Source organism: Streptomyces sp. NPDC028314 (assembly GCF_055565795.1).
Genome location: NZ_JBVHTP010000005.1, coordinates 228983 through 285332, shown reverse-complemented (window position 1 = coordinate 285332; position 56350 = coordinate 228983). Strand labels below are relative to the sequence as shown.

The 56350-nt window shown below is 71.7% G+C and carries 53 protein-coding genes and 2 riboswitches (2 of these 55 cut by a window edge); of the genes, 33 read left to right on the top strand and 20 right to left on the bottom strand.

Annotated features, from left to right (window positions below):
- A protein-coding gene (gene glgX, locus ACZ4TG_RS14755; protein ID WP_468162439.1) for a glycogen debranching protein GlgX crosses the window boundary here: on the bottom strand, positions 1 to 1797 show its 5' portion. Its footprint begins 534 nt before the window's first position; 1797 of the gene's 2331 nt are visible here — the first part of the coding sequence; its start codon is at positions 1795 to 1797; the stop codon falls past the left edge of the window.
- Between the two features lie 212 nt (positions 1798 to 2009).
- On the opposite strand from glgX, the gene ACZ4TG_RS14750 reads away from it, so the two are divergent.
- The 8 genes from ACZ4TG_RS14750 (at position 2010) to ACZ4TG_RS14715 (ending at position 11742) form a co-directional block, all read left to right on the top strand.
- Entirely contained in the window at positions 2010 to 3197 is a 1188-nt protein-coding gene (locus ACZ4TG_RS14750) for a L,D-transpeptidase (RefSeq protein ID WP_468162718.1), read from the top strand.
- 166 nt (positions 3198 to 3363) lie between these two features.
- The gene (locus ACZ4TG_RS14745) at positions 3364 to 5493 is read left to right on the top strand and encodes a choice-of-anchor A family protein (protein ID WP_468162437.1); all 2130 of its coding nucleotides are present in this window, start codon (positions 3364 to 3366) and stop codon (positions 5491 to 5493) included.
- Between the two features lie 191 nt (positions 5494 to 5684).
- Entirely contained in the window at positions 5685 to 6419 is a 735-nt protein-coding gene (locus ACZ4TG_RS14740; RefSeq protein WP_468162716.1) for a L,D-transpeptidase family protein, read from the top strand.
- A gap of 111 nt (positions 6420 to 6530) precedes the next feature.
- Positions 6531 to 7772: a L,D-transpeptidase gene (locus ACZ4TG_RS14735; RefSeq protein WP_468162435.1), complete on the top strand. Its 1242-nt coding sequence runs from the start codon at positions 6531 to 6533 to the stop codon at positions 7770 to 7772.
- A gap of 88 nt (positions 7773 to 7860) precedes the next feature.
- Positions 7861 to 8628, top strand: a complete 768-nt coding sequence (locus ACZ4TG_RS14730; protein WP_468162433.1) for an enoyl-CoA hydratase/isomerase family protein — start codon at positions 7861 to 7863, stop codon at positions 8626 to 8628.
- A 240-nt stretch (positions 8629 to 8868) separates the two neighbouring features.
- The gene (locus tag ACZ4TG_RS14725) at positions 8869 to 9372 is read left to right on the top strand and encodes an ATP-binding protein (protein WP_468162431.1); all 504 of its coding nucleotides are present in this window, start codon (positions 8869 to 8871) and stop codon (positions 9370 to 9372) included.
- Between the two features lie 406 nt (positions 9373 to 9778).
- Positions 9779 to 10558 carry a polysaccharide deacetylase family protein gene (locus tag ACZ4TG_RS14720; RefSeq protein ID WP_468162429.1) on the top strand — a complete coding sequence of 260 codons (780 nt, stop codon included), beginning with the start codon at positions 9779 to 9781 and terminating at the stop codon, positions 10556 to 10558.
- Positions 10555 to 11742: a YncE family protein gene (locus ACZ4TG_RS14715; RefSeq protein ID WP_468162427.1), complete on the top strand. Its 1188-nt coding sequence runs from the start codon at positions 10555 to 10557 to the stop codon at positions 11740 to 11742. Before ACZ4TG_RS14720 ends, ACZ4TG_RS14715 begins: the two co-directional genes overlap by 4 nt.
- Positions 11743 to 11856: 114 nt before the next feature.
- Here the strand turns inward: ACZ4TG_RS14715 and ACZ4TG_RS14710 are convergent, their stop codons facing one another.
- Together ACZ4TG_RS14710 and ACZ4TG_RS14705 are read right to left on the bottom strand one after the other, a co-directional pair.
- Positions 11857 to 13110, bottom strand: coding sequence for a cytochrome P450 (locus tag ACZ4TG_RS14710; RefSeq protein ID WP_468162425.1), 1254 nt, complete (start codon positions 13108 to 13110; stop codon positions 11857 to 11859).
- The gene (locus ACZ4TG_RS14705; protein ID WP_468162423.1) at positions 13091 to 13876 is read right to left on the bottom strand and encodes a tRNA-dependent cyclodipeptide synthase; all 786 of its coding nucleotides are present in this window, start codon (positions 13874 to 13876) and stop codon (positions 13091 to 13093) included. Before ACZ4TG_RS14705 ends, ACZ4TG_RS14710 begins: the two co-directional genes overlap by 20 nt.
- A 253-nt stretch (positions 13877 to 14129) precedes the next feature.
- Between ACZ4TG_RS14705 and ACZ4TG_RS14700 the strand changes: the two genes are divergently transcribed.
- Positions 14130 to 14342, top strand: a complete 213-nt coding sequence (locus ACZ4TG_RS14700; protein WP_468162421.1) for an EF-hand domain-containing protein — start codon at positions 14130 to 14132, stop codon at positions 14340 to 14342.
- Between the two features lie 60 nt (positions 14343 to 14402).
- On the opposite strand, the gene ACZ4TG_RS14695 is transcribed toward ACZ4TG_RS14700, so the two are convergent.
- From ACZ4TG_RS14695 to ACZ4TG_RS14675, 5 genes are all read right to left on the bottom strand, one after another.
- Positions 14403 to 14969, bottom strand: coding sequence for a PadR family transcriptional regulator (locus ACZ4TG_RS14695; RefSeq protein ID WP_468162419.1), 567 nt, complete (start codon positions 14967 to 14969; stop codon positions 14403 to 14405).
- A gap of 68 nt (positions 14970 to 15037) precedes the next feature.
- Positions 15038 to 15859 (bottom strand): energy-coupling factor ABC transporter ATP-binding protein, encoded by an 822-nt coding sequence (locus ACZ4TG_RS14690; RefSeq protein ID WP_468162417.1) that lies wholly within the window; start codon positions 15857 to 15859, stop codon positions 15038 to 15040.
- Positions 15856 to 16605 (bottom strand): cobalt ECF transporter T component CbiQ, encoded by a 750-nt coding sequence (cbiQ, locus tag ACZ4TG_RS14685; protein WP_468162415.1) that lies wholly within the window; start codon positions 16603 to 16605, stop codon positions 15856 to 15858. The genes ACZ4TG_RS14690 and cbiQ overlap by 4 nt, the downstream gene beginning before the upstream one ends.
- Positions 16606 to 16608: 3 nt before the next feature.
- Positions 16609 to 16938 carry an energy-coupling factor ABC transporter substrate-binding protein gene (locus ACZ4TG_RS14680; protein ID WP_468162714.1) on the bottom strand — a complete coding sequence of 110 codons (330 nt, stop codon included), beginning with the start codon at positions 16936 to 16938 and terminating at the stop codon, positions 16609 to 16611.
- 8 nt (positions 16939 to 16946) lie between these two features.
- Positions 16947 to 17645 carry an energy-coupling factor ABC transporter permease gene (locus ACZ4TG_RS14675; RefSeq protein ID WP_468162413.1) on the bottom strand — a complete coding sequence of 233 codons (699 nt, stop codon included), beginning with the start codon at positions 17643 to 17645 and terminating at the stop codon, positions 16947 to 16949.
- Positions 17646 to 17674: 29 nt separating this feature from the next.
- Positions 17675 to 17871: riboswitch (cobalamin riboswitch) on the bottom strand.
- Between the two features lie 79 nt (positions 17872 to 17950).
- Between ACZ4TG_RS14675 and ACZ4TG_RS14670 the strand changes: the two genes are divergently transcribed.
- Complete coding sequence (locus tag ACZ4TG_RS14670) at positions 17951 to 18664, top strand: flavodoxin family protein (protein WP_468162411.1); 714 nt, start codon at positions 17951 to 17953, stop codon at positions 18662 to 18664.
- A gap of 202 nt (positions 18665 to 18866) precedes the next feature.
- Here the strand turns inward: ACZ4TG_RS14670 and ACZ4TG_RS14665 are convergent, their stop codons facing one another.
- The 7 genes from ACZ4TG_RS14665 to gcvT form a co-directional block, all read right to left on the bottom strand.
- Entirely contained in the window at positions 18867 to 19370 is a 504-nt protein-coding gene (locus ACZ4TG_RS14665; protein ID WP_468162409.1) for an AMIN-like domain-containing (lipo)protein, read from the bottom strand.
- A gap of 144 nt (positions 19371 to 19514) precedes the next feature.
- The gene (locus tag ACZ4TG_RS14660) at positions 19515 to 19922 is read right to left on the bottom strand and encodes an SsgA family sporulation/cell division regulator (protein WP_468162407.1); all 408 of its coding nucleotides are present in this window, start codon (positions 19920 to 19922) and stop codon (positions 19515 to 19517) included.
- A gap of 238 nt (positions 19923 to 20160) precedes the next feature.
- A complete protein-coding gene (locus ACZ4TG_RS14655; protein ID WP_468162405.1) occupies positions 20161 to 21543 on the bottom strand; it encodes an L-serine ammonia-lyase in 1383 nt (460 codons plus the stop codon).
- Positions 21544 to 21677: 134 nt separating this feature from the next.
- Positions 21678 to 21815: a hypothetical protein gene (locus ACZ4TG_RS14650; protein ID WP_468162403.1), complete on the bottom strand. Its 138-nt coding sequence runs from the start codon at positions 21813 to 21815 to the stop codon at positions 21678 to 21680.
- 326 nt (positions 21816 to 22141) lie between these two features.
- The gene (gene glyA, locus ACZ4TG_RS14645; RefSeq protein WP_468162401.1) at positions 22142 to 23398 is read right to left on the bottom strand and encodes a serine hydroxymethyltransferase; all 1257 of its coding nucleotides are present in this window, start codon (positions 23396 to 23398) and stop codon (positions 22142 to 22144) included.
- 15 nt (positions 23399 to 23413) lie between these two features.
- Positions 23414 to 23794 (bottom strand): glycine cleavage system protein GcvH, encoded by a 381-nt coding sequence (gcvH, locus tag ACZ4TG_RS14640; RefSeq protein WP_468162399.1) that lies wholly within the window; start codon positions 23792 to 23794, stop codon positions 23414 to 23416.
- Positions 23795 to 23919: 125 nt separating this feature from the next.
- Complete coding sequence (gene gcvT, locus ACZ4TG_RS14635) at positions 23920 to 25035, bottom strand: glycine cleavage system aminomethyltransferase GcvT (RefSeq protein ID WP_468162397.1); 1116 nt, start codon at positions 25033 to 25035, stop codon at positions 23920 to 23922.
- Positions 25036 to 25217: 182 nt separating this feature from the next.
- Positions 25218 to 25321: riboswitch (glycine riboswitch) on the bottom strand.
- A 224-nt stretch (positions 25322 to 25545) separates the two neighbouring features.
- Here gcvT and ACZ4TG_RS14630 point away from each other — a divergent pair.
- The 11 genes from ACZ4TG_RS14630 to ACZ4TG_RS14580 all read left to right on the top strand — a co-directional run bounded on the left by ACZ4TG_RS14630 (position 25546) and on the right by ACZ4TG_RS14580 (position 37696).
- On the top strand, positions 25546 to 26211 hold the full coding sequence (locus ACZ4TG_RS14630; protein ID WP_468162395.1) for an AAA family ATPase: 666 nt from the start codon (positions 25546 to 25548) through the stop codon (positions 26209 to 26211).
- Between the two features lie 173 nt (positions 26212 to 26384).
- A complete protein-coding gene (locus tag ACZ4TG_RS14625; RefSeq protein ID WP_468162393.1) occupies positions 26385 to 27119 on the top strand; it encodes an enhanced serine sensitivity protein SseB in 735 nt (244 codons plus the stop codon).
- Between the two features lie 93 nt (positions 27120 to 27212).
- On the top strand, positions 27213 to 27953 hold the full coding sequence (locus ACZ4TG_RS14620) for an enhanced serine sensitivity protein SseB C-terminal domain-containing protein (RefSeq protein WP_468162391.1): 741 nt from the start codon (positions 27213 to 27215) through the stop codon (positions 27951 to 27953).
- Positions 27954 to 28474: 521 nt separating this feature from the next.
- Entirely contained in the window at positions 28475 to 29467 is a 993-nt protein-coding gene (locus ACZ4TG_RS14615; RefSeq protein WP_468162389.1) for an ABC transporter permease, read from the top strand.
- A 41-nt stretch (positions 29468 to 29508) separates the two neighbouring features.
- The gene (locus ACZ4TG_RS14610) at positions 29509 to 31263 is read left to right on the top strand and encodes an ABC transporter substrate-binding protein (RefSeq protein ID WP_468162387.1); all 1755 of its coding nucleotides are present in this window, start codon (positions 29509 to 29511) and stop codon (positions 31261 to 31263) included.
- 196 nt (positions 31264 to 31459) lie between these two features.
- Positions 31460 to 32461 carry an ABC transporter permease gene (locus ACZ4TG_RS14605; protein ID WP_468162385.1) on the top strand — a complete coding sequence of 334 codons (1002 nt, stop codon included), beginning with the start codon at positions 31460 to 31462 and terminating at the stop codon, positions 32459 to 32461.
- 47 nt (positions 32462 to 32508) lie between these two features.
- On the top strand, positions 32509 to 33576 hold the full coding sequence (locus ACZ4TG_RS14600) for an ABC transporter ATP-binding protein (RefSeq protein ID WP_468162712.1): 1068 nt from the start codon (positions 32509 to 32511) through the stop codon (positions 33574 to 33576).
- Positions 33577 to 33581: 5 nt separating this feature from the next.
- The gene (locus tag ACZ4TG_RS14595; protein ID WP_468162383.1) at positions 33582 to 34685 is read left to right on the top strand and encodes an ABC transporter ATP-binding protein; all 1104 of its coding nucleotides are present in this window, start codon (positions 33582 to 33584) and stop codon (positions 34683 to 34685) included.
- Positions 34686 to 34840: 155 nt separating this feature from the next.
- Entirely contained in the window at positions 34841 to 35497 is a 657-nt protein-coding gene (locus tag ACZ4TG_RS14590) for a trimeric intracellular cation channel family protein (RefSeq protein WP_468162381.1), read from the top strand.
- A 58-nt stretch (positions 35498 to 35555) separates the two neighbouring features.
- Positions 35556 to 36416, top strand: a complete 861-nt coding sequence (locus ACZ4TG_RS14585; RefSeq protein ID WP_468162379.1) for a thioesterase family protein — start codon at positions 35556 to 35558, stop codon at positions 36414 to 36416.
- 116 nt (positions 36417 to 36532) lie between these two features.
- The gene (locus ACZ4TG_RS14580) at positions 36533 to 37696 is read left to right on the top strand and encodes a cysteine desulfurase family protein (protein ID WP_468162377.1); all 1164 of its coding nucleotides are present in this window, start codon (positions 36533 to 36535) and stop codon (positions 37694 to 37696) included.
- On the opposite strand, the gene ACZ4TG_RS14575 is transcribed toward ACZ4TG_RS14580, so the two are convergent.
- The gene (locus ACZ4TG_RS14575; RefSeq protein ID WP_468162374.1) at positions 37693 to 38388 is read right to left on the bottom strand and encodes an N-acetylmuramoyl-L-alanine amidase; all 696 of its coding nucleotides are present in this window, start codon (positions 38386 to 38388) and stop codon (positions 37693 to 37695) included. The genes ACZ4TG_RS14580 and ACZ4TG_RS14575 overlap by 4 nt on opposite strands.
- 68 nt (positions 38389 to 38456) lie before the next feature.
- On the opposite strand from ACZ4TG_RS14575, the gene mnmA reads away from it, so the two are divergent.
- On the top strand, positions 38457 to 39587 hold the full coding sequence (mnmA, locus tag ACZ4TG_RS14570; protein WP_468162372.1) for a tRNA 2-thiouridine(34) synthase MnmA: 1131 nt from the start codon (positions 38457 to 38459) through the stop codon (positions 39585 to 39587).
- 10 nt (positions 39588 to 39597) lie between these two features.
- Here mnmA and ACZ4TG_RS14565 read toward each other — a convergent pair whose 3' ends face one another.
- On the bottom strand, positions 39598 to 40521 hold the full coding sequence (locus tag ACZ4TG_RS14565) for an NADP-dependent oxidoreductase (RefSeq protein WP_468162370.1): 924 nt from the start codon (positions 40519 to 40521) through the stop codon (positions 39598 to 39600).
- Between the two features lie 124 nt (positions 40522 to 40645).
- Here ACZ4TG_RS14565 and ACZ4TG_RS14560 point away from each other — a divergent pair, with 124 nt between their 5' ends.
- The 10 genes from ACZ4TG_RS14560 (at position 40646) to gatB (ending at position 52566) form a co-directional block, all read left to right on the top strand.
- Positions 40646 to 41617 carry a GlxA family transcriptional regulator gene (locus ACZ4TG_RS14560; protein WP_468162368.1) on the top strand — a complete coding sequence of 324 codons (972 nt, stop codon included), beginning with the start codon at positions 40646 to 40648 and terminating at the stop codon, positions 41615 to 41617.
- A gap of 87 nt (positions 41618 to 41704) precedes the next feature.
- Complete coding sequence (locus ACZ4TG_RS14555; protein ID WP_468162366.1) at positions 41705 to 42049, top strand: DUF1330 domain-containing protein; 345 nt, start codon at positions 41705 to 41707, stop codon at positions 42047 to 42049.
- A gap of 71 nt (positions 42050 to 42120) precedes the next feature.
- A complete protein-coding gene (locus ACZ4TG_RS14550; RefSeq protein ID WP_468162364.1) occupies positions 42121 to 42810 on the top strand; it encodes an SDR family oxidoreductase in 690 nt (229 codons plus the stop codon).
- Positions 42807 to 43790, top strand: a complete 984-nt coding sequence (locus ACZ4TG_RS14545) for a methionine synthase (protein ID WP_468162362.1) — start codon at positions 42807 to 42809, stop codon at positions 43788 to 43790. The genes ACZ4TG_RS14550 and ACZ4TG_RS14545 overlap by 4 nt, the downstream gene beginning before the upstream one ends.
- A gap of 30 nt (positions 43791 to 43820) precedes the next feature.
- Positions 43821 to 46034, top strand: coding sequence for an NAD-dependent DNA ligase LigA (gene ligA / locus ACZ4TG_RS14540; RefSeq protein ID WP_468162360.1), 2214 nt, complete (start codon positions 43821 to 43823; stop codon positions 46032 to 46034).
- 387 nt (positions 46035 to 46421) lie between these two features.
- Positions 46422 to 48620, top strand: a complete 2199-nt coding sequence (locus ACZ4TG_RS14535) for a putative bifunctional diguanylate cyclase/phosphodiesterase (protein ID WP_468162358.1) — start codon at positions 46422 to 46424, stop codon at positions 48618 to 48620.
- Between the two features lie 374 nt (positions 48621 to 48994).
- Positions 48995 to 49291, top strand: a complete 297-nt coding sequence (gatC, locus tag ACZ4TG_RS14530) for an Asp-tRNA(Asn)/Glu-tRNA(Gln) amidotransferase subunit GatC (RefSeq protein WP_007266718.1) — start codon at positions 48995 to 48997, stop codon at positions 49289 to 49291.
- 5 nt (positions 49292 to 49296) lie between these two features.
- Positions 49297 to 50793, top strand: coding sequence for an Asp-tRNA(Asn)/Glu-tRNA(Gln) amidotransferase subunit GatA (gatA, locus tag ACZ4TG_RS14525; RefSeq protein WP_468162356.1), 1497 nt, complete (start codon positions 49297 to 49299; stop codon positions 50791 to 50793).
- Positions 50790 to 51035 (top strand): hypothetical protein, encoded by a 246-nt coding sequence (locus ACZ4TG_RS14520; RefSeq protein WP_468162354.1) that lies wholly within the window; start codon positions 50790 to 50792, stop codon positions 51033 to 51035. The genes gatA and ACZ4TG_RS14520 overlap by 4 nt, the downstream gene beginning before the upstream one ends.
- A 16-nt stretch (positions 51036 to 51051) precedes the next feature.
- On the top strand, positions 51052 to 52566 hold the full coding sequence (gatB, locus tag ACZ4TG_RS14515; RefSeq protein WP_468162352.1) for an Asp-tRNA(Asn)/Glu-tRNA(Gln) amidotransferase subunit GatB: 1515 nt from the start codon (positions 51052 to 51054) through the stop codon (positions 52564 to 52566).
- 69 nt (positions 52567 to 52635) lie between these two features.
- On the opposite strand, the gene ACZ4TG_RS14510 is transcribed toward gatB, so the two are convergent.
- Positions 52636 to 54483, bottom strand: a complete 1848-nt coding sequence (locus ACZ4TG_RS14510; protein WP_468162350.1) for a protein kinase domain-containing protein — start codon at positions 54481 to 54483, stop codon at positions 52636 to 52638.
- A 212-nt stretch (positions 54484 to 54695) separates the two neighbouring features.
- On the opposite strand from ACZ4TG_RS14510, the gene ACZ4TG_RS14505 reads away from it, so the two are divergent.
- Positions 54696 to 55505, top strand: coding sequence for an alpha/beta fold hydrolase (locus tag ACZ4TG_RS14505; RefSeq protein ID WP_468162348.1), 810 nt, complete (start codon positions 54696 to 54698; stop codon positions 55503 to 55505).
- Here the strand turns inward: ACZ4TG_RS14505 and ACZ4TG_RS14500 are convergent.
- Positions 55471 to 56115: a GNAT family N-acetyltransferase gene (locus tag ACZ4TG_RS14500; RefSeq protein ID WP_468162346.1), complete on the bottom strand. Its 645-nt coding sequence runs from the start codon at positions 56113 to 56115 to the stop codon at positions 55471 to 55473. The two genes, ACZ4TG_RS14505 and ACZ4TG_RS14500, sit on opposite strands and share 35 nt — an antisense overlap.
- On the bottom strand, positions 56112 to 56350 hold the final stretch of the coding sequence (locus tag ACZ4TG_RS14495) for a penicillin acylase family protein (protein ID WP_468162344.1). The gene runs 1891 nt beyond the window's last position; the window shows 239 of its 2130 coding nt (coding positions 1892-2130); its start codon lies off the right edge, out of view — the gene reads right to left on this strand; its stop codon occupies positions 56112 to 56114. Before ACZ4TG_RS14495 ends, ACZ4TG_RS14500 begins: the two co-directional genes overlap by 4 nt.

The window sequence follows — 56350 nt, the reverse complement described above, 5'->3', positions numbered from 1 at the left end:
GCCGAACTCGTCGCCCGCGACCAGCATCGGCACCCCCGTCGACAGCAGCAGCGTGGTCAGCAGGTTCCGCAGCTGCCGCCGCCGCAGCAGCCCGATCCGCGGATCGTCGGACTCGCCCTCCGCCCCGCAGTTCCAGGAGCGGTTGTCATTGGTCCCGTCCCGGCCGTCCTCCCCGTTGGCCTCGTTGTGCTTGCGCTCGTAACTCACCAGGTCGCGCAGGGTGAACCCGTCGTGGGCCGTCACGAAGTTCACCGAGGCGTACGGCCGCCGCCCGCCCCACGCGTAGAGGTCGCTCGACCCGGACAGCCGGTACCCGAGGTCCCGTACGTCGGGCAGCGCGCCCCGCCAGAAGTCCCGTACGGCATCCCGGTACCGGTCGTTCCACTCCGTCCAGAGCGGAGGGAACGCCCCCACCTGGTACCCGCCCGAACCCACGTCCCAGGGCTCGGCGATCAGCTTCACCCGCCGCAGCACCGGGTCCTGGGCGATCACCGCGAGGAACGGCGACAGCATGTCCACGTCGTGCATCGAGCGCGCCAGCGCCGCCGCCAGGTCGAAGCGGAAGCCGTCCACCCCCATCTCCGTCACCCAGTACCGCAGCGAGTCCGTGATCAGCCGCAGCACGTGCGGGCGCCCGGCGTGCAGGGTGTTCCCGCAGCCCGTGTAGTCGGCGTACCGGCGCTGGTCGGACTGGAGCCGGTAGTAGCCGCGGTTGTCGATCCCGCGCAGCGACAGCGTCGGGCCCAGCTCGCCCGCCTCCGCCGTGTGGTTGTAGACCACGTCGAGGATGACCTCGATCCCGGCCGCGTGCAGGGCCTTGACCATCCGCTTGAACTCGCCCACCTGCTGGCCCGCGGTACCGCTCGACGAGTACCCCGCGTGCGGGGCGAAGTACCCGACGGAGTTGTAGCCCCAGTAGTTGCGCAGCCCCCGGCGCAGCAGATGGTCCTCGTGCGCGAACTGGTGCACCGGCAGCAGCTCCACCGCCGTCACCCCGAGCCGGGTCAGGTGCTCGATCGCCGCCGGATGGGCGAGCCCGGCGTAGGTGCCGCGCAGCCGCTCGGGAATACCCGGATGGCGCATCGTGAAGCCGCGCACGTGCAGCTCGTAGATCACCGAGTCGGCCCAGGGCGTCTTCGGCCGGACATCGTCCGACCAGTCGTCGTCATCGTGGACGACGACCCCCTTCGGGACGTACGGGGCCGAGTCCCGGTCGTCGCGCACGGTGTCCGCGATGTACTGCTGCGGCCAGTCCCGGACATGCCCGTACACCTCCGGCGGCAGAGCGAAGTCGCCGTCCACGGCCCGGGCGTACGGGTCCAGGAGCAGCTTCGCCGGGTTGTACCGGGCCCCCGTCCAGGGGTCCCAGCGCCCGTGCACCCTGAATCCGTAGCGCTGCCCGGGGCGTACGCCGGGCACGAAACCGTGCCAGATCTCGTGCGTGAGCTCCGTCAGGGGGCACCGGGTCTCGGTGCTCCGGGAGCCGTCCCCGTCGAACAGGCACAGCTCCACCGCCTCCGCGCCCTGCGCCCACAGCGCGAAGTTGGTCCCCGCGACCCCGTCCGGGCCGGTCCGGTAGCGGGCCCCCAGCGGGTGCGAGGAGCCGGGCCACACCGGTGGCCCCGGGCGGGCGGAAGCCCGTAACGCCGGGCCTGGCCTGGCCTTGACCTGGCCGTTGACCTGGCCGTTCGCCTTACCGTTGGACCGCCCGTCGGGATGCGGTACGGGCGCGGCTCCGCCGTCCCGTACGTCACCCTCGACGGCTGCCACCGCCTCTTGCTCGGCTGCGCTCGACACTGCCCGCCTCCACGGCTCTCGGTACCGGCGGGGGTAGGGAGTGCGGCCCCGGCGTCCCGGCCTGGGCCCGCCCCCGTCTGGTCCTTCCCACTGTTCTGCCCGCACTGTCCGGCCCGGAACGTGGGCCGCGCCCACGTTTCCCCCGGAGGGGCCCGGTCGTTGGGCAGTCCGTGACTCTTCTGACGAGGCGGGCAGGGGCGGGCTTGGCCGCCATGGCGGCATGGGCGGGCCTGCTGGGCGGGCTCACCGGCTGCACCGAGGACGGCCGGCCCCCGGTCGAGATCCAGCTGCCCGGCAAACCCCGGTCTCCGGACGAGGCCATCCGGGTCACCCCCGAGGACAACGCCAAGGGGGTGCCCGCCGGGGGGCCGCTGGTCGTGAGCGTCCCCGAGGGGAGGCTGGAGAGGGTCGTCGTCACCAAGGTGGAGGACGCCCAGCAGGAACAGGTCCCCGGCGAGATCGCCGCCGACGGGCTCAGCTGGAGTCCCGATCCCTCGGCCGGGCGGCTCGCGCTCGCCGCCAAGTACACCGTGGACGCCGTGGCCCTCGACGGGCACAACCGCCGGCAGGCCCGGCACACCACCTTCACCACCTACGTTCCGGAGGAGCGCTTCATCGGCTACTTCAAACCCGAGAACCGCTCCACCGTCGGCACCGGCATGATCGTCTCCTTCAACTTCAGCCGCGCCGTCAAACAGCGCGCCGAGGTGCAGCGGGCCATCACCGTCACCTCCAGCCCCGCCGTGGAGGTGGTCGGCCACTGGTTCGGCGACAGCCGCCTCGACTTCCGGCCCAAGGCGTACTGGAAGCCCGGCACGGAGGTCACCGTGAAGATGAACCTCCGCGACGTCGAGGGCGCGCCCGGCTCCTACGGCATCCAGGACAAGACCATCACCTTCACGGTCGGGCGCTCGCAGGTCTCCACCGTGGACGCGGCCGAGCACACCATGGAGGTCCGCCGGGGCGGGGAGCTGGTGTCCACCATCCCGATCAGCGCGGGGGCGCCGAAGAACACCACCTACAACGGCAAGATGGTGGTGATGGAGATGTTCGACGTGACCCGGATGAACGGCCAGACCGTCGGCTTCGGCGGGGAGTACGACATCCCCGACGTCCCGCACGCCATGCGGCTCACCACTTCGGGGACCTTCCTCCACGGGAACTACTGGGCCAGCCCCGACACCTTCGGCTCGGAGAACGTCAGCCACGGCTGCGTCGGCCTGCGCGACGACAAGGGCGGCGGCTCGGACACCCCGGCGGGCTGGTTCTTCGACCGGACGCTGGTCGGTGACGTGGTGGAGGTCGTGAACTCGCAGGACCGGACGGTGGCCCCGAACAACGGGCTCGGCGGCTGGAACATGTCCTGGGCCGACTGGGTGGCGGGCTCGGCCCTCAGCTGACCGCAGCCCGCAGACCGTGCGCCCCGGCCCCGGACCAGCAATCGAGTGATTGTCGGACCGGAATGCCGTAGCGGGGCGGTGTCGTCCGTCCGGCACGCCGAAGCCCGCGCCCAGCCTGTCAGGGCAGCGCAGGCCCAGGTCGGGCCGTGGCAACGGACGGAGCGTCATGTCAGCAAGGAAGTGGACCCTCGGGGTCGCCGTCGGAGCCGCACTGGCCGTCGGCGCCCCCACGGCCCTCGCGGCGGATCCCGCGGCCGACCGGCCGGTCCGGCAGGCCCTGCGGGCACCGCTGCCCGACGGGCTCGGCCCCTGCGTCCCGGGAACCTGTCCGAACCCCTTCCCGCCCGTCGAGGTCGACACCACCCCGAACGGGTACGACAACGCCGTCGGCGTCTTCGTCGGCGGCGACTTCCAGGTCCGCGGGCGCGCCGCCGAGGCCGAGGGCAGGGTCGTGGTCCTCGGCACCTTCGACCAGGACAAGGACCCCACGGGCAGCCAGGTCTACAACATCGGCGTGGTCGGCGCCGGCTCCCTGGTACGGCCCCCCGTCGGCGCGGACTTCCTGGCCACCGGCCGCGACGTCTCCGTCGCGGCGGGCGAGCGGCTGATCTCCGACACCGGGGTGGTCCGGTACGCCGGCACCGCCCCCGGCGCCGGCACGGTCACCGGCCCGCTGGTCCACGACGCGGCGGCCGTGGCAAGGTACGCCGGGCTGCGCGACAGGCTCACCGCCGCCGGCGAGTGCTACGCCCGGGTCGACGGGGCGCCCCGCACGGCCACGGGCACCGCCGTCAACTCCGGCGGCTTCGCCGTCTTCACCGGCGACAACACGTCCGGTCTCCAGGTCTTCAACGTCGACTTCGACCTGGTCGGCGCCAACGGCGGGGCGATCGGCATCCGCTTCGCCCGGATCCCGAAGGGCGCCACCGTCCTCGTCAACGTCCTCGGCTCCGACCGGACGATCAGCACCTTCAGCGGCAGCATCAACGACACCGGCCCCGGCGCCGACCTGTGGAACGGCTACCGCACCCGGCTGCTGTGGAACTTCCCCGACGCGACGACCCTGCGCCTCGACGGCAGCGGCCAGTTCCAGGGCAGCGTGCTCGTCGGCGAACAGGCCTCGCGGACCACCGTCACCCTCCCCGGAATGAACGGCCGCTTCTTCACCACCGGCTCCCTCACCCACACCAGCCTCACGGGCCGCGGCGGCGGCCAGGAGTTCCACGCCTATCCCTTCGACGGCGACCTGCCCGACTGCGCCGCCCCGGAGCCGGTCACCGGCCAGGTCTCCGTACTCAAGGAGGACGGCTCCGGAAGGCCGCTCGCGGGAGCCCGGTTCGAGCTGTGGCACGAGACCAACGGCCGCCCCGGCGCCCAGTTCGACGCCACCGGAGGCGACACGAAGGTCGCCGACTGCACCACCCCCGCCGACGGCACCTGCTCCCGTACGGTCGGCATCGGCACCTACTACTGGCGCGAGACACAGGCACCGCCCGGGTACGAGCTGCCGGACGAGGTGACGCGCGAGCTGCCGCTGACCGAGCAGAACGCCGCGGCAGGCGCCCGTGTGAGCATGACCAACGAGAAGGTCCCGGGCGCCGCCGAGGTGGTGCTCCGCAAGTCCGGCAAGGACACCGGCGCGCCGCTGGCCGGCGCCCGGTTCGAGCTGTGGCGCGAGTCCAACGGCCTGCCCGGCCTCCAGGCCGACGGCCCGGAGCCGGACGCCAGGCACGAAGGCAGCTGCGTCACCGACGGCCGGGGCAGCTGCACGGTCGAGCTGCCGGTCGGCGAGCGGTACTACTGGCGGGAGATCGCCGCTCCCGACGGGTACGACCTGCCGGACAACCCGGTCACCGCCTTCGACCTCGACGAGGACGACGTGGCGCGGGGCGTCGTGGTCGACGTCGTGAACGCGAAGCGGGCCGAGGAGTACGAGGGCACCCTGCGGGTCCTGAAGAAGGACGCCAAGACCAAGCGGCCGCTGCGCGGGGCCGTCTTCGAGGTCTGGAAGGAGACCAACGGCACCGAGGGGCTCCAGACCCGGGGCATCAACGCCGACCGGCGGGCCAAGCCCGGCTGCGCCACCGACCGCAGCGGCGTCTGCGACTTCGACCGGCTCCCGGAGGGCTGGTACTACCTGGTCGAGACGGACGTCCCCGAGGGCTACCTGCTGCCGGCCGACCGGGTCACCGGCCCGTTGCGGCTGGACGGGCAGACCCCGGACGGGCAGCTCGTGATCACCCGGTACAACGAGCGGGACGGTCACGGGAAGGACCCCAAGGGCCCCCGCTCCTGACCCCGCCCGCCCCGGCCCCGGGTGCGCCGGTGGAGTGACCTCCTCACCCCGCCGGCGCACCCGGGCGGGCCGTGGCCGGCGGGGACGGCTTAGCTGGGCAGGAGGGGGCCCGGCCGGCGGGCCCGAGGGAGGCACGGATGGTCACAGGGGACACGGTCGGCGCGATAGCCCGGGCGGCCCGCGGGGGCGCGATGCGCACGGCGGCCGTGCTGGCCGCGGCACTGGCCCTGACCGGCCCGGCCCCGGCCGCCGCCGCGGCCCCGCCGCCCTCGGCACGGGGCGCGGCCGCGCCCGGATCCGCACTGCCGGAACCGCCGACGGCACCCGAGCCCGCCTGCACCGCCGGCACCGGCCCCTACCAGCGCGAGCTGGAGGCCCATCTGCGCCTGCCCGTCGACGGGGTGCAGTCCCCGGCGGACTGCGCGGCCGTCCGGTCCTTCCAGCGCGGCAACCGGATCACCCCGGCCGAGGGCTACGCCGGCCTCGCCACGTACCGCGCGATGGTTGCCCTGGCCGCCCGCGGCAATCCCAACGCCGACGGCGGCTGCCCGGTCCGGCCGGACCGGGTGACCTGCGTGGACCTGGAGCGGCAGCTGCTCTGGGTCCAGCGCGGCGCGCGCGTCGTGTTCGAGCCCGTGCCGATCCGCACGGGCCGCGACGACCAGGAGACCCGGCCCGGCTGGCACGAGGTGTACTGGCGCAGCAAGGACCACAAGTCCACGCTCTACGACAACGCCCCCATGCCCTACGCCCAGTTCTTCGACGGGGGCCAGGCCCTGCACGGCCGCCCCGGCGACCTCTACGCGCACGGCGGCTCGGCGGGCTGCGTCAACCTCTCGGTGCCGGACGCCGCACGGCTGTGGGACCTGCTGGCCGAGGGCGATTCCGTGTACGTCTGGGGGACCAAACCCGGCACCGACGACTGAGGCCACGAGGTCCCCGCAGTTGGGACGGAACAGTGACAAGACCGTTTCTCTTCGTGATCCCCCCGTGTGATTTCCTGTCGACAAGCGCGCGACTGCCCGCGCGCGGGGGACATGGGGAGAACAAGAGTGAACCTGCAGCCGATCCGCGGCCGAGCCCGCACCGGCCTGCCGGCCCTTCTGCTGGGAGCAGCCCTGCTGTTCACCAGTGCATGCAGCGGCGGCGGCAACAGCGGGGGCAGTGGCGGAGACGACAACGGGGGCGGTGGTGGCGGCAAGACCGGCACCGAGGCTTCGAAGGCCGTGGTCAACGTCAAGCCGGACGACGGGGCCAAGGAGGTCGCCACGAGCGGCATCCTCAAGATAACCAGCACGGGGGGCAAGCTCACCACGGTGACGGTCGCCGACACCAAGGGCAACGCGGTGGACGGCAAGCTCGCCGCGGACGGCGCGAGCTGGGAGCCCGAGCGCCACCTGGCCGCCGCCACCGAGTACAAGGTGCACGCGGTCGCCAAGGACGAGGCCGGCCGGGAGTCGGCCAAGGACACCACCTTCACCACGCTGACCCCGGTGAACACCTTCGTGGGTCACTACACGCCCGAGGACGGCACCACCGTCGGCGTCGGCATGCCGGTGTCCATCAACTTCACCCGCGGCATCACCAACACCGCGGCCGTCGAGAAGGCCATCACGGTCACGGCCGAGCCCTCCGTACCGGTCGAGGGCCACTGGTTCGGCAACGACCGCCTCGACTTCCGCCCCGAGAAGTACTGGGCCGCGGGCACCAAGGTCACCGTGAAGCTCGCCCTCGACGGGGTCGAGGGCCGTCCCGGGGTCTACGGCAAGCAGACCCGTACGGTCACCTTCACCGTCGGCCGCTCGCAGGTCTCCACGGTCGACGCGAGCGCGCACACCATGGAGGTCGTCCGCGATGGCCAGGTGCTGAAGAACGTCCCGATCACCGCGGGCGCCCCGTCGACGACCACGTACAACGGGCAGATGGTCATCAGCGAGAAGTACAAGGTGACCCGGATGAACGGCGCCACCGTCGGCTTCGGCGGCGAGTACGACATCTCCGACGTCCCGCACGCGATGCGCCTGTCGAACTCGGGCACCTTCGTCCACGGCAACTACTGGGCGTCCTCCAGCACCTTCGGCTCGGAGAACGTCAGCCACGGCTGCGTCGGCCTGCGCGACGCCCGCGGTGCGGGCGACGACGACCAGCCGGCCGCCTGGTTCTTCAACGAGTCCCTGATCGGCGACGTGGTCGTCGTGAAGAACTCCAAGGACAAGCAGATCGCCCCGGACAACGGCCTGAACGGCTGGAACATGGACTGGGCGGAGTGGATCAAGTAGCCACACCCCGTACGTAGCCGAAGGTGGCCCGGTGCTGTGACCCACAGCACCGGGCCACCTTCGGTTAACCGGCGCTAACCTTCCCCGTATGACCATCTCTCTCGAAGTCTCAGAAGGCGTCGGCACCATCCGCCTGGACCGGCCGCCCATGAACGCCCTGGACATCGCCGTCCAGGACCGGCTGCGCGAGCTCGCCGTGGAGGCCACCGACCGGGCGGACGTGCGGGCGGTCATCCTCTACGGCGGCGAGAAGGTGTTCGCGGCCGGCGCGGACATCAAGGAGATGCAGACGATGGACCACGCGGCGATGGTCGCCCGGTCCCGCGGCCTGCAGGACGCCTTCACCGCCGTGGCCCGGATCCCCAAGCCCGTCGTCGCGGCCGTCACCGGCTACGCCCTGGGCGGCGGCTGCGAACTGGCGCTGTGCGCCGACTACCGCATCGCCGCCGACAACGCGAAGCTCGGCCAGCCCGAGATCCTGCTGGGCCTGATCCCGGGCGCGGGCGGCACCCAGCGGCTGTCCCGGCTGATCGGCCCCTCCAAGGCCAAGGACCTGATCTTCACCGGCCGCATGGTCAAGGCCGACGAGGCCCTCGCCCTCGGCCTGGTCGACCGGATCGTCCCCGCCGCCGAGGTCTACGAGCAGGCGCACGCCTGGGCCGCGAAGCTGGCGCAGGGCCCGGCGATCGCGCTGCGGGCCGCCAAGGAGTGTGTGGACGCCGGCCTGGAGGCCGACATCGACACCGGGCTGACCATCGAACGCAACTGGTTCGCCGGGCTGTTCGCCACCGAGGACCGCGAACGCGGCATGCGCAGCTTCGTCGAGGAGGGCCCCGGCAAGGCCAAGTTCCTCTAGCCGCACGGCGCGTCCTCCCTGTGGGTGGATTAGCCAGGCCTTAAGGCAGCCTTAAGAAGGAGCGGTGATCCACTCAGGGTGATCACTCCTCAGCGGATTGTCACCGCAGGTCAAGTGGCTCCCGCCGCACCTTTTTTGCCTTTTGCATATGCCGGAACGCCCCTTCGGAATCAGTGATTCCGGGGGGCGTTTTCCTGTGGAACGGCCCGCGGGGCCGGGTCGGCCGTCCATGATGGGTGCATGGCGGGCCTGGAGGGTGTGGAACAGCCGCGGCAGCGCAGCAGCGCTTCCGCCGTACGGCTCACGGCTGCTCTTGAGGACGAACAGGGCCTCAAAGCACTGGAGTTGTACGGTAATCCGGCTGAGGCGGAAGTGACGCTCCCGTCCATGCCCGAGTCCGCGAGCACCGCTCGCCGGCTCACCCAGTCGGTGGTGATCCGGTACTGGGGCTTCTCGCCGCAGATCGCCGAGCACGCCGTCCTGCTCGTCTCGGAGCTCGTCGGCAACGCGGTCCGGCACACCGGGGCCCGGTCCTTCGGCTTACGCATGCTGCGCCGGCGCGGCTGGATCCGTATCGAGGTGCGCGACCCCTCGCGCGGACTGCCCTGTCTGATGCCGGTCCACGAGATGGACACCACGGGCCGGGGGCTCTTCCTCGTCGACAAGCTGTCCGACCGCTGGGGCGCCGATCTGCTGCCGCGCGGCAAGATCACCTGGTTCGAGATGCGGGTGGCCGACCGCTGAAGGGGCAGACCTCGGCCCTCCCGGTCGGGCCCTGGAACGCCAGAAACCCCCTGTCGCCGTAGTGGGGCGCTTCGGGGGTTTCATGGGTGCGCCGAGGATCGAAGGGGGTGTGATCCTCGGCGGGACTTCGCTCGGGTCAAAGGGGAAGTCGTGATTTCGACTATGGCAGACGAGTGGCCAAATGCCAAAAGTCCCAACACGGACATAAGTGTGCATATCCTAAGAGTTTCTACCTAAATCCTAGGTGAGGTGGGCCACTCACCTCGTAATCGATGAATAAGTATTGACCGCTCTGTGTAAATCGTTGATCACATAGCGGAGAGGGGTCCGGATGGCACCCCCGGGACGGAGGTCCCGAATTGGGTCAATCGTTACCTTCACCGCCATCCACCCCTTAAATGGGCAGGTGCTCTGCTACCCGGACCGCCGATCCGTCCTTCGCGCCGGTGCGGCGGTCGCCGCCGGTGCCTTCACCGCCGCCTGCGGGACCGCGTCCCCGCCCCCCGGCGGCGCCCCCGCCAGCGCGCCAGCCAAAGCCGCCCCCGCGCCCGCGGCCGCACCGGCGCCGCGCCGGTTCCCCGGCCTCCCCGTCGAGATCGCCCACGGCCCCCGGGACCGCCCCCGGGTCGCCCTCACCTTCCACGGCAACGGCGACCCCGCCATCGCCCGCGCCGTGCTGGCCGAGGCCGAGAAGGGCGGCGCGCGGGTCACCGTACTGGCGATCGGCAGCTGGCTCGACGCCCACCCGGAGATGGCCCGCCGGATCCTCGACGGCGGCCACGAGCTCGGCAACCACACCCAGAGCCACCTCGGGATCAACGACATGCCCGAGGCGCAGGCCTACGCCGAGATCACCGGCTGCGCCGACCGCCTCAAACGCCTGACCGGCTCGATCGGCACCTGGTTCCGCCCCTCGCAGACCCAGTACGCCACCCCGCTCGTCCAGAAGCTGGCCCAGCGGGCGGGCTACCCCCACGTCCTGTCGTACGACGTGGACTCCCTCGACTTCACCTCGCCCGGCGCCGCGGCCGTCATCCGCACCGTCACCGGGACGATCCGCAGCGGATCGGTGGTGAGCCTGCACTTCGGCTACGCGGACACGGTCGACGCGATGCCGCCCCTCCTCGAAGAACTCGCGCGCCGCAAGCTGCGCGCGGTGACCACCACGGAGCTGCTGACCCCATGACCACGAACCGCCTTCCCCGGAAGGCCACCGCGCTGCTCGCCGGACTGGTTCTCGCTGCCCTGGCGGGCTGCGGATCCGGGGAGAAGAGCGCGACCGAGGCGCTCGGCTCCAAGGGTCCCGCCCGGCCGGTCAAGGCCGTGCCGGCGGTACCGCCGGGCCTGCCCGGGATGCCGCCGCTGCTCGATGCCAAGGACGTGTACGCGGCCGACCGGCCGGGCCGGCTCTCCCCGGTGGTCAAGGACTTCCCGTCCCGGGTCTACGTGCCGAACACCGCCTCCAACACGGTGTCCGTCATCGACCCGGCCACGTACAAGGTCATCGACACCATTCCGGTCGGCGTCCAGCCCCAGCACGTGGTGCCCTCCTGGGACATGAAGACCCTGTGGGTCAACAACAACCGGGGCCACACCCTCACCCCGATCAACCCGGCCACCGGCGAGGCCGGGGACCCCGTCGAGGTGCACGACCCGTACAACCTCTACTTCACGCCCAACGGCAAGTACGCGGTCGTGATGGCCTCCATGGACCGCGAGCTGGTCTTCCGCGATCCGCACACCATGAACCGCGTGAAAACCGTCCCGGTGACCTGTTTCGGCGTCAATCACGCGGACTTCTCCGCGGACGGCCGGTACTTCATCGTCAGCTGCGAGTTCTCGGGTGAACTGCTCAAGGTCGACACCGAGAAGATGGAGGTCGTCGGCCAGCAGAAACTGCCGTTCGAGGGCGCCATGCCGCAGGACGTGAAGATTTCCCCGGACGGAAAGACCTTCTACGTCGCGGACATGATGGCGCACGGCATGTGGGTGCTCAGCGGCGACAAGTTCGACACCCCCAAGCTGCTGCCCACCGGCAAGGGCTGCCACGGCCTGTACGTCAGCCGTGACTCCAGGGAGATGTACATCTCCAACCGGGGCGAAGGCACGGTCTCCGTCTTCGACTTCCCGCAGAACAAGCTGACGAAGAAGTGGGAGCTGCCGGACGGCGGCAGCCCCGACATGGGCGGGGTCTCCGCCGACGGCAAGGTCCTGTGGCTGTCGGGCCGCTACAACTCCGAGGTCTACGCGATCGACACCACCTCCGGCAAGGAGCTGGCCCGCATCCCGGTCGGCGCCGGCCCGCACGGGCTCGCCGTCTACCCCCAGCCCGGCCGCTACTCGCTCGGCCACACCGGGATCTTCCGCTAGGCCCTGTCCCTGCCGCGGTCCCTGCCGCGGTCCCTGTCGCGGGAGCGGCGCGGCGATGCCCCGGGAGCTCGCACAGCTCCCGGGACACCGCCGCTCCTGCCGTCGGGCACGGCCCTACCAGGCGACCGGAAGCCGCTCCGGCAGGCGCTTGATGAAGCCCGTACGCCAGACGAGGTTCTCCGCCGGCACCGCGAGGCGCAGCTCGGGCAGCCGCTCGACCAGCACCTCCAGCGCGATCTCGGCATGCGCCCGGCCCAGCGCGGAAGCCGGGCAGAAGTGCCGGCCGGCGCCGAACGCCAGGTTGGCGTTGGGGCTCTCCCGCGCCAGGTCCAGCTCGCCCGGGTTCTCGAACGCCTCCGGGTCGAAGTTCGCGCCCTCCAGCAGGACCAGGACCAGCTCGCCCTCCTTGACCAGTACGTCACCGACCTGGACGTCGGCCAGCGCGATGCGCGGCAGGCCGTCGCCCACGGACAGGTTCCAGCGCAGGAGTTCGTCCACCGCCTTGCCCATCCGCTCGGGGTGCTCGCGCAGGTACCCGATGAGCTCCGGCTTCTGGAGCAGCGCGAGGACCGCGAGCACCAGGAAGGCGGAGGTGGACACCGCGCCCGCCCCGAAGAGCGAGACGGCGACGGTCGCGAACATGTCGTCGGTCAGGTGCGCCGACTCGGGGTCGGCCTCCTTCAGCTCGGCGAACCTTCCGAGGAGCCCCGTACGCTCCTCGGCCGGCAGCGCCAGCTGGGCGTTCAGCTGGTCCACGAAGTAGCCGACGTCCTTGTACCAGTTGAGCGAGGAGTCCGCGAACGGCTCACGGGCCGTCATGAACGCCACGTCCAGCCCCGACATCAGCCGGCGCCAGTCCTCGAACGGCACCCCCAGCACCCGGCAGTGCAGCGCCGCCGAGAAGGGGTCGGCGAACCCCGCCCGGAGGTCCGCCGGACCGCCCTCTGCCACGATGTCGTCGATGAGCTCCCCGGCCTTGGCGCGCAGCCAGTCCTGGAGCCCCTTCTGGCGCGGGTTGAGCGCCTTCATCACCGCGTTGCGCAGTCCGGCGCTGTTGATGTTGCCCATGTTGTTGACGACCTCGGGCGGGATCGTCAGCGCGTACTGGCGGGGGACCCCGGCGTTCGCCGTGTCCTTGAGGCTGAAGCGCTCGTCCTCCAGCACCTGCTTGGCGAGCGCGTAGCTGCTCACCAGCCAGGCCGGGTCCCCGGTGAGGGTACGGACCCTGGCGACCGGCGCCTTCTCGCGCAGCCAGGTGCACTCCTCGGGGAGCACGTCACCGCGCCGCGAGAGCGGGAAGTCGAGGAGGGCGTCGCCGGTTCCCCCGGTGCCCGCGGCCCCCCGGCCCTCAAGCTGCTCGACGCTCATCGACGGTCCCTTCGGTCGGTACGTGGTTCGGAGTGGTGCTCTGCGCCGGCTTCGGCGTGTGGACCGGGGCGGCCGCCGCCTCGGGGCGTACGACGGCGTACGCCTGGTTCCGGGTCGCGCGCAGGCCGCCGCCCCGGGCGAAGAGGACATCCGTCATCGGCATCTTGACGTGATAGGCCGCCACGGAGGACGGCACGTCCAGAATGCTGGGGGTGTCCACGAAGAACGGCAGCTCGGCCGCCATGTAGTCGAAACAGACCTGCAACTGTGCGTCCGTGATCGATTCACCTTCCGGCAACTTGGACCCGACAAAGTGAAGGGCCATTTCCTCGCAGCCCTTGCGGAATTCGCTGTCGGTCTCAAGGAAATGCAGCACGCGCCGGTGCAGGAGTTGGTAAACGGGGTTCGACTGGAACTCGGAAAGCGCCCTCACTCGGATCTCGGCGCGCGGGGGCCCTGATTCCTCCACGCCCTTGAGGATCCTTCGCCGAACCGCCTTGATTTCCTTCGCGGCGCGCTTCTCCGCGTGCTCCCGGGTGTAGCCGAATGCGGCGAACATCCGGTCCACATGGAGGTCCGCGTAGACGAAGTCGACCTGTGCGAAGCGGGTCACGGCCCACCGGGCAAGACTGCTGATGCGCTCGGAGCTGAAGTAGCTGTTTCCGGGACTCACTCCGATGAGCACATGGTCGCCGTCTTCCCAGATATGGCGGCAAGTGCGGGTGAAGGGCAGAACTTCGAATGATGCGTCAGCTGTGATCGTCACCTATGTGATCGCCCTTGTTGCCGCTTGTCCCTGGGAGCCCTGCGCTCCTGGTGTGGCGGCAATGCCGGTACGTTATGCCGTGATCCCGGAGCGTGACAAGTGCAGGCTTGATTTGGTGGCTGGAATTATCGCTTCCGCCTTACGGAAGGGTAATTGAATATCTTTCTGCCGGCCGAACGGGACCCGGGGGAGGGGCGGGCTCCGGCGGGCGCTACCCTGAGCCGTCAACAAGCACCGAGAAGGGGTGGACCCAGTGGCGGACATCGAGAGCGCGCGGGCGACGTTCCGTAAGTTCGACGCGGACGGCGACGGCTTCGTCACGGCCGACGAGTACAGCGCGGCCATGAAGGCGATGGGTGACGCGTTCGTCACCGGCGCGGTCGCCGACGCGGTGGTCGCCGCCAAGGACACCAACGGCGACGGCCTGCTGAGCTTCGACGAGTTCTGGGCCGCCCTGAACAAGTAGTAGCCCCGGAGCCGTCGGCCGCCTTCGCCCCCTGCCGGGGCGGAGGCGGCCACTCCGTGGTCAGGCCGTGTCCCGGCCGCCCTCGGCCCCGGGTGCCATGTCCCCGACCTCGGCCAGGGCCTCCTCCAGCCAGCGCAGCCAGAAGGTCTCCAGGCCGATCCCGCCGCGCAGCACGAGCCGGCGCAGCCGGTCCTCGTCGGAGTCCCGTCCCGGCGGGAAGTCCTTCGCCTCGATGGCCTCGTACTTCGCCAGCTGCCCGCGGTGCAGCTCCAGATGCCGCCGCAGCTCCTCGACGAGACCCTGGGGCCCCACCACGCCGGCCGCCCGGACCCGCAGCAGCAGCGGATCCCGGATGGCCTTCGGGTCCTGGCTCTCCCCGACCCACCGGGCCAGCTCCGCGCTGCCGGCGGGCAGCACCTCGTACTCCTTCTTCTGCCCCCGTACGGGCACCTCGCTGGGCAGCGCCCGGATCAGCCCGGCCTCCTCCAGCCGGCCCAGCTCGCGGTAGATCTGCTGGTGCGTGGCGGACCAGAAGTACCCGATCGACTTGTCGAACCGCCGGGTCAGCTCCAGCCCGGACGAGGGCTTCTCGAGCAGGGCGGTGAGGATGGCGTGCGGGAGCGACATGCGGTCATCCTAGGTTCGGAGCCCGGCACGGCCCTCCCGGTCCCCCGCGGCGACGGCCCGGCCGGGGTTCAGGCGAGCGCCGCGAGCGCCTCGGGGGTCTTGGGGCCGGCGGCGTCCGGCCCCAGCAGGTCCCGGGCGCGGAGGAAGGCCGTCACCGCCGGCGACCAGGCCTGGCGCAGGCCCGCCGAGGCCAGCAGGTCCGGGTCCGAGAGCAGGGCGGCGGCGGGGCCGACGCGGATGCCCGCCGGAGTGAGGACCGCCGCGTCGTCGGCCCAGCGGACCGCCAGGTCGACGTCGTGCGTCGCCATGACGACCGTGGTCCCGCGGGCGCGCAGCCCCGCCAGCACGTCCAGCAGCCGCTCCTGCCCGTCCGGGTCCAGGCCGGCCGTCGGCTCGTCCAGGATCAGCACCCGCGGAGCCATCGCCACCGCGCCCGCGATCGCCGCCCGCTTGCGCTGCCCGTACGAGAGCAGGTGCGTCGGCCGGTCCCGCAGCGCGGTGATGTCCAGGGCGGCGAGCGCCGAGTCCACGCGGGCCCGCACCTCGTCCGGAGCCAGGCCCAGGTTCATCGGGCCGAAGGACACGTCCTGTTCCACCGAGGCGGCGAACAGCTGGTCGTCCGGGTCCTGGACCACCAGCTGCACCGCCGTGCGCAGCCGGGTCAGCCCGGCGCGGTCGTACGTCACCGGCGCGCCGTCGAGCCGCAGCGCGCCCGAGCCCGGCCGCAGGCCCCCGCTCAGCAGCCGCATCAGGGTGGTCTTCCCGCTGCCGTTGCGGCCCAGCAGGACCAGGGCGCGGCCCCGCGCGATGCCGAAGTCGACGCCGGAGAGGACCTCGGGGCCGTCCTCGTAGGCGTATCCCGCGCCGGCCAGTTCCACCAACGGGTTCACAGGTACAGCCCCTTCAGGGTGAGGGTCAGGGTGATCAGGAAGGCCAGGAGCGCCCCCGACGCGGCCAGGAACCGCCAGGACAGCGCCGCCTCGGGCACCAGCACCCGCAGCGTGCCGTCGTAGCCGCGGCCCGCCAGCCCGTCCTGGAGCCGCGCCGCGCGGTCGAAGGCCCGTACGAAGGAGGTCGCCGCGAGCCCGGCCAGCGAACGCCACGCCGCGGCCCGGCCGGTGTGCCCGAGCCGGGCCGCCTGGGCCCGGCGGACCTGGGTCATCGAGTCCAGCAGCAGGAACCCGATCCGGTACATGACCAGGGCCACGTCGACCACCGGCGCCGGGACGCCGGCCCGGACCAGCCGGGGCAGGGCGTCCGACACCGGGGTGGTGAAGGCGAACAGCAGCACCCCGAGCGAGGCCGCCGAGGTGCGCAGCAGCAGTTCGGCGGCGTGCCGGGGCCCGTCGGGCGCCAGGGAGAGCGGCCCGGCCGGGCCGCCCACCGCGAACAGCAGCGGCAGGGCCCCGGTGAAGCAGAACCCCAGCGGGATCCGGAAGGCCCGCCACAGCTGCCGCCCGGCGACCCCGGCGGGCCCGAGCAGCACCGCGAGGGTGGCCGCCGCGACCAGCGGGCCGCCGGGCCAGGGCGGCAGGGCCACGGCCGTGACGGTCAGCCCGAATCCCAGCAGGGCCTTCTCCAGCGGATGGCGGCGGCGCCAGCGGCTGGAGTGCGCCGCCACGTCGATCGGCAGCACCGCCTACGACTCCGTGGTGTCGGCCGACCGGGCTTGGGCGAGACCCTGGCGGCGGCCCTTGCGGACGCCGAAGTAGTACGCGAGCACGCCCGCGCCGAGGGCCGCCTGGAGGGCGAACAGCGCCGACTCGACCTCCCCGGACGGGGGCTCGTACAGGGGGGAGAACCACGGCTCGTAGTCCGGCTTGAGCTCGGTGATGGCCGCCTCGGCCTGCGCGTCGGCGCCGGTGAACGGCTCCTCCTTGCCCTCGCCCAGCCCCAGCGCGATCGGGAGCACGGCCAGCGCCGCCACCAGGAGCAGCAGCAGGAGGTTGATCTTCGTGTTCTTGGTCATCCCGCTCATCAGACCGCCGCCTCCTGCTTGTTCCCGGTACGGGCGGTCAGCTTGGCGACCCCCAGCCGGACCAGGTCCGACTTGCTGGACTGCATCAGCAGCCGCATGACGAGGACCGTCAGCAGCCCCTCGCTCACCGCCAGCGGGATCTGCGTGACCGCGAAGATCCCCCCGAACTTCGCGAGGGCGCCGAGGAAGCCGGTGCCCGGGTCGGGGAAGGCCAGCGCCAGCTGGACGCTGGTCACGCAGTAGGTGACGAGGTCGGCGAAGAACGCGCCGAAGAACACCGTCACCATCAGGGGCAGGCCGGACTTCTTGAGCAGCCGGTAGACCCCGTAGCCCGCCCACGGCCCGGCGATCGCCATGGAGAAGGCGTTCGCCCCGAGGGTGGTGAGCCCGCCGTGGGCCAGCAGCAGCGCCTGGAAGAGCAGGGTGATCGTGCCGAGCACCGCCATGATGGGCGGCCGGAAGAGGATCGCCCCGAGTCCGGTGCCGGTGGGGTGGGAACAACTGCCCGTCACGGAAGGGATCTTCAGTGCGGACAGGACAAAAGTGAATGCTCCGGACGCACCGAGCAGCAGCGTGCTCTCGGGATTGGCCTTCACCTCGCGGGTGAGGGCGCGGACCCCGTGTATGACAAAGGGAGCGGACGCGGCGCCCCAGGCGACCGCGTGCAAGGGGGGCAGAAAGCCCTCGGCAATATGCATGAGTGGGGAGACCTCTCCAGCACCTCGTGGATGGACGACGCGCCCTGACCGGTCTCCTGGCTCACGGGTACTGATGCCCTGACTCCGCCTTCCCGGGGCCGTACGGTCTCCCGCGCGGGCCCAGTGGCTTCCCGCGAGGGAGTGGAGCCGGACTTCCCGATCACAGTGGCGAGGGCCGCACCGGTTTCCCACCGGTTTCCCGAACACCAAGGCCCGATGACCCTAGTCGGCCACGCGGACCGCTAACAACCCGACCGGTCGCGGCCGGCTGGCGGGCGGCGCCCGGCCGTGGGCAGGGTGGGGGAGTGGCCGACGACTACGACTACTCAGACCTCACCGCCGTCTACGTGAACTGCACGCTCAAGCGCTCACCCGAGACCAGCAACACCGAGGGCCTGATCGCCAGGAGCCGCGCGGTCATGGAAGCGGCCGGCGCCCGGACCTCCCTGATCCGGGCCGTCGACCACGACATCGCCACCGGTGTCTGGCCCGACATGACCGAGCACGGCTGGGAGAGCGACCAGTGGCCCGTGCTCTACAGCCAGATCATGGACGCCGACATCCTCGTGCTGTGCGGACCCATCTGGCTCGGTGACAACAGCTCCGTCATGAAACAGGTCATCGAGCGGCTCTACGCCTGCTCCTCGATTCTGAACGACCGCGGCCAGTACGCCTACTACGGGCGGGTCGGCGGCGCACTGATCACCGGCAACGAGGACGGCGTCAAACACTGCGCCATGAACATCCTCTACAGCCTCCAGCACCTCGGCTACGCCGTCCCGCCGCAGGCGGACGCGGGCTGGATCGGCGAGGCCGGACCGGGCCCCTCGTACCTCGACCCGGGTTCGGGCGGCCCCGAGAACGACTTCACCAACCGGAACACCACCTTCATGAGCTGGAACCTGATGCACCTGGCCGCCCTGCTCAAGCGGGCGGGCGGAATCCCCGCGCACGGGAACCAGCGCTCGCTGTGGGACGCCGGGTGCCGCTTCGACTTCCCGAACCCCGAGCACCGCTGAGGGCTGTCCCGGCGCTCAGGCCGGCACCTCCGCCAGCGCCGACTCCGGCTGCGCCGGCAACGGCAGCGCGTTCATCCGCCGGCAGCCGTCCAGCGCCTCCTCCAGCAGCGCCCGGGCCGCCGCCGCGTCCCGTCGGCCAGGGCGAGGCGCGCGGACGGCCCCACCGGGCCCGGGGCGTGCGACCCCCGGGCCCGGTGACCGGTCAGCAGGTGGCGGGATGCGGGAAGTCGACGACGAACCGCTCCGGCGCGTGCAGCACGGAGGTGTTGTACGTGGGCGGGGTGTCGAAGGCGGCGCCGAAGGTCACGTACCCCTCGAAGTCGCCCGTGTAGGCCAGGCCCTTGAGCTTGTTCAGGTAGATCTTCTGCAGCCGGGGTCCCTGGTAGACGTTCTGCCCCGCGTCGGTGTGCCCGGCGGCCGGGTGCAGGCGGATCTCCAGGAAGTACTTTCCGGCCAGCGGGACGGGCTTGCCCGACCCGTCGTAGATCAGCTCGGAAACGGGTGTGACGGTGACCGGGGGAGCGGATCCCTGAAGGTCGATGACGAGCCGGTCGTAGGTGCAGTGCCCGCCCCAGCGGGCGTTGGTGACCAGCGTGGTGGACAGGGTGCGGGTGGCGGCGGACGCCGGTGCGGCGAACGCGACGCCCGAGGCGAGCAGCGAGCCCGCGACGAGTGCGGTGAGCTGACGGCGACGTAGGTGGTTCATGACGTCCCCCCGATTCTCCAGAGACGGGGACAGCGGTTTCACAGGGGAAGACACCTCGCGGGCGCCGACGGTTGCACGGAATCCGGCACGAGTCTCACGACCGGGGTCCCCGCCCTCCGGAGCGGCCCCCGGCGCCGCCGGGCGTCACCGCGGCAGCAGGGCGCTCAGCTGGGCGTCGAGGTCGTAGTGGCGCGTCTCCTGCCCGCGCGGGACCAGCTCGACCATCCGGCGGCAGAGCTCCCGTACGTCCTTCGCGCGGGCGGAGATCACACAGCCGTGCTCGCCGGCGCGCAGGGCCAGGAAGACCCGCGGCTCGGTGCCGGCCCAGCGAGGCCACACCTGTATGTCGCCCTCGCCCGTGGCGCAGGTCTGACCGTCGAGCAGCAGGTCCCGGGAGAACACCCAGCGCGCGATGTGCACCCCCGCGCCCTCGAAGTCGACGCAGAGCTCGTAGGGCCGGTCCGAGCGGTACACGAAGGCCCCCCGCACCGGGACGGGGGCGGGCGAGGTCTCCAGCCGGAGCCGCAGGACACGGTGTTCCGTGGTGGCCATGGGGGGTTCGCCTCTCTGTCGGCGCGGGGCGTTCTTCGGCCCCCCTGATCAAGCTAGCCCACGTCCGGCCCCGCTCCCCGGGCCGAAGGTCCCGAGCCGGACGGGCCGCCCGGCCCCTCTTGCGCGGGGGCCGGAACGCGAGCGGGCCCGCCCTCCGGGGGGAGGGCGGGCCCGAACCGGGGGTGCGCCGGGCGCGCCGGCCGGCGCGACCGCGCCGGGGTTCAGCCCGGCGTCCGGTTCAGCACTCGATGACGTTGACCGCGAGGCCGCCGCGGGCGGTCTCCTTGTACTTGACCTTCATGTCGGCGCCGGTCTCCTTCATGGTCTTGATGACCTTGTCGAGGGAGACCTTGTGGGTGCCGTCGCCGCGCATCGCCATCTTGGCCGCGGTGACGGCCTTGACCGCCGCCATGCCGTTGCGCTCGATGCAGGGGATCTGGACCAGGCCGCCGACCGGGTCGCAGGTCAGGCCGAGGTTGTGCTCCATGCCGATCTCGGCCGCGTTCTCCACCTGCTCCGGGGTGCCGCCCAGCACCTCGGCGAGGGCGCCGGCCGCCATGGAGCAGGCCGAGCCGACCTCGCCCTGGCAGCCGACCTCGGCGCCGGAGATCGAGGCGTTCTCCTTGAAGAGCATGCCGATCGCGCCCGCCGCGAGGAGGAAGCGGACCACGCCGTCCTCGTCCGCGCCCGGCACGAAGTTCATGTAGTAGTGCAGGACCGCCGGGATGATGCCCGCGGCGCCGTTGGTGGGGGCGGTGACGACCCGGCCGCCCGCCGCGTTCTCCTCGTTGACGGCCATCGCGTACAGCGTGGCCCACTCCATGGCGTGCGCCTGCGGGTCGCCCTCGGCGCGCAGCTGGCGGGCGGTGCCGGCGGCGCGGCGCTTGACCCGCAGGCCGCCCGGCAGGATCCCCTCGCGGGACATGCCGCGCGCGACGCAGGCCTGCATGACGCGCCAGATCTCCAGGAGGCCCTCGCGGATCTCCTCCTCCGTGCGCCAGGCCTTCTCGTTCTCCAGCATCATCGAGGAGATCGACAGGCCGTTCTCGTTCGCCAGCCGCAGCATCTCGTCACCGGAGCGGAAGGGGAACCTCAGCACCGTGTCGTCGAGCTTGATCCGGTCCTCGCCGACCGCGTCCTCGTCCACGACGAAACCGCCGCCCACCGAGTAGTACGTCTTCTCCAGCAGCGGGGTGCCCGAGGCGTCGTACGCGAAGAGCGTCATGCCGTTGGCGTGGTAGGGCAGGGAGCGCCGGCGGTGCAGGATCAGCTGGTTCGGCTCGTCGAAGGCGATCTCGTGGGACTCGCCTATCTCGGCGCCGAGGAGGCGCAGCCGGCCGCTCTGGCGGATGCGCTCGACCTCGGCGTCGGCCGTCTCCACGTTCACCGTGCGGGGGGAGTGCCCCTCCAGGCCCAGCAGTACGGCCTTGGGCGTGCCGTGGCCGTGGCCGGTGGCGCCGAGGGAGCCGAAGAGTTCCGCGCGGACGGACGCGGTCTGGGCGAGGACACCGTCCTTCTTCAGGCGGGTCACGAACATGCGCGCCGCCCGCATCGGGCCGACCGTGTGGGAGGAGGAGGGGCCGATGCCGATGGAGAAGAGGTCGAAGACGGAGATGGCCACGGTGGCGGACTCCCTTGTCTGCTCGTGGGGTGGGAGGGGGCAGGAGAGGCGGATTGGTCGGATTTTGTCCGGCAGCTGAGCTTAACGCGGTGAGGTGAACAGCTCGGCTGCCGGACGGGGTGGGAAGCTTTCGGTCAGGCGTGGGTCAGCTCGCGCTCCGGTGTGGCCGTGGCGGCCCCGGGGCCGTCCAGCACGGGGTCCGGGCCCGGCAGGCCCGCGTGGTGGGCCCTGACCCCGGCGCGGACGGCCCGGAAGTACGTGACCAAGGCCATGGCGGCCAGCAGAGCGATGTCGTAGCCGCCCGGTACGGGCGCCGCGGCCGCCGCCCGAGGTGGTGACGGCGGTCACGGCCGCGGTCCAGCCGTTCGGGGCGAAGCCGCCGTGGGCGGTGAAGTTCTCGGTGCGGAAGCCGGAGGCGATCAGCGCGACGACGGCCGCGATCCACACCGCCCAGCCGGGGAAGGTGTCCGTCCTGATGGGGATGCCGACTATGTGCCGCTTTTTGCATGATTCAGGGGCGATGGGTGGCATCCGCTGGGGCAGCGGTCATGAAAAGGGCCCGGCCCTGTGGAAAACACGGCCGGGCCCTGCCCGCTCGCTACAGCGTCGGGTACAGCGGGAACTGCGCGGCGAGCGCCGAGACGCGCGCCTTCAGGTCCTCGGCGTCGTAGGCCGGCTTCAGGGCCTGCGCGATGATCTCGGCGACCTCGGTGAAGGCCTCGGCGTCGAAACCGCGGGTGGCCAGCGCCGGCGTGCCGATCCGCAGGCCCGAGGTCACCATCGGCGGCCGCGGGTCGTTCGGGATGGCGTTCCGGTTGACCGTGATGCCGACCTCGTGGAGGCGGTCCTCGGCCTGCTGGCCGTCGAGCTCCGAGTTGCGCAGGTCCACCAGGACCAGGTGCACGTCGGTGCCGCCGGTGAGGACGTCCACGCCCACGGCCTTGACGTCGTCCTGGACCAGACGGGCGGCGAGGATCTTCGCGCCCTCCAGGGTGCGCTCCTGGCGCTCCTTGAACTCGGGCGAGGCCGCGACCTTGAAGGAGACGGCCTTGGCCGCGATCACGTGCTCCAGCGGACCGCCCTGCTGACCCGGGAAGACCGCGGAGTTGATCTTCTTGGCCAGCTCCTGCGTCGACAGGATCACGCCACCGCGCGGACCGCCGAGGGTCTTGTGCGTGGTGGTGGTGACGACGTGGGCGTGCGGCACCGGGTTCGGGTGCAGACCCGCGGCGACCAGGCCGGCGAAGTGCGCCATGTCGACCATCAGGTAGGCGCCGACCTCGTCCGCGATGCGGCGGAAGGCGGCGAAGTCCAGCTGGCGCGGGTAGGCGGACCAGCCCGCGACGATCAGCTGCGGCTTGGACTCCTTGGCGAGGCGCTCGACCTCGGCCATGTCGACCTGGCCCGACTCGTCGACGTGGTACGGGACCACGTTGTAGAGCTTGCCGGAGAAGTTGATCTTCATGCCGTGGGTCAGGTGACCGCCGTGGGCCAGGTTCAGGCCCATGATCGTGTCGCCCGGCTTCAGGAGCGCGAACATCGCGGCGGCGTTCGCCTGCGCACCGGAGTGCGGCTGGACGTTCGCGGCCTCGGCGCCGAACAGCGCCTTGATGCGGTCGATCGCGATCTGCTCGACCACGTCGACGTGCTCGCAGCCACCGTAGTAACGGCGGCCCGGGTAGCCCTCGGCGTACTTGTTGGTCAGGACCGAGCCCTGGGCCTCCATGACGGCGACCGGAGCGAAGTTCTCCGACGCGATCATTTCCAGGGTCGACTGCTGGCGCACGAGCTCGGCGTCGACGGCGGCGGCGACGTCCGGGTCGAGCTCGTGGAGAGGGGTGTTCAGTACAGACATCAGGATCCCCTGGGGTCAGTTACCGGCGGTGAGCTTGGCGTAATCGTCGACGGAGAGCAGGTCGGACGGCTCCTCCGTGACGCGTACCTTGAAGAGCCAGCCACCCTCGAACGGGGCCGAGTTCACCAGCGACGGGTCGTCCACGACGTCCTGGTTGGCCTCGACGACCTCACCGGTGACGGGGGAGTACAGGTCGCTGACCGACTTGGTCGACTCCAGCTCGCCGCAGGTCTCGCCCGCGGTCACGGTGTCGCCGACCTCGGGGAGCTGCGCGTAGACGACGTCACCGAGCGCGTTGGCCGCGAACTCCGTGATGCCGACCGTCGAGACGCCGCCCTCGGCGTCCGACAGCCACTCGTGCTCCTTGCTGTAACGCAGCTGCTGGGGGTTGCTCATGACCTGATTCTCCTGGATGCGGGGGAGTGGATACGAACAGTGGTCTTGCGTACCGAGACGGCGCGCGGACAGGCGGCCGTACGGGTGAACCGTCCGGCTCGGGCTCTGCACGGGCCGCGGCGGGGTTACTTCTGCCGCTTGTAGAACGGCAGCGCCACGACCTCGTACGGCTCATGCGTACCGCGAATGTCGACGCCGACACCGGAGGTGCCGGGCGCGGCGTGCGCCGCGTCCACGTACGCCATCGCGATCGGCTTGCCCAGCGTCGGGGACGGCGCGCCCGAGGTGACCTCGCCGATGACCCGGCCGTCCGCGACCACCGGGAACCCGGCGCGCGGTACGCGGCGGCCCTCGGCGATCAGGCCGACCAGCTTGCGCGGCGGGTTGGAGGCGGCGCGCTCGGCGGCGGCCTCCAGCGCCTTGCGGCCGACGAAGTCGCCTTCCTTCTCGAACTTCACGACCCGGCCCAGACCCGCGTCGAACGGGGTGAGGGAGGTGGTCAGCTCGTGCCCGTACAGCGGCATGCCCGCCTCCAGGCGCAGGGTGTCGCGGCAGGACAGCCCGGCCGGGACCAGGCCGACGCCCGCGCCCGCCTCGGTCAGCGCCTGCCACAGCTGCACGGCGTGCCCGGGGGCGACGAACAGCTCGAAGCCGTCCTCGCCGGTGTAGCCCGTACGCGCGATCAGCGCGGGCACCCCGGCCACCGTGCCCGGCAGGCCGGCGTAGTACTTCAGACCGTCCAGGTCGGCGTCGGTCAGCGACTTCAGGATGCCGGGGGACTCCGGGCCCTGCACGGCGATCAGCGCGTACGCGTCGCGGTCGTCGCGGACCTCGGCGTCGAAGCCGGCGGCGCGCTCGGTGAGCGCGTCCAGGACGACCTGGGCGTTGGAGGCGTTGGCGACGACCATGAACTCGGTCTCGCCCAGCCGGTAGACGATCAGGTCGTCCAGGATCCCGCCGTCCTCCTGGCAGATGTGCGTGTAGCGGGCGCGGCCGACGCCGACGGTGGAGATGTTGCCGACCAGCGCGTAGTCCAGGACCTTGACGGCCTCGGGGCCGGTCAGGGTGATCTCGCCCATGTGGGACAGGTCGAACAGACCGGCCTTGGTGCGTACGGCGTTGTGCTCGTCGCGCTCGCTGGCGTAGCGCAGCGGCATGTCCCAGCCCGCGAAGTCGGTCATGGTCGCACCGAGCGAGCGGTGCAGCGCATCGAGGGCGGTCAGACGGGGGGCATTGCTCATGGGTGTGGCTCCCGGGTCCCAGGGCATGACATGACGAGGACGATCCTCCCCATCTGTCATCGGAACCTGAGAGGTTCGCCGAGAGTTCCCGCGCAAACGGGGTGCGTCCTCGACTTGCACCTTGGGTGGAGCGCACGCCGGTGCCGTCGGGGACGGCGGCGCGGCTCGCTTTTCAGATCTGCCTCATCCACGCGGTACGGGGCCTGAGAGATTCAAGGGAGGTACTTGCTCCTTCGGCGCCCGGGCACGGCCTTGCGGCCTGCCGGGACTCTCCCGCGCGGATTCAAGCGGCCGGTATGCAGTTGGTGTCCAGATGGCGCACATCATTGCACGCGACGGCCGGGAGTGGGCGTGCGGGCCCGAAAGACAGTGCGAGGCCGTAGCGGGTCTCGAGCGGGCGGACCGGAACCGGCGGTGCCGGATTACCGTCTCTTTACACTCAGTGGGCAAGGGTCCTCGCGACCCGATTCGGGGGAGGCGATCACTGTGGCGGTGCGGAGATTCGGAGTGGTGACGACGACGGGGACCGTGGACGGGGTCCCCAAGCAGCGGGGAGCCGGCGGGCGGAAGCGCGGGACCCTGGAAGGATCGCGGGTGGAAGGCGCGCCGTCGGTACGTGACCTGCGCGGCCGGGGGGCGCACGGCCCCCGGCGGCTCGGCTTCGCCGCGGGGGACATCGTCGTGGTGTCCGGCCTGCCGGGCGGCGGCAAGAGCACGCTGATCAAACGGGCCGCGGCCGGCGGGGGAATCGACTCCCAGGACACCCGGGAACGCTGGGAGCGGCGGATGCCGCGCGCGCTGCCGTACGGCGCGTACCGCCCCCTGGTCCGGGCCGCGCACTACTGGGGGCTGTGGCGGGTGCTGCGCTCCGGCGCCTCGGTGGTGGTCCACGACTGCGGTACGCAGACCTGGGTGCGGGGCCTGCTCGCCGCGGCCGCCCGCCGCCGGGGCAGGGCCCTGCACCTGCTGCTGCTGGACACCACCCCGCAGGAGGCCCTGGCCGGGCAGGCGGCGCGGGGCCGGCGCGTGTCCGCGTACGCCTTCGCACGGCACCGGGGGGCGGTGGCGCGGCTGCTGCGCGACGCGGAGTCGGGCCGCCTCCCGATGGGCTGCGCGTCCGCGGTCCTGCTGGACCGGGCCACCGCCTCGGCCATCACGGACATCGGCTTCCACTGAGGCGGCGCGGAACCCGGCGGTCACCGGCCGCGCGGCCGGGCGGCACGCGAGCACCCGGCCCGGGCGCGCCCGCACCCGGTCGATCCGGTCCGAGGGGCCGGGGCCCCGCCGGGTCACCGGCCCCGACCCACTAATCTCGGCACGAGACTCAGACGGCGGCAGCGGAGGCGTGGATGCACGGCGGCGGATGGCCCGACAACGAGCTGGAGCAGGTGCTCGGGGCGGCGCTGGGACAGGCGGACGCCGGAGCGCGGATCCTGGAAGTGCTCGGGCGCAGCCGGGTCTGGGTGCCCCTGCCCGGCGGCGGCGGACCCGAGGACGCCGACCTGACGCTTCCGACGATGCAGATCGGCGGCGAGGCGTACGTCCCGGTCTACAGCTCCGAGGCCCAGTTCCGTTTCTGCGTCGGCCCCGGCATGGACTTCGCCGTGGCCCCCGCCGTCGAGTTCGCGCGCGGCCTGCCCCCGCAGCTCGGCATCGCCGTGAACCCCGAGGGGGCCGTCGGCGTACCGCTGCCCCCGGCCGCCGTCGCGGAGCTGTGCCGCACCGGGCGGACCCCGCTCGACGGCCCGGCCACCGGCGGCCGCGTGCGCCTCTTCGAGCCCGACTGGCAGGAAGACCCGGTGGACTTCCTGGCCGCCGCCGGCGAGGAGTTCCGCGCCACCGGGGTGGTGGCCGCCGCGCACCGCTGCCTGGCCAGCGTCGAGGGCGGAGCGCCCGAGCTGTACATCGGTGTCCGGCTGGTGGGATGGGATCCCGAGTCCCGCAGCGCCCCGCTGGAGGCGCTCGGCCGGGCCCTGGCCCGGGTGCCGGCGCCCTGGCCCGTGCAGCTGATCCTCCTGGACGCCGCCCAGGACCCGGTCACGGACTGGATTCGTGAGCGCGTGCGCCCCTTCTACCTCCCCTAGGGCCGCTTAAGCTGGTTACATCTCTTGGCCGCACGGTGGCTGCTGGTCCGAGGGGCACGGGTGGATCGACGGGCGGACGAAGAGGGGTACCGGGTGAGTGCGTCAGGCACGGCCGCGGCCGGGCAGGTCGAGCACATGCTGCGCCAGGTGACTCCCGGGCGCTATGAGAGCTACGAGTCGCTTCTGCACGCCCTCGCCGAGGGCCGGCTGTGGATGCTGCTGTGGCAGGGGCAGCCGGGCTCCCCGGACGCCCAGTACGGCGGCATGGAGGTCGACGGGCTCGGCTACGCGCCCTGCGTGACCTCCCCGCAGGAACTGGCCGCCAGCGGCTGGAACCGCGGCTACGAGGTGGTCACCGGGCGGGACATCGCCCGCGCCCTCTACCCGGACCGCTGGGGGCTGTGGCTCAACCCGCACGCCCAGGGCGGCGGCCTCGGCCTCCCCTGGGCCGACCTGCGCCGCATCGCCACCGGCCTGGACCGGATGCCGGCCGGGCCGCTGCGGCTGTCCGAGCCCGCCCTGGAGCTCCCGCAGTTCTACGGGCTGCTCACCCAGCACGCGCACCGCACGCCCGCCGTCCGGTCGTTGCGCCGGGCCTGGGTTCAGCCGTCGCTCGGGTCCGCGTACCTCGCGGTCGGGCTGGACCTGTACGACGCCTCCGCGCCCGCGCTGGAATCCGTACGGGAGATGATGCGGCAGTCGGTCGGCGCGGTCCCGGAGGGCGTTCCGGTGTGCACCGTCGCGCTGGCGGACGAGCACGATCCGGTGGCGATGTGGCTGCGTTCGCAGACCCGTCCGTTCTACGACCGCGAGGGCCAGGGGCCCTCCTACTAGGCCCTGTCCGGGGCGTCGCCGCGAGGCCGCCCGGAGTCTGGGACAGCGGTATCGAGCCATCCGAGGCCGCCGGGAACCGAGGTTCCCGGCGGCCTTCGCCTTGTCCTGATTTCAGTGGTGTTGTACGCCCAAAAGGCGCACGCCTCTTGCGAGTTGGGCACCATGTCCGTTTGCGTACCGAACAGACGGTCTTGCTCCGCTGAGCCGTGAGCGAAGTCCGGATAACGGGTACCGGGACGTCAGATCACGTTTGCGCATCCATTCACCTGCGGGTCTGGCGGCTGGTCGAGCGCCCGATGAAGACTCCCCACCCAAGAGCCGCTCAGTCCTCCAGGACGCGGTTCGGTTCGTGTACTGCACCTGTTGTTCCGCACGGCACTTCTCGCAGCACTTCCCGCACTTCCTGCACTTCACACGCGTTCCGCGTGTCCCACGCACTCCGAGCGCCACTCCGCACCAACGCCGCCACAGCGGCGGGCATGGGCCGGCAGACCCGTCGGCCGAGAGGGGTCCCCACCACGATGACGGCACCACTGCATGACACGAGCGCGGAGACACCCGCACCCGTGTCCGTAGCCGACGTCCCTGCCAAGGCCATCGAAGGCCGCTCGCCCGGCCGCATCGCCTGGATGCGGCTCAAGCGCGACAAGGTCGCGCTGACCGGCGGCGTGGTCGTGATCCTCCTGATCCTGGTGGCGGTCTTCGCGCCGCAGATCGTGAGCCTGCTGGGCCACCCGCCCAACGAGTTCCACGAGGACATGATCGATCCCGACCTCGGCACGCCGATCGGCTCGCTGGGCGGCATGAGCTCCGACTTCCTGCTGGGCGTCGAACCCACCAACGGGCGCGACGTGTTCAGCCGGATCCTCTACGGCGCGCGCATCTCCCTGGTCGTCGCCTTCCTGGCGGCCTTCGTCTCGGTCGTCATCGGCAGCCTGCTCGGCGCGCTCGCCGGCTTCCTCGGCGGCTGGGTCGACGGGCTGATCAGCCGCACGATGGACCTGCTGCTGGCCTTCCCGCAGCTGCTGTTCACCATCGCCCTGGTGTCCGTGGTCCCCAACTCCCTCTGGGGGTTCGAGGGTTCGGGCGTCCGGATGGGCGTGCTGATCGTCGTCATCGGCTTCTTCGGCTGGCCGTACATCGGCCGCATCGTCCGGGGCCAGACGATCTCGCTGCGCGAACGCGAGTACGTCGAGGCCGCGCGCAGCCTCGGAGCCGGCCGCGGCTACATCCTGATCAAGGAGCTGCTGCCCAACCTGATCGCGCCGATCCTCGTCTACTCGACGCTGATCATCCCGACCAACATCCTGACGGAGGCGGCCCTCAGCTTCCTCGGTGCCGGCGTCAAGCCGCCCACCGCCTCCTGGGGCAAGATGCTGTCCGACGCCGTCCCCATCTACCAGGACGACCCCATGTACATGGTGGTCCCGGGCATCACGATCTTCATCACCGTCCTGGCGTTCAACCTCTTCGGGGACGGGCTGCGCGACGCACTCGACCCCAAGGGCAGCTGAACCGCTTCTTCGATTCACCCACCTATGGAGGTTGGACAACCGTGATCCGCAGAAAGCAGGCACTCGCGATCACCGCCGTGGTCGCTGCCCTGTCGCTGACCGCCGCGTGCGGTGGCAACGACAACAAGAAGACCAGCGAGGGTGGTGACAAGGGCTACAGCGGCGCCTCGACCGCCGTGGTGAACGCCTCGGACACCAAGGGCGGCGAGCTCAAGCTCTGGTCCCCCCAGGACGTGGACTTCCTCGACCCGGCGCGTGCCTACTACGGCTTCGTCTGGAACCTTCAGCGCCTCTACATCCGCCAGCTGTACGCGTACGACAGCAAGCCGGGCGTCGCGGGCACCAAGCTGGTCCCGGACCTCGCCGAGGCCCTGCCGGTCCTGAGCAACGACGGCAAGACGTACACCATCAAGATCAAGGACGGCGTGAAGTTCGAGGACGGTTCGCCGATCACCTCGAAGGACTTCAAGTACGGCATCGAGCGCGTCTTCGCGCAGGACGTGCTGTCCGGCGGTCCGACGTACCTGGTCGACCTGCTCGACCAGGGCCAGAAGTACCCCGGTCCGTACAAGGACACCGACCCGGGCAAGATGGGCCTGAAGTCGGTCGAGACGCCGGACGACAAGACCATCGTCTTCAACCTGGCCAGCGCCAACTCGGACTTCAACTACCTGCTGGCGATGCCGTCCTCCTCGCCGGTGCCGATGGCCAAGGACGAGGGCGCCTCCTACACCAACAAGCCGGTCTCCACCGGTCCTTACAAGGTGGAGAGCTTCACCTCGGGCAAGGGCGCGACCTTCGTCCGCAACGAGAACTGGGACCCGGCGACGGACACGATCCGCAAGGGTCTGCCGGACAAGGTCTCCTTCACGGTCACCACCAACCCGGACGACATGGACCAGCGCCTGCTCTCCGGCGACATCGACCTCGCCGTCGACGGCACCGGTGTCCAGCAGGCCGCGAAGAACAAGATCCTCAAGGACGCGAACCTCAAGAAGAACGCGGACAACCCCTACACGGGCTACATCCGCTACTTCGCCTTCCCCCAGACGGTCGCGCCGTTCGAGAACATCGAGTGCCGCAAGGCCGTCATCTACGCGGCCGACCCGAAGTCCCTGCAGAACGGCCGTGGCGGCCCGACCAGCGGTGACCTCGGTGCCAACATGCTGCCGCCCGGTGTCCCCGGCGCCGACAAGGCCTACGACCCGTGGGGTCTGACCGGCGGCAAGCCGCAGGTCGACAAGGCCAAGGCGGCCCTCAAGGCGTGCGGCAAGCCCGACGGGTTCGAGACCACCATCGCGGTCCGCAACAACCGCGTCCCCGAGGTCAAGACCGCCGAGTCCCTCCAGGCCTCGCTCGCCAAGGTCGGCATCAAGGCCACGATCGACCAGTTCGACGGCAAGCTCTCCTCCTCCGTCATCGGCTCGCCCGAGAACGTGAAGAAGAAGAACTACGGCATCATCGTCATGGGCTGGGGCGCCGACTACAACTCCGGCTCGGGCTTCCTCCAGCCGCTGGTCGACGGTTCCTTCATCGCGGCGAACGGCAACAACAACTACACGATGGTCGACGACCCGGAGATCAACGGGCTGTTCGACAAGGCCGCTGCCGCCCCCTCCCCGGACGCAGCCGCTCCGTTCTACACGGACATCAACAAGAAGGTCATGGAGAAGGCGCTGTACCTGCCGATCAACTTCGACAAGGCGCTGATCTACCACAACCCCCGCCTGACGAACGTCTACTTCAACGACTCGATGGGCCGCATCGACCTCGCTGTCCTGGGCGTCGCCAAGTAGTCATCAGGCAGTCCGGCGTCGTCCGGCAGTCCGGCGGCCCGCCCCAGGGCGGCCGCCGGGCACCAGCAGGTCAGCAAGTACGTAAGTAAGTGCCTTCACCGCACATGCGCTAGTCCGAAGGGCAGGTGAAGGCCGCAGGCGGCGGCTGCCGTCCCCACGAGGGACGGCGGCCGCCCGCCCCGGGCGGCCGACTGCAGTGCTCGTCTACCTCATACGGCGGCTGTTCAACGTCGCCGCCACGCTGCTGGTGGTCTCCGTGGTCACCTTCGGCATCTTCTTCGCGGTCCCGAAGCTGACCGGCAGCGATCCCGCGCTCATGTACGCCGGCCGCGAGACCAACGAGACCGCCCTGGCGGGCATCCGCGTGAAGATGGGCTTCGACAAGCCCATCTCCGAGCAGTACTGGGTGTTCCTCAAGGGCATCTTCGTCGGCCGCGACTACGACGCCGGCACCGAGGTGACGCACTGTGCGGCGCCGTGCTTCGGCTACTCCTTCAAGAGCGAGGCCCCCGTCTGGGAGACCATGCTCGACCGCATGCCGGTCACCCTCTCGCTCGCCCTCGGGGCGGCCGTGATCTGGGTGATCGCGGGTGTGGCGACCGGAGTGGTCTCGGCGCTGAAACGTCGTACCGCCATCGACCGGACCGTCATGATCGGAGCGCTCGCCGGCGTCTCCCTGCCGATCTTCTTCACCGGCATGGTGGCCCCCGCGATCTTCGTCTACAGCCTCGGCTGGCTGGACGTGTCCAACTACAAACCCCTGACCGAGGATCCGGTGGCCTGGCTCAACAGCCTGATCCTGCCCTGGGTCACCCTGGCCTTCCTCTTCGCCGCCACCTACGCCCGCATCACCAGGGCCACCATGCTGGAGGTCCTCGGCGAGGACTACATCCGCACGGCCCGGGCCAAGGGGCTCAAGGAGGGCGTGGTCATCCGCAAGCACGCCCTGCGCTCCACCCTCACCCCGATCGTCACGATGTTCGGCCTCGACCTCGGCGGACTCCTCGGCGGCGCGGTGCTCACCGAGACGACCTTCAACTTCCAGGGTCTGGGGACGGCGGCAGTCGCCGCCATCGGCCAGGGCGACCTCCCCGTGATCATGGGAGTCACCCTGCTCGCCGCGCTCTTCGTGGTGCTGGCCAACCTGATCGTGGACCTGCTGTACGCCGTCATCGACCCGCGCGTGAGGCTGACGTGACCGAGACCCCCGCATCTTCCTCCGGCGTCCCGGGCGGACCCGCGTTCGTGCCCGAGCAGGCGAAGGGGGAGCCGCAGCCCGCCGGCTCCTTCCTCTCCGTACGCGACCTCAAGGTCCACTTCCCGACCGACGACGGCCTCGTGAAGTCCGTCGACGGACTCTCCTTCGACCTGGAGCGCGGCAAGACGCTCGGGATCGTCGGCGAGTCCGGCTCCGGCAAGTCGGTCACCTCGCTGGCCATCATGGGCCTGCACCGCACCGGCAACGCCCGCAGCCGCCCGCACATCTCGGGCGAGGTGGTGCTGGACGGCGAGGACCTGGTCCAGGCCGACGCCGACCACGTGCGCAAGCTCCGCGGCCACAAGATGGCGATGGTCTTCCAGGACCCGCTGTCCGCGATGCACCCGTACTACTCGGTGGGCAAGCAGATCGTCGAGGCCTACCGGACCCACCACGACGTCGACAAGAAGACGGCCCGCAAGCGCGCCGTCGAGATGCTCGACCGGGTCGGCATCCCCGAGCCCCACCGGCGCGTGGACGCCTACCCCCACGAGTTCTCCGGCGGCATGCGCCAGCGTGCCATGATCGCGATGGCGCTCGTCAACAACCCCGAACTGCTCATCGCGGACGAACCCACGACCGCCCTGGACGTCACCGTCCAGGCGCAGATCCTGGACCTGATCCGCGACCTGCAGAAGGAGTTCGGCTCCGCGGTCATCATGATCACGCACGACCTCGGCGTGGTCGCCGAGATGGCCGACGACATCCTCGTGATGTACGGCGGCCGGTGCGTCGAGCGCGGCACCGCCGAGAAGGTCTTCTACGGCCCCCGGCACCCCTACACCTGGGGCCTGCTCGGATCGATGCCGCGCATCGACCGCGACCAGACCGAGCGGCTGATCCCGGTCAAGGGCTCGCCGCCCAGCCTCATCAACATCCCGAGCGGCTGCGCCTTCAACCCCCGGTGCCCGTACGCCGACGTACCCAAGGGCGGCATCACCCGCACCCAGCGCCCCGAGCTGACCCTGGACGACAGCCGGCACTGGTCCGCCTGCCACATGTCGCAGGAGGAGCGGACCCGGATCTGGACCGAAGAGATTGCGCCGAAGCTGTGACCGACATGAAGAAGACGGACGCGGCACAGGCTCCCTCCGCACAGGCCACGGCGGCACTGGCGGAGGAGCCGCTGCTGAAGGTGACCGGGCTGGTCAAGCACTTCCCCATCAACAAGGGGCTGCTGCGCCGCCAGGCCGGTGCGGTCAAGGCCGTGGACGGCATCGACTTCGACGTCCGGCGGGGTGAGACCCTCGGCATCGTCGGCGAGTCCGGCTGCGGAAAGTCGACCATGGGCCGGCTGATCACCCGGCTGCTGGAGCCGACCGGCGGCAAGGTCGAGTTCGAGGGCAAGGACATCACGCACCTGAGCGTGGCGGGCATGCGCCCGCTGCGCCGCGACGTGCAGATGATCTTCCAGGACCCGTACGGCTCGCTGAACCCGCGCCACACGGTGGGCACGATCGTCGGAGCGCCCTTCAAGCTCCAGAAGGTCACTCCCGAAGGCGGTGTGAAGGCGGAGGTCCAGCGGCTGCTCTCGCTGGTGGGCCTCAACCCCGAGCACTACAACCGTTACCCGCACGAGTTCTCGGGCGGTCAGCGCCAGCGCATCGGCATCGCGCGGGCGCTGGCCCTCAAGCCGAAGCTGGTCGTCGCGGACGAGCCGGTCTCGGCGCTGGACGTCTCGATCCAGGCGCAGGTGGTGAACCTGCTGGACGACCTCCAGGAGGAGCTCGGCCTGACGTACGTGATCATCGCGCACGACCTGTCGGTCATCCGGCACGTCTCCGACCGCATCGCGGTGATGTACCTCGGCAAGATCGTGGAGCTGGCGGACCGCAAGTCGCTGTACGAGGCGCCGATGCACCCGTATACGAACGCGCTGATGTCGGCCGTGCCGGTGCCGGACCCGAGGCGGCGCGGTGCGAAGAGCGGCCGCATCCTGCTCAAGGGCGACGTGCCGTCGCCGATCTCGCCGCCGAGCGGCTGCCGCTTCCACACGCGGTGCTGGAAGGCGACGGAGCTGTGCACGAAGCAGGAGCCGCCGCTGGTGGCCCTGAAGACGGGGCACCAGGTCGCCTGCCACCACCCCGAGAACGCGCCCGACCAGGCGCCGGGCGACAAGGCCCTGCCGGGGGCGGCGGACGTGGTGGACACGCCGACGGTCTGACGGGGCCTGACGGGTGTTCTGAGTTGTCCGCCCCTGGAGTAGCGGCCGGGGGCGGGTGCGGTGCCGGGGCCCGGGGGCGTGTCCGCCTCCGGGCCCCGGCACCGCTGTATGCCGGCCCGTCGGGCCCGCCGCCGGGCGAACGGCACAATGGGGGCGTGCTCCACGATCTCTTCCCGCCCGGTGTCCAGCACGCTCTGGACCTCGCGGGCATTTTCGTCTTCGCCACGGCGGGCGCCCTGCTCGCCGTACGCAAGAACTTCGACATCTTCGGCATCGCCGTGCTCGCGCTCGTCACCGCCCTCGGCGGCGGCCTCTTCCGCGACCTCGTCATCGGCGCCGTGCCGCCCGCCGCCTTCGGGGAGCTCAGCTTCTTCGTCACCCCGCTCGTCGCGGCCGCGATCGTCTTCTTCCTCCACCCCGAGGTGCAGCGCATCAACCGGGCCATCAACGTCTTCGACGCGGCCGGCCTCGGGCTCTTCTGCGTGACGGGCACGACCAAGGCGTACGAGTTCGGCCTGGGGCTGACCGCGTCCGCCGCGCTGGGGCTCGCCACGGCGGTCGGCGGCGGCGTACTGCGCGACGTACTGGTCAACGAGGTGCCCTCGCTGCTGCGGGACCGCGAGATGTACGCCGTGCCCGCCGTCGTCGGGGCCTCGATGGTGGCCCTCTTCATCGCCTTCGACACGCTCAACGCCCTCACGACCGGCGCCGCGATCGTCACCACCTTCGTGCTCCGGCTGCTCGCGATCCGCTACCACTGGCGGGCGCCGCTGGCCTGGAACCGCCGCTCGGCGGTGGCCGAAGAGCCGTAACGAGCACGTAGCAATAGAAAGCTACCGCTTAGTAGCTTGCCGGTGTACCGTCCTTTTCATGTCACATGCAGCGGCCCAGGCATCCATCGGCGACAGCGAGTTCGACCGCGACACCACCCTCTCCCCCCGCGCGGGCGAGCCCGGTGTGTACGACGCGGAGCTCAGCGCCGGCTGGACGATCATCACCGCCGTCAACGGCGGATATCTGCTGGCCCTGGTCGGCCGGGCGCTCTCGGCGGCCCTGCCGCACCCGGACCCCTTCACCGTCTCCGCCCACTACCTGACCTCCTCCGTGCCCGGCCCCGCCGTGATCCGCACCGAGGTCGTCCGGATCGGGCGCACGCTGTCGACCGGCCAGGCCTCCCTCTTCCAGTACGACGAGAGCGGCGCCGAGATCGAGCGCATCCGCGTCCTCGCCTCGTACGGCGAGCTGTCCGCGCTCCCCGACTCGGTGCTGACCACCGCGCTGCCGCCGGTCATGCCCGCGTACGAGGACTGCCTCGGCGCCGAGGCCGGTCCGGCGCCGATCCCCGGCAGCTCCGCCATCGTGGACCGGCTCCGGCTGCGCCTCGACCCCGCGACGGCCGGCTGGGCGGTCGGAGCGCCGTCCGGCAAGGGCGAGATGCGGGCCTGGTTCGAGCTGGCCGACGGCCGCGACGCCGACCCGCTGTCGCTGCTGCTGGCGGTGGACGCGCTGCCGCCGACCGCCTTCGACCTCGGCCTGATCGGCTGGGCCCCGACGGTGGAACTCACCACCCACATCCGCCACCGCCCGGCGCCGGGCCCGCTGCGGGTCGCCATCACCACGCGCAACCTGGCCGGCGGCTTCCTGGAGGAGGACGCCGAGGTCTGGGACTCCGCCGACCGCCTGGTGGCCCAGTCCCGCCAGCTGGCCCGCGCGCCGCGCACGCAGGGCTGAGCCCGCGGCCGGTCCCCGGATGCCGTCCCCCGCCCCGGCCCTCCGGCTCCCCTCCCGGTCCCCTCGGGGGGCCGGAGGGGAGCCGGCCGGCCGGAGACTCGTAGAATCGGGGGATCATGGCCTACCTCGACCACGCCGCAACCACCCCGATGCTGCCGGAGGCCGCTGCGGCGATGACCGCGCAGTTCGCCGCCACGGGTAACGCGTCCTCCCTCCACGCAGCCGGCCGCCGGGCCCGCCGTACCGTCGAGGAGGCCCGCGAGGCCCTCGCCGAAGCCCTCGGCGCGCGCCCGAGCGAGGTGGTCTTCACCGCCGGCGGCACGGAGGCCGACAACCTCGCCGTCAAGGGCCTCTACTGGGCCCGCCGGGACCAGGACCCGGCCCGCACCCGGGTGCTCGCCAGTCCCGTCGAGCACCACGCGGTCCTCGACGCCGTCCACTGGCTCGCCGAGCACGAGGGCGCTCAGGTCGAGTACCTCCCGGTGGACCGGTACGGCCGCGTGCACCCCGAAGCCTTCCGCGAGGCGGTCGAGCGCAGCCCCGCCGACGTGGCCCTCGCCACCGTCATGTGGGCCAACAACGAGATCGGCACCGTGCTGCCGGTGGAGGAACTCGCCGCCGTCGCGCGCGAGTTCGGCATCCCCCTGCACTCCGACGCCGTCCAGGCCTTCGGCCAGCTCGACGTCCGCTTCGGCGACAGCGGCCTCGCCGCCATGACCGTCAGCGGCCACAAGGTCGGCGGCCCCTACGGCATCGGCGCCCTGCTGCTGGGCCGCGACCAGACCCCGGTGCCCGTCCTGCACGGCGGAGGCCAGGAGCGGCACGTCCGCTCCGGCACGCTCGACGTGCCCGCCATCGCGGCCTTCGCGGTGGCCGCCGTCCTCGCCGCCGAGCGGCGCGAACGGTTCGCCGCCGAGATCGGCGCGCTGCGCGACGAACTGGTGGCCGCCGTGCTCCGGCAAGTCCCCGACGCCGTCCTCGGCGGCGACCCGGTCGACCGGCTGCCCGCCAACGCCCACTTCAGCTTCCCCGGCTGCGAGGGCGACTCCCTGCTGCTGCTCCTCGACGCCCAGGGCATCGAGTGCTCCACCGGCTCCGCCTGCACCGCCGGGGTGGCCCAGCCCAGCCACGTGCTGCTGGCCACCGGCACTGATCCGCAGCTGGCCCGCGGCACCCTGCGGTTCTCCCTCGGGCACACCTCCACCAAGGAGGACGTCGCGGCCGTGGCCGCCGCCATCGGCCCCGCCGTCGCCCGGGCCCGCACGGCAGGGCTCAGCTAGGCCAGGGCTTCGCCGACCATGCGGATGTACCGGTCCCAGTCCCAGTGGCGGCCGGGGTCCGTGTGGTCGGCGCCCGGCACCTCGGAGTGGCCCAGGATGTGCTTGCGGTCCGCCGGTATGCCGTACCTCCGGCAGACATCGGCGGCCAGCCGGGCCGAAGCCGCGTACATCGCGTCCGTGAAGTCCTTCGGCCGGTCGACGAAGCCCACGTGCTCGATGCCGACGCTGCGCTCGTTCATCGAGCGGTTCCCGGAGTGGAAGGCCACGTCCAGCTCGCGCACCATCTGCTCGACATGACCGTCCTGGCGGACTATGTAGTGCGCCGACGCCTTGTGCCACGGGTTCTGGAAGGCGTCCACCGAGGACTCGAAACTGCCCTGTGTGACATGGACGACTATCCGGTCCACCCGGTAGTCGTCCGGCCGGTCGGCCAGCCGCCAGTTCGCCGGCGAGGCCGGCGTCCAGCTCGCGCCCACGTGGTCCAGCGCCCCGTCCTCGCGCGGCTTGGACACCCCGGGCAGCAGCCACCAGCCGCGCCGGATCTCGTCCCGCCCGGCGATCGCCGCCGCCGCGACGACACCCAGCCCGCCGAAGAGCACCGCCCTGCGGGTCCGGCCCGGAGCCCTGCCGCTCGCCTTCCCCGAGGCGTTGCCCGAGACCTTGCCCGACGCCTTCTTCCCCTCTCGCACCATGCGATCCACCCCCCGCACCCGATAACGCGCTGTGACCCCGCGCGGTTCCCCGTACTCTGGACGGTGCTATGACTGAGAACCTGCCGCGCACCGCCCGCCCCCTCCGCGTCCTGGCCGCCATGTCCGGCGGAGTGGACTCCGCCGTCGCCGCCGCCCGCGCGGTCGAAGCCGGGCACGACGTGACCGGCGTCCACCTCGCGCTCTCCGCGAACCCCCAGTCCTTCCGGACGGGCGCCCGCGGCTGCTGCACCATCGAGGACTCCCGCGACGCCCGTCGCGCCGCCGACGTCATCGGCATCCCGTTCTACGTCTGGGACCTCGCCGAGCGCTTCCGCGAGGACGTCGTCGAGGACTTCATCTCCGAGTACGAGGCCGGGCGCACCCCGAACCCCTGTCTGCGCTGCAACGAGAAGATCAAGTTCGCGGCCCTGCTCGACAAGGCCCTGGCCCTCGGCTTCGACGCCGTCTGCACCGGCCACTACGCCACCGTCGTACTGAACGAGGACGGCACCCGCGAGCTGCACCGCGCCTCCGACATGGCCAAGGACCAGTCGTACGTCCTCGGCGTTCTCGACGAGAAGCAGCTGGCCCACGCCCTCTTCCCGCTCGGCGACACCCTCACCACCAAGGAAGAGATCCGCGCCGAGGCCGAGGAGCGCGGCCTGGCCGTCGCGAAGAAGCCCGACAGCCACGACATCTGCTTCATCGCCGACGGCGACACCCAGGGCTTCCTCGCGAACCGCCTGGGCAAGGCCGAGGGCGACATCGTCGACGAGACGGGCGAGAAGGTCGGCACCCACGAGGGCGCCTTCGGCTTCACCATCGGCCAGCGCAAGGGCCTGCGGATCGGCCACCCCGCCGCCGACGGCAAGCCGCGCTACGTCCTCGACATCTCCCCGGTGAACAACACCGTCACCGTCGGGCCCGTCGAGGCCCTCGACGTCAGCGCCCTCACCGCGATCCGCCCCCGCTGGTGCGGCTCCACGGCCGCCGCCCCCGGCACGTACACCGCGCAGCTGCGCGCCCACGGCGGCGAGACCGAGGTCTTCGCCGAGCTCGTGGACGGCGAACTGCGGGTGCGCTTCGAGGAGCCGGTGCGCGGCGTGGCCCCCGGCCAGGCGATCGTGCTCTACGACGGCACGCGCGTGGTCGGCTCCGCCACCATCGCCACGACCACGCGGGCGGCCGCCACCGTCTGAGCGGCCGGGATCAGACCACCGTCAGGACGATCTTGCCGGTGGTCCGGCCCAGTTCGCCGATCTCGTGCGCCTTCGCGGCCTGCTCCAGCGGCAGGACGGTGTCGACCAGCGGCTTGAGCAGCCCCTGGTCGGCCAAGGCGGCGATCTCCCGCAGGCCGCCCAGGTCCGGCTCCACGAGGACCCAGGAGGCGTGCACGCCCTGCGGGTCGGCCGGCAGGCCGTCCGGGCCCGGCAGGGTGATCAGGTGCCCGCCCGGCTTGAGCACCTTCAGCGAGCGCTGCCCGGTGTCCCCGCCGACCGAGTCGATCACCACGTCCACGTCGGAGACGGCGTCCTCGAAGTCGGTGGTGCGGTAGTCGATCACCTCGTCGGCGCCCAGTGCGCGCAGCACCTCGTGCTTGGCCGCGCTGGCCGTGCCGATCACGTACGCGCCGCGGGCCTTGGCGATCTGCACCGCCAGGTGGCCGACGCCGCCCGCCGCAGCGTGGACCAGCACCCGCTGCCCGGCGGTGATCCCGGCCGTGTCCACCAGTGCCTGCCAGGCGGTCAGCGCCGCCAGCGGCAGGGCCGCGGCTTGCACGTGGTCCAGGGAGGCCGGCTTACGGGCGAAGTGCCGGGCCGGGGCGACCACGTACTCGGCGTAGCCGCCCGCCTGGCGCGGGAAGTTCGGCATGCCGTAGACCTCGTCGCCCGCGCGGTACAGCGTCACGCCCGGACCGACCGCCTCGACGGTGCCCGAGACGTCCCAGCCGACCATCGGGACCTCGCCCCAGCCGATGATCGCGCCGGTGGCCCGGGTCTTCCAGTCCACCGGGTTGACGCCGGCCGCGTGGACCCGGACCAGGATCTCGTTCAGACCCGGCTCGGGCCGGGCCGTCTCGACCTCGGTGAGAACCTCGGGCCCGCCCCAGTGGCTGATGACGACGGCACGCATGAATGTCTCCTTGGTGGTGTTCAGTGCTCTTCCGTACCGGTTTTCCCGGCCGATGGCACCAGCTTGGCCGCTCCCGGCCCCGCATGGTGATGGCCGGACGGCCACCATGTGACAGAATCTGGCCATGCACCGTGTAGCCGTACTCGCCCTCGAAGGCGTCGCCCCGTTCGAGCTCGGCATGCCGTCGCGGGTCTTCGGCAACGCCCGCGCGGAAGACGGCGGCGCCCTGTACGAGGTCACCGTCTGCACCGCGGACGGCCTGCCCGTGACCACCGACGCGGGCTTCACCATCGGCGTCACGGCCGGTCCCGAGGCGCTCGCCGCGGCCGACACCGTGATCGTCCCGCCCACCCACGCCATGCCCGCCCTCCTGCGCGGCGAGCCCCTGCCGGCGGTCCTCGCCGAAGCCCTCGCCGCCATCCGGCCCGGCACCCGGACCGTGTCCATCTGCACCGGCTCCGAGGTGCTCGCCGCCGCCGGACTCCTCGACGGCCGGGCCGCCACCACCCACTGGGTGCACGCGCCGGAGTTCCGGCGGGCCTTCCCCCGCGTCAAGCTCGACGAGGACGTGCTGTTCGTCGACGACGGCGATGTCCTCACCTCGGCCGGAGTGGCCGCCGGCATCGACCTCCTGCTCTACCTGGTGCGCGCCGACCACGGCACCGCCGTCGCCAACCGCGCCGCGCGGCTGTGCGTCGTACCGCCGTGGCGCGACGGCGGGCAGGCCCAGTACATCGACCGGCCCGTGCCCGAGCCGACCGTCGCCACCACCACCGCCACCCGCGCCTGGGCCCTGGAGCGGCTGGCCGAACCGATCACCCTCGCCGAGCTGGCCGCCCACGCCCGGATGAGCCTGCGCACCTTCACCCGGCGGTTCCGCGACGAGGTGGGCATGACCCCGGTGCAGTGGCTGACCGGGCAGCGCCTGGAGGTGGCCCGGCAGCTGCTGGAGTCCAGCGACCTGCCGGTGGACCTGGTCGCGCACCGGTCCGGCTTCGGCTCGGGCAACTCCCTGCGCCAGCACATGCGCACGACCCTCGGGGTTTCCCCCATCGCCTACCGGCGTACCTTCCGTCCCGCCCTCGCGGGGGCATGACCTCCGGGGTAATCGCCCCCGTGCCCGTCGCCGGGCAGGATCGAACCGACAGCCTGTCCCGGTTCGAGACCCGCGAAGGACACGACCATGACCGCGTACGCCATAGCCCACCTGCGCCCCGCCGCGATGAACGAGGAGATCCTGCGCTACATCGAGGAGGTCCAGTCCACCCTCGATCCCTTCGGCGGCCGTTTCCTCGTCCACGGACAGGAGGCCGAGGTCCTGGAGGGCCCCTTCGAGGGGGGCGTGGTAGTCGTCGCCTTCCCGGACATCGAGCGGGCCCGCGCCTGGTACCGCTCGCCCGGCTACCAGGCCATCCTCGGGCTGCGCACCCGCAACATCCCGGGCGAGGCCGTCCTGGTCGACGGAGTCGGCCCGGACTACGACGCCCGGCACACGGCGGCCGCCCTCCGCGAGACCGCCGGGCTCTGAACGGCCCGCCCGGCCCCCGGACCGCCCGGCCGGGGCGCGGGCCCGGCCCGCCAGGATGCGAGCATGGCCGTATGGCTACTCACCTGATCACCGGTGCCGGATCCGGCATCGGCGCCGCCGTCGCGGCCCGGCTGCACGCACGCGGCGACGACCTCGTCCTCCTGGCCCGCGACGCCGCGCGCGGCAAGGAGCTCATCGAGCGGTTCCCCGGCGCGGGAGTGCTCGTGGGAGACCTCGCGGACCCCGACCGGCTGTCGTGGGCCTTCTCCAAGCAGGCCGTCCCCGAGCGGATCGACTCCCTGCTGCACATCGCGGGGATCGTGGACCTCGGCCCGGTGGGCGAGCTGCGCCCCAAGACCTGGCACCAGCAGCTCAACGTGAACCTCATCGCCCCCGCCGAGGTCACCCGGCTGCTGCTGCCCACCCTGCGGGCCTCGCGCGCCACCGTCGTCTTCGTGAACTCCGGCGCCGGCCTCGCCGCCCACGCCGACTGGAGCGCGTACGCCGCCTCCAAGCACGGGCTCAAGGCCCTCGCGGACTCGCTGCGCGCCGAGGAGAAGCCGAACGGCATCCGCGTGACCTCCGTCTACCCGGGCCGCACCGCCAGCCCCATGCAGGCCAAGGTGCACTCCCAGGAGGGCAAGGAGTACGACCCCGAGGCCTGGATCGACCCCGAGTCGGTGGCGACCACCATCGTCATGGCCGTCGACCTGCCCCGCGACGCCGAGGTCAACGACCTGACCGTCAGGCCCGGCCGATGACCGCGGGCGCCACCGGCATCGGCTCGCTGCCCGGCGGCGACGCCCGCGAGGCCGCCAAGACCGTCACCGGCTCCTTCGAGGAGTTCCCGTACCTCGCCGAGCTGCCCGCCCGCGGGCCGGGCGCCGACATGATCGGCCGCTCCCTCGGGCTGCTCGTCGAGATGTACGCGCACGTCGAGCCCAGCGGCTGGCGGATCAGCGACCGCCCCGGACGCGACACCAGGCGGGCCCGGTCCTGGCTCGGCGAGGACCTGGACGCCCTGGAGGAGTTCACCCAGGGGTACCGGGGGAAGCTGAAGGTCCAGGCCGTCGGGCCGTGGACGCTGGCCGCCGCGCTGGAGCTGCACGGCGGGGAAGCCGTGCTCCAGGACGCGGGCGCCTGCCGCGACCTGACCGGCTCGCTCGCGGAGGGGCTGCGCGAGCACCTCGCCGACGTGCACAAGCGCATCCCCGGCGCCGAGATCGTGCTGCAGTTCGACGAGCCCTCGCTGACCGCCGTCCTGCTGGGCCGGGTCCGCTCCGCCAGTGGGTACCGGACCTATCGCGCCGTCGACCGGCAGGTGGTCGAAGGCGCGCTGCGCGAGCTGTTCGCCGTCCACGACGGAGAGGTGGTCGTCCACTCCTGCGCCCCCGAGGTGCCCTTCGGACTGCTGCGGCGGGCCGGGGCCACGGGCGTCTCGTTCGATTTCTCGCTGCTCACCGAGCGCGAGGACGACGCCATCGGGGAAGCCGTCGAGGACGGTACGAAACTCTTCGCCGGAGTGGTGCCGGGCACCGACGGCCCGTTGTCGGACCCGGGCGGTAGCGTCATGGGTGTCAGGAAGCTTTGGCGCAGGCTGGGGCTGGCCCCGGAGACTCTCGCGGAGTCCGTCGTGGTCACCCCGTCGTGCGGTCTGGCGGGCGCTTCGCCCGCCTACGCCCGCGCGGTGCAGGCTCACTGCGTCAGGGCGGCGAGGTCGCTCGCCGACAACCCTGAGTGACGGATCAGACGGGCCACGGGAGGACACGGCATGGCAGCCGAACAGAAGCAGGCCGACGGCGGGCCGGCAGTGCCGACGGCGGTGCGTGAGCAGCACGCGCTGCTCGCCGAGCAGGTCGAGGAGCACCGCTTCCGGTACTACGTGAACGACCAGCCGGTCGTCAGCGACGCCGAGTTCGACAAGCTGCTGCGCTCGCTGGAGGCACTGGAGGACCAGTACCCGGAGCTGCGCACCCCCGACTCGCCCACCCAGAAGGTGGCCGGGGCGTACGAGACGGACTTCGCCTCCGTCGAGCACCGTGAGCGGATGCTCTCCCTCGACAACGCCTTCGACGACGAGGAACTGGCGGCCTGGGCCGAGCGGGTGGCCCGGGACGCCGGCACCTCCGACTACCACTACCTGTGCGAGCTCAAGGTGGACGGCCTCGCCGTCAACCTCACCTACGAGCACGGCCGCCTCACCCGCGCCGCCACCCGCGGCGATGGCCGCACCGGCGAGGACATCACGCCCAACGTCCGCACCATCGCCGAGATCCCGGACCGGCTGGCCGGCGACCGGATCCCGGCCCTGGTCGAGATCCGCGGCGAGGTCTACTTCCCGATGGAGAAGTTCGAGGAGCTCAACGCGCGGCTCGTCGAGACCGAGGGCAAGCCCTTCGCCAACCCCCGCAACGCGGCCGCCGGTTCGCTGCGCCAGAAGGACCCGAAGGTCACAGCGAGCCGCCCGCTGCACATGGTGGTGCACGGCATCGGCGCACGCGAGGGCTTCGACATCGACAACCTCTCGCAGGCGTACGGACTCCTGCGCGAGTGGGGCCTGCCGACCGCCGGGCACAACAAGGTCGTCTCCTCCCTCGAAGAGGTCAGGGAGTTCATCGCCTACTACGGCGAGAACCGGCACTCCGTGGCACACGAGATCGACGGTGTCGTCGTCAAGCTCGACGAGATCCCGCTGCAGGGCCGGCTCGGCTCCACCGCCCGCGCCCCGCGCTGGGCGATCGCCTGGAAGTACGCGCCCGAAGAGGTCAACACCAAGCTGATCGACATCAAGGTCGGCGTCGGCCGCACCGGGCGCGTGACCCCGTACGCGCAGGTGGAGCCGGTGAAGGTGGCCGGTTCCGAGGTGGAGTTCGCGACCCTGCACAACCAGGAGGTCGTCAAGGCCAAGGGCGTGTTCATCGGGGACACCGTCGTCCTGCGCAAGGCGGGCGACGTCATCCCCGAGATCCTCGGCCCGGTGGTGGACCTGCGGGACGGCAGCGAGCGGGAGTTCGTGATGCCTGCCGAGTGCCCCGAGTGCGGGACGACGCTGCGCCCCATGAAGGAGGGGGACATCGACGTCCGGTGCCCCAACGCCCGGACCTGCCCCGCCCAGTTGCGCGAGCGGATCTTCTACCTCGCCGGCCGCCAGAGCCTCGACATCGAGAACTTCGGCATGGTCGCGGCGGCGGCGCTGACCGGCCCGCTGGAGCCGTCCCGGCCGCCGGTGCTGGACGAGGGCGACCTCTTCGGCCTGACCATCGAGCAGCTGCTGCCGATCAAGGCGTACGTACTCGACCCCGACAGCGGGCTTCCCAAGCGCGACCCCAAGACGGGCGAGGAGAAGATCGTCACGGTCTTCGCCAACCAGAAGGGCGAGCCGAAGAAGAACGCCCTGGCCATGCTGGAGAACATCGCGGCCGCCAAGGAGCGCCCGCTGGCCCGCATCATCAACGGCCTGTCGATCCGCCATGTGGGCCCGGTCGCGGCCGAGGCCCTGGCCCGCGAGTTCCGGTCCATCGACGCGATCCGAAAGGCCACGGAGGAACAGCTGACGGCCACCGACGGGGTCGGGGCCATCATCGCCGCCTCCCTCAAGGAGTGGTTCGCGGAGCCGTGGCACGAGGAGATCCTGCGCAAGTGGCGGGAAGCCGGCGTCCGGATGGAGGAGGAAGGTTCCGGCGAGGAGCAGGGTCCGAGGCCGCTGGAGGGCCTGACCGTCGTCGTCACCGGCACTTTGCAGAGCCACACCCGGGACGGCGCCAAGGAGGCCCTGCAGAGCCGCGGCGCCAAGGTCACCGGCTCCGTGTCGAAGAAGACCTCCTTCGTCGTGGTCGGCGAGAACCCAGGCTCCAAGTACGACAATGCCGTGAAGTTGAAGCTCTCGATCCTCGACGACGCAGGATTCGCGGTGCTGCTGGAACAGGGACCGGACGCGGCGCGTGCGGTGGCCCTCCCGGTGGACGGCCCCGCCGAAGCGGAGTAATGACCTGGGGGAAGCCCTTCCGGGGGAGTAGCGAAGGCGAACGGATGCGTGGCGTGCGGCCGTACGGGCGGGCGCACGCCGGGCGCGGCGGTCGGTGGCAAACGGCCGGTACAAGGCTGGTAGCAGGGCGGTGACCTGTCGGATCATCGGAGGGGTGACCGCCGGGGCCTGGTCCGAACTCACCCGTTCGGCGGATACCGTACTGATGAGGATGGCTGGGTCGCATTCGGGCAACCACCGCCGACCGCTGCCCCTGGGAGCCTCTCGCGTCCTACTGTTGAGGGGTGCGCCTGTCGTGCACGGCTGCGTGATGCGCTTCCAGCCGTGATGGCATGACATCGGGGCCATCGCGTGACATCGGCATCGCCGGCTGTGAGAGGGACGGGCATGAAACCCACCGAAAGCGCCGACCCGTCACCTGAATTCGGCGGGGACCCCCCGTCCATGCGGACGGGCCGGCTCGGAATCCTGGGTGCCAGGACACCGGAGACCCGCCCGCTCGAGACCTGTGCGGGCGGCACCGGACAGGGCGGCCGCACCGTGCTGCCCCTCGTCATCGTGGGCCTGTCCGTCGTGGTGCTGGCCGGCGGCATCGTCTCCGCGCTGACCGCCCGTCAAGCCCTCTTCCCCGGCGGCACGGTGGGCTGGGCGCTGGCCCTCCTCACCGGCATCATCGTCGGCCACCTCGTCGCCCTCGGGCGCGACCGCTGGTGGGGCGGCACCGGATCGGGCGCCGCGCTCACCCTCGGCGTGCTCATCCTCTACGGATGGGTCCCCGCCGGACTGGTGTCCCTGGCGGTGGTCTCGCTGGTCGGGGCCGCGCGCCGGCACCGCTGGCGGCAGGGCCTGCTGCACGGCTCCGTCGACATCCTCGGCATCGGCGCGGGGGCCCTCGTGCTGGCCGCCTTCGGAGACGGCCCGACCGTGGAAGCCCCCTGGCGGCCCGCCTCCTGGGGGGCCGGGGCGATCCCCGAGGTCATCCTCGTCGCCCTCGCCTACCTGCTCGTCACCCGGATCCTGCTGTGGTTCGCCCTGTCCCCGCCCGGCGGCGGACTGCCCACGGTGGCCCGTACCGCCCTGCTCCGGCAGGCGCTCGTCGCCGCCGCCCTGCTGGGGATCGCCCCGCTGATCTGCGTGGTCGCCAGTGCGCAGCCGGTGCTGCTGCCGCTGTTCGCCGTACCGCTCATCGCACTGGACTCCACCTTGTGGATCGCTCGGGCCCGGGCGGAGGAACAACTGCGCGACCCGCTGACCGGGCTGCCGAACCGGCAGTGGCTGCTGGAGCGGGCCTGGTCGGCGCTGGACGAGGCTGAACGTTTGGGCACCCGGTCAGCTCTTGTGCTGATCGACCTGGACCGCTTCCGGGCCGTCAACGACACCCTGGGCCACCTCGCCGGCGACCGGCTGCTCCTCCAGATCGCCGACCGGCTGCGCCAGGCGCTGCCCCAGGACGCCGAGGTAGCCCGGCTCGGCGGCGACGAGTTCGCCGTACTCCTGCCCGTCGCGGACTCCACGACCAGCGCCCAGCGCGTCGCCCGGCACCTGGTGGCCGAGCTCAGCTCCCCGCTCGACCTGGACGGGCTCACCCTCGTCCTGGAGGCCAGCGCCGGCCTCGCCGTCTTCCCCGACCACGCGCTGGACGCCGAGGGCCTGCTGCGGCGCGCCGACGTCGCCATGTACCAGGCGAAGCGGGACCGCACGGGCGTGGAGGTGTACGAGTCCAAGCGCGACAGCAACACGCCCGACCGGCTGGGCCTCCTCGGCGACCTGCGCCGCGCCCTGGACGCGGGCGAGGTGGAACTGCACTACCAGCCGAAGGTCCGCTTCGACGGGCAGGTGGCCGGGCTGGAGGCGCTCGTGCGCTGGGTGCACCCCGAGCGCGGCCGGGTCTCGCCGGACGAGTTCATCGCCATCGCGGAGACCTCGGGCCTGATGCCCCACCTGACCGAGTACGTACTGGAGACCGCGCTGGCGCAGGTCGCGCGGTGGCGCGCTCAGGGCCTGAAGGTCCCGGTCGCCGTCAACGTCTCGCCGCGCGACGTCCACACCCCCGGTTTCGCCGGAGCGGTGGCCGCCCGGCTGGCGCGGCACGGGGTCCCGGCGAGCGGGCTCCAGCTGGAGATAACGGAACACGTGCTGCTGGAGGACCCCCAGCGGGCGGCGGACACCATGGCCGGGCTGACGGGGCACGGGGTGAAGATGTCGCTGGACGACTTCGGCACCGGGTACTCCTCGCTCGTGCACCTGCGCCGGCTGCCGGTCAGCGAGCTGAAGATCGACCGCTCCTTCGTGGCACGCCTCGCGGTCGACGCGCAGGACGCGGAGATCGTCCGGTGCACCGTCGACCTGGCCCACTCGCTGGGTCTGCTCGTCGTCGCCGAGGGCGTGGAGGACGACGAGACGTGGGAGCGGCTGCGGGACCTCGGCTGCGACGCGGTACAGGGCTGGCTGGTCGCCGCCGCGATGCCCCCGCAGGAGGCCACGGCCTGGCTGCTCGCCCGCGGTGAGCGGGGCTGGCGGCGCCCGGCGGACATCACGGCGGAGCTCGCCGCGGCCGCCGCGGCGGCGGAGACCCAGGCCTCCTGACCCCGCCCCACCGGGACGGGTGGTTCCCGGGCCGCCCCCGCCGCTACCGCGGCCGCCGGGCCGCGCCGGGTGCGCCGCACCCTGACGGACCCCGCCGCGCCGGGCGGGGCGGCCCCGGCGGTTCGCGGGCCCGCCGCGTCCCCGCGCGCGCCATGTCAGTCCCCGGGGTGGGCCGCCCCAGGGCCCGGACGCGCCGCCTCAGCGCCGTCGGCGGTCGCCGCGGCGATCCGCGCCGGGCCCGGAAATCCCCGCCCGGCGGATCCCCGAAGGGCGCCCGGCGGCGCCGACCGGCAAACCGTTTCGTGGGTCGGGGCGCGGGCCCCATAGGATTGGGCCGGAAACCTACACACTCACCACCCCCAGAGGATCGCTGCATGCCTGGCATCACGCGCGAGGAGGTCGCCCACCTCGCTCGGCTGGCACGTCTGGAGCTGAAGAGCGAAGAGCTCGACCACTTCGCTGGACAGCTCGACGACATCATCGGCGCGGTCGCCCGCGTTTCCGAGGTCGCCGACCAAGACGTCCCGCCGACCTCCCACCCGCTGCCGCTGACGAACGTCATGCGCGCGGACGAGGTCCGTCCGTCGCTCACCCCCGAGCAGGCGCTTTCCGGCGCTCCCGCCCAGGAGCAGCAGCGTTTCAAGGTGCCGCAGATCCTGGGGGAGGACTAATCACCATGACTGACCAGATCATCAAGCTCACGGCCGCCGAGACCGCCGAGAAGATCGCCTCCGGCGAGCTCACGGCCGTCGAGGTCACCGAGGCCCACCTGGCCCGCATCGAGGCCGTCGACGAGAAGGTCCACGCCTTCCTGCACGTCGACCGCGACGGGGCCCTGGCCCAGGCGCGCGCCGTCGACGCGAAGCGCGCCGCGGGCGAGAAGCTCGGCCCGCTGGCCGGCGTACCGCTCGCGCTCAAGGACATCTTCACCACCGTCGGGGTTCCGACCACCGTCGGCTCGAAGATCCTCGAGGGCTGGATCCCGCCCTACGACGCCACCCTGACGCGCAGGCTCAAGGAAGCCGACGTCGTCATCCTCGGCAAGACCAACATGGACGAGTTCGCCATGGGGTCCTCCACCGAGAACAGCGCGTACGGCCCCACCGGCAACCCCTGGGACCTCACCCGCATCCCCGGCGGCTCCGGCGGCGGCTCCTCCGCGGCCCTGGCCTCGTACCAGGCGCCCCTCGCCATCGGCACGGACACCGGCGGCTCCATCCGCCAGCCCGCCGCCGTCACGGCCACCGTCGGCGTGAAGCCCACCTACGGCTCGGTCTCCCGCTACGGCATGGTGGCGTTCTCCTCGTCCCTCGACCAGGGCGGGCCCTGCGCCCGTACGGTCCTGGACGCCGCGCTGCTGCACGAGGTCATCGCCGGCCACGACCCGATGGACTCGACCTCCATCGACGCCCCGGTCCCGCCGGTCGTCGAGGCGGCCCGCAACGGCTCCGTCGCCGGCATGCGCGTCGGCGTGGTCAAGCAGTTCGCCGGTGAGGGCTACCAGGCCGGTGTCGTCCAGCGCTTCAACGAGTCGGTGGAGCTCCTCAAGGAGCTCGGCGCCGAGATCGTCGAGCTGGACTGCCCGTCCTTCGACCTCGCCATGGCCGCGTACTACCTGATCGCGCCGTCCGAGGCCTCCTCGAACCTGGCGCGCTTCGACGGCCTGCGCTACGGCCTGCGCGTCGGCGACGACGGCACCCTGTCCGCCGAGGACGTCACCGCCCTGACCCGCGAGGCCGGTTTCGGCGACGAGGTCAAGCGCCGCATCATCCTCGGCACGTACGCGCTCAGCTCCGGCTACTACGACGCGTACTACGGCTCCGCCCAGAAGGTCCGCACCCTCATCTCGCAGGACTTCGACAAGTCCTTCGAGAAGGTCGACGTGATCGTCTCCCCGACGACCCCGACCACCGCCTTCCCGATCGGTGAGCGCACCGACGACCCGCTGGCGATGTACCTCGCGGACCTGTGCACCATCCCGACCAACCTGGCCGGCAACTCCGCCATGTCGCTCCCCTGCGGCCTGGCACCGGAGGACGGTCTCCCGGTCGGGCTGCAGATCATCGCCCCGGCGATGAAGGACGACCGGCTGTACAAGGTCGGTGCCGCCGTCGAGGCCGCCTTCGTCGAGCGCTGGGGTCACCCGCTGCTTGAGGAGGCACCGTCGCTGTGAGCACCAGTGCACTGTCCAAGGCCAAGGGCTTCAAGAAGTCCAAGACCGGTACGTACCTGTCGATCGGCACCACCGCCTTCGGCGCCCTCGGCGTGATCAAGCAGGTCAAGAAGGCCCGCACCGAGCACGACATGCTGAAGCTCGTCGACGCCGCCGTGTCCGCCGCCGCCATCGTCACCGGCCTCGCGATCCTGTACCGCGAGCTGAAGCGCCTGGGCGACGACGACGTCCTGCTGGGCTGAGAGGGAAAGTTTCACCGTGACCACCTTCACCGAACTGCTGTCGTACGAGGACGCTCTCGCCTCGTACGACCCCGTCATGGGCCTTGAGGTCCATGTCGAGCTCGGCACCAAGACCAAGATGTTCTGCGGCTGCTCGACCGAGCTGGGCGCCGAGCCCAACTCGCAGACCTGCCCGGTCTGTCTCGGTCTGCCCGGCGCGCTGCCGGTCGTCAACGCGATCGGCATCGAGTCCGCGGTCAAGATCGGCCTCGCGCTGAACTGCGAGATCGCCGAGTGGTGCCGCTTCGCCCGGAAGAACTACTTCTATCCGGACATGCCGAAGAACTTCCAGACCTCCCAGTACGACGAGCCCATCGCCTTCAACGGCTTCCTGGACGTCCAGCTGGAGGACGGCGAGATCTTCCGCGTGGAGATCGAGCGCGCCCACATGGAGGAGGACACCGGCAAGTCGCTGCACGTCGGCGGTGCCACCGGCCGTATCCACGGCGCGTCCCACTCCCTGCTGGACTACAACCGCGCCGGCATCCCGCTCATCGAGATCGTCACCAAGCCGATCGAGGGCGCCGGCGAGCGGGCCCCCGAGGTCGCCAAGGCGTACGTCGCGGAGCTCCGCGAGGTCATCAAGGCGCTCGACGTGTCCGAGGCCCGGATGGACAAGGGCCAGATGCGCTGCGACGTGAACCTGTCGCTGCGTCCGAACGGCACCGAGAAGTTCGGTACCCGCTCGGAGACGAAGAACGTCAACTCCCTGCGCTCCGTCGAGCGTGCGGCACGCTACGAGATCCAGCGCCACGCGGCGGTGCTCTCGTCCGGCGGCACGATCGTGCAGGAGACCCGGCACTTCCACGAGGAGGACGGCTCCACCACGGCCGGCCGCATCAAGGACAACGCCGAGGACTACCGCTACTTCCCGGAGCCGGACCTGGTGCCCGTGGCCCCGGCCCGCGCCTGGGTCGAGGAGCTGCGGGGCGGTCTGCCCGAGATGCCGCGCGTGCGCCGCAACCGGCTCCGCGAGGAGTGGGGCGTGGGCGAGCACGACATGCAGTCGATCCTCAACGCGGGCGCGGTGGACTCCATCGTCGCCACCATCGAGGCGGGCGCCGACTCGGCCGCCGCGCGCAAGTGGTGGATGGGCGAGCTGGCCCGCAACGCCAACGAGCAGGGCGTCTCCGTCGACGAGCTGCCGATCACCCCGGCCCAGGTGGCCCGGGTCGCGGCGCTGGTCTCGGCGGGCGACCTGAATGACAAGCTGGCCCGCCAGGTCATCGAGGGAGTCCTCGCCGGCGAGGGCGACCCGGACGCGGTCGTCGACAAGCGCGGCCTGAAGGTCGTCTCGGACGAGGGCGCGCTGGGCGCGGCCGTGGACGAGGCCATCGCGGGCAACGCCGCCATCGCGGACAAGATCCGCGGCGGCAAGGTCGCGGCCGTGGGCGCCCTGGTCGGCGCGGTCATGAAGACCACCCGCGGCCAGGCCGACGCGGCGCGCGTCAAGGAGCTCATCCTGGAGCGCCTGGGCGTCTCCGAGGGCTGAGCCCGAAGGTCTCGTACAAGCGGTGGCCCGTACCCGGTTCTCGTACCGGTGCGGGCCACCGTCGTGTGGTCAGCGCTTGAGGACGGGGGCGGCGATGACCGCGTTCCCCGAGTCCTTGCAGGTGGTCTCCACCTTCAGGCGCAGGCGCAGGGCTCCCTTGATGTCCAGGGACTTGGTGACGGGCCTGCCCAGGTGGACCTGCTCGGAGAAGAGCGCGGGCCGGTCGTCCACGGAGATGGTCACGCGGGCCTGCTCCGCGGTCGAGCCGTCGTCGACGCCCGCCGTGAAGTCCAGCGCGGACCAGGCCCGGTTCACGTCGTACTCGGTGGTCGCACCGTAGTAGCAGCTCCCCACGAGGGCCGTGCCGTACTCCTTGGTGTTGAGCTTGGCGGGAGCGACCTCGAAGCCGTGGCCCTCGCCGACCGTCGACAGGACGGTCAGATCGGCCTCGTTGGTGTCCTTCACGGCCCCGGGCGCCGAAGGGCTGGGGGAGGCGTCCGAACCATCGGATTCCGTGGGTGCGGGGTCGTCCGCCGTGGGGTCCGCGGAGGGCGATTCGGACGAGTCCGCGGACGAGTCCCCGGACGGTGTCTCCGACGGGGCGCCCACCCCGGCGGGCTTGTCCCCACCCGCGGTGTCGCCCTTGCCGTCATCGTCAGCGAGCAGCTTGACGCCGACCACGGCCCCGGCGGCCAGCAGTACGACCGCCAGTGCGGCCGCGAGGACCACCGGACCGCGCCGCCGCTCGCGCCCCGGCCGGGCGGCGGTGGGCGCGGTGGGCGCGGTGGGGGCGCTGGGCGTGGCGGGCGTGGGGGGCGCCCCCTCCCGGTGCAGGGCCGGCTCGGTGCGAGCGGGTCCCGGGGTGTCCGCCCGCGCGGGCGGGTAGGCGGGGGCCGGCGCCGGGTGCGGGGCCCGGGCGGCCGGCTCCGTGGACGGCGGCGTCGGGAGTGGCGTCGGGCGCGGCGTCGGGATCAGCGTCGGGATCGGCGGTGGGAGCAGCGGCTGGGGCGGCGCCACGCGGAAGGGCTGAACGGGCGGCGGGGGCGGGGCGTCCCGTACGCGCTGCGCGGCGGAAGCGGTGGTGGACACCACCCCCTGGCGGACGTCCTTCACCCAGCCGGCCAGGCTGACCGGCCGATCGGCGGCTTCGCCCGAGCAGATCGCCGCGATCCGGGACCGCTGCTCCGCGTCCAGCGCGGCGATCTCCGGCAGCTCGGTCAGGGCCAGGGCCAGCTGCTTCGGTTCCGAGGGCGGCGACTGGCCGCTGAGCAGGAAGTACGCGATCGCCCCGAAGGCGTACCGGTCCGTGCCCGGGGTCCGCTTCCCGTAGAGGACCTCCGGCGCCGCGTATCCGGGGGTGAACCAGACCTCGGCCGTCTGGTGGTCGGCGGTCAGCTTGCTCAGCCCGAAGTCGACCAGGGTGGCCTGCCCATGGGCGTCGACCATCACATTGCCGGGTGACAGGTCACCGTGGATCACCTGGCGGCCCGACGGGGTCGCCTTCCCCGAGTGCAGCCAGTCCAGTACGTCGGCCAGCTGCTCCAGCGTCCGCATCACCTCGCGCCGCTCGGAGGCGCCGACGAGGGTCCGTTCGGCCCGCCAGTCCCGCAGGTCGAGGCCGTCGACATGGTTCATGACGAGCACCAGCGACCGCCCGCTCAGGGTCTCGGACTCGCCGGGCCGGTGGATCGGCGGCCCCTCGAAGTGCTCGCGGACGCCCACGACCCCCGGGCGGTGCACGAACCGCAGCAGCTCCGCCTGCTCGTTCCACTTCTTGCTGATCCGGTGGAACACGTCGGGCGTGATGGTGGTCTGGGAGTCGAGCACCTTGACGACCACCGGTTCGGTCCCGCCGGCCAGTTCGATCTCCGCGAGATAGAGAACGGCCTCTCCGCCGCGCCCGATCGAACGGAGCAACCGGTAGCGGTCCGCTGCCCCATCCGGTCCGATGAACAGATTTTGGCTGGTCAATTTCCCCCCAGCGCAGTTGAGTTGAGTGGCCATCAGCTTCCAGCCAGTTGGCCGGTCCGGTCAATCGGAATGGGAGATCAGGGTTTCTGTAGCGATCGTTCGTTAAATCGGATACGGTTCTTTCTGTAGCGACCGATAGAGAAAGCAGGGGGTTCCGCATGACCGCCGCCACGTCCCACTCCGCCCGCGCCGCCCACGCCCGCACGGTCCGCAAGGAGAGCGGCGGCCCCGGCCTGCTGCTCGCCCACGGCGCCGGCGGCTCGGTGGAGGCCAACTTCGGGCCGATCCTCGACGAGCTGGCCGCCGTGTACAGCGTCGTCGGCGTGGACTACCCCGGTGCGGGCGGCACGCCGCGGGCCGGGGTACCGCTCGAACTCGACGCGCTGGCGGACCGGTTGGTGGCCGCCGCCGATGCCGAGGGGCTGGAGCGGTTCGCCGTGCTGGGGTACTCGCTCGGCGGGAACGTCGCCGTCCGCATCGCCACCCGGTATCCCGAGCGGGTCACCGCGCTCGTCCTCACCGCGAGCTTCGCGCGGGCCGGCCACCGCTTCGGGCTGATCTCCGAGCTATGGGCCGAGCTGGGCCGGCGCGGTGAGAACGAGCTGCTCGCGCGGCTCCTCGTACCCCTCGTGCTCGGCGAGGAGCAGCTGGAGGGGCTCGGCCCCGAGCAGGTGGAGGCCGTGGTGCGGGCAACCTCGGCCACCGTGCCGCCCGGGAGCGGGGACCAGGCCGCGCTCATCAAGGGCGCCGATCTGCGCGAGGAGCTCGCGCGGATCGGCGTACCCGTACGGGTCGTCGTGACGACCCGGGACCGGCTGGTGCCCGTCCGCGTTCAGCGGGAGCTGGCGGCCGCGCTGCCGGGCGCCGAGATCGTGGAACTGCCCACCGGGCACCTCCCGTTCGCCGAGCGCCCGGCCGAGTGGGCGGCGCTGGTCACCCGTTTTCCGGCAGCGGCACGGGGGCGCTGAGGAAGGCCAGCCGGGCCGGCTTGGCCGGCAGGTACACCTCGGGCAGGTCGATCTCCGGCAGCTCGACCTCCGGACCCAGCACGAAGCCCGTGCGCACCAGGCGGGCGATGGCCTTCTCGTTGCGGGCGTCGGGCTCGGCGACCACGCGGCGGGTGCGGCCGTCGGAGAAGACGAACGACATGAAGGCCGTCATCAGGGCCGCGCTGAAGCCGCGTTCCGCCGGCCCCTGGGTGGGGCCGATCAGCAGGTGCACGCCGGTGTCGCCCGGCTGGACCTCGTAGCACTCGCTGACGCGGTCCTCGGCGCAGTCGTACGTCTGGAAGAGCCCGACCGGCTCGCCCTCGCGGCTGACGATGAAAGCGTGGTGGGTCGTGCGTCTGTCGACGTCCTCGTAGATCTCCTGGACCAGCTCGCGGCTGGCCTCGCCCATGCCCCAGAAGCGGGCCCGCTCCTGGGTGACCCAGCCGTGGATCAGGGCGGAGTCGGCGGCGGGGTCGACGGGGGTGATGGTGACCGCGCCGAAGCCCTCGACGAGGTGGGTGTGCACGGGCCGGCGGGCGGAGGCGGCGGATGCGGCGGATACGGGGGAGGCGGGGGATGCGGTGGTCATGCGGAGGATTCCTTCGTGAGCCGGGTCCAGTCGGTGACGACCGGTACGAGTTCGCAGCGCGCCCACAGGGCGAGCTGGTCGCGGTGGTGGGGGGAACCGGTGACGCCGTCCGCACCCAGCGGGACCGCCCAGAGGCTGTCCTCCCGCCGGGCCAGGTCCCATACGTAACGGGCCGCCGAGGCGCGGGCGGCGAGGTCCGTGAATCCGGGCACGGACGAGGTCGCGTTCACGCAGT

Coding starts and splice junctions, on each gene's coding strand:
- ACZ4TG_RS14750 (WP_468162718.1), top strand. CDS start 2,010: ATGGCGGCATGGGCGGGCCTGCTGGGCGGGCTCACCGGCTGCACCGAG.
- ACZ4TG_RS14745 (WP_468162437.1), top strand. CDS start 3,364: ATGTCAGCAAGGAAGTGGACCCTCGGGGTCGCCGTCGGAGCCGCACTG.
- ACZ4TG_RS14740 (WP_468162716.1), top strand. CDS start 5,685: ATGCGCACGGCGGCCGTGCTGGCCGCGGCACTGGCCCTGACCGGCCCG.
- ACZ4TG_RS14735 (WP_468162435.1), top strand. CDS start 6,531: ATGGGGAGAACAAGAGTGAACCTGCAGCCGATCCGCGGCCGAGCCCGC.
- ACZ4TG_RS14730 (WP_468162433.1), top strand. CDS start 7,861: ATGACCATCTCTCTCGAAGTCTCAGAAGGCGTCGGCACCATCCGCCTG.
- ACZ4TG_RS14725 (WP_468162431.1), top strand. CDS start 8,869: ATGGCGGGCCTGGAGGGTGTGGAACAGCCGCGGCAGCGCAGCAGCGCT.
- ACZ4TG_RS14715 (WP_468162427.1), top strand. CDS start 10,555: ATGACCACGAACCGCCTTCCCCGGAAGGCCACCGCGCTGCTCGCCGGA.
- ACZ4TG_RS14710 (WP_468162425.1), bottom strand. CDS start 13,110: ATGAGCGTCGAGCAGCTTGAGGGCCGGGGGGCCGCGGGCACCGGGGGA.
- ACZ4TG_RS14695 (WP_468162419.1), bottom strand. CDS start 14,969: ATGTCGCTCCCGCACGCCATCCTCACCGCCCTGCTCGAGAAGCCCTCG.
- ACZ4TG_RS14680 (WP_468162714.1), bottom strand. CDS start 16,938: ATGACCAAGAACACGAAGATCAACCTCCTGCTGCTGCTCCTGGTGGCG.
- ACZ4TG_RS14675 (WP_468162413.1), bottom strand. CDS start 17,645: ATGCATATTGCCGAGGGCTTTCTGCCCCCCTTGCACGCGGTCGCCTGG.
- ACZ4TG_RS14665 (WP_468162409.1), bottom strand. CDS start 19,370: ATGAACCACCTACGTCGCCGTCAGCTCACCGCACTCGTCGCGGGCTCG.
- ACZ4TG_RS14660 (WP_468162407.1), bottom strand. CDS start 19,922: ATGGCCACCACGGAACACCGTGTCCTGCGGCTCCGGCTGGAGACCTCG.
- ACZ4TG_RS14650 (WP_468162403.1), bottom strand. CDS start 21,815: ATGGCCTTGGTCACGTACTTCCGGGCCGTCCGCGCCGGGGTCAGGGCC.
- glyA (WP_468162401.1), bottom strand. CDS start 23,398: ATGTCTGTACTGAACACCCCTCTCCACGAGCTCGACCCGGACGTCGCC.
- gcvH (WP_468162399.1), bottom strand. CDS start 23,794: ATGAGCAACCCCCAGCAGCTGCGTTACAGCAAGGAGCACGAGTGGCTG.
- gcvT (WP_468162397.1), bottom strand. CDS start 25,035: ATGAGCAATGCCCCCCGTCTGACCGCCCTCGATGCGCTGCACCGCTCG.
- ACZ4TG_RS14625 (WP_468162393.1), top strand. CDS start 26,385: ATGCACGGCGGCGGATGGCCCGACAACGAGCTGGAGCAGGTGCTCGGG.
- ACZ4TG_RS14615 (WP_468162389.1), top strand. CDS start 28,475: ATGACGGCACCACTGCATGACACGAGCGCGGAGACACCCGCACCCGTG.
- ACZ4TG_RS14595 (WP_468162383.1), top strand. CDS start 33,582: ATGAAGAAGACGGACGCGGCACAGGCTCCCTCCGCACAGGCCACGGCG.
- ACZ4TG_RS14585 (WP_468162379.1), top strand. CDS start 35,556: ATGTCACATGCAGCGGCCCAGGCATCCATCGGCGACAGCGAGTTCGAC.
- ACZ4TG_RS14580 (WP_468162377.1), top strand. CDS start 36,533: ATGGCCTACCTCGACCACGCCGCAACCACCCCGATGCTGCCGGAGGCC.
- ACZ4TG_RS14575 (WP_468162374.1), bottom strand. CDS start 38,388: ATGGTGCGAGAGGGGAAGAAGGCGTCGGGCAAGGTCTCGGGCAACGCC.
- mnmA (WP_468162372.1), top strand. CDS start 38,457: ATGACTGAGAACCTGCCGCGCACCGCCCGCCCCCTCCGCGTCCTGGCC.
- ACZ4TG_RS14565 (WP_468162370.1), bottom strand. CDS start 40,521: ATGCGTGCCGTCGTCATCAGCCACTGGGGCGGGCCCGAGGTTCTCACC.
- ACZ4TG_RS14560 (WP_468162368.1), top strand. CDS start 40,646: ATGCACCGTGTAGCCGTACTCGCCCTCGAAGGCGTCGCCCCGTTCGAG.
- ACZ4TG_RS14555 (WP_468162366.1), top strand. CDS start 41,705: ATGACCGCGTACGCCATAGCCCACCTGCGCCCCGCCGCGATGAACGAG.
- ACZ4TG_RS14550 (WP_468162364.1), top strand. CDS start 42,121: ATGGCTACTCACCTGATCACCGGTGCCGGATCCGGCATCGGCGCCGCC.
- ACZ4TG_RS14545 (WP_468162362.1), top strand. CDS start 42,807: ATGACCGCGGGCGCCACCGGCATCGGCTCGCTGCCCGGCGGCGACGCC.
- ligA (WP_468162360.1), top strand. CDS start 43,821: ATGGCAGCCGAACAGAAGCAGGCCGACGGCGGGCCGGCAGTGCCGACG.
- ACZ4TG_RS14535 (WP_468162358.1), top strand. CDS start 46,422: ATGAAACCCACCGAAAGCGCCGACCCGTCACCTGAATTCGGCGGGGAC.
- gatC (WP_007266718.1), top strand. CDS start 48,995: ATGCCTGGCATCACGCGCGAGGAGGTCGCCCACCTCGCTCGGCTGGCA.
- gatA (WP_468162356.1), top strand. CDS start 49,297: ATGACTGACCAGATCATCAAGCTCACGGCCGCCGAGACCGCCGAGAAG.
- ACZ4TG_RS14505 (WP_468162348.1), top strand. CDS start 54,696: ATGACCGCCGCCACGTCCCACTCCGCCCGCGCCGCCCACGCCCGCACG.
- ACZ4TG_RS14500 (WP_468162346.1), bottom strand. CDS start 56,115: ATGACCACCGCATCCCCCGCCTCCCCCGTATCCGCCGCATCCGCCGCC.